Source organism: Rahnella sp. 1L-D-7-B-C2 (assembly GCF_057290995.1).
This window is the reverse complement of sequence record NZ_JBXAVQ010000008.1, coordinates 115,344-172,595: the sequence shown is the minus strand read 5'-3', so window position 1 is coordinate 172,595 and position 57,252 is coordinate 115,344. Positions and strand designations below refer to the sequence as shown.

The window sequence follows — 57,252 nt, the reverse complement described above, 5'->3', positions numbered from 1 at the left end:
GGCCGGCCAACATCTTTGCCCATTTGACCCGCGCTGTCTACTGCGTCAGATCAACCAGTTGGTTATCAATCAGGCGTGCTTTGCCGAGCCATGCAGCCATCAGGATCACCGCCGACGTACTGTCTACCGACAAGTTCTGCAAGGTTTTGGCGTCACGGACAAACAGCTCGTCCGGCGTAAAGCCCGCCTCGCGCAACTGTTGCGCGGTTTCCTGCAACATCTCGTCGATGTGGCGCTCGCCCTGGCTGAGACGTTCTGCCAGCGCGTTCATTATTTTATAAAGCTGCGGCGCGGTTTTGCGCTCGTCGCTGGTCAGGTAACCGTTGCGTGAGCTCAGCGCCAGACCGTCTTTTGCACGCACAGTCGGCACGCCGACAATCTCGATATCGTAACCCATGTCTTCCACCATGGTGCGCAGCAGCGCCAGTTGCTGGAAGTCTTTCTGGCCAAAACAGGCCACGTGCGGTTGTACCAGATTAAACAGCTTGCTGACGATGGTCGAGACGCCGCGAAAATGCCCAGGACGGCTCGCACCTTCCAGAATGGTGGAAATCACCGGCACATCGACCTGCGTCTGCGTGCTCAGGCCCTTCGGATACACTTCCGCCGGTGACGGTGCGAAGACCAGATCCACACCGCGTTTGTTTAGCTTCTCGCAGTCTTCCTGCAAAGTGCGCGGATAACGCTCAAGATCGTCCGGGCGTTCAAACTGCATCGGATTGACGAAAATACTGACAACCACGACGTCGCCACGCGCTTTGGCTTCATCCACCAGCGTCATATGGCCTTCGTGCAGGTTGCCCATGGTCGGTACCAGCGCGATACGTTTATTGTTCTGGCGAAAATCACGAATTTCGCGACGCAGCAGCGCCACGCTGTCGATTATCAACACGGATATTGTCCCCGATTATTTGAAAGAGTGTTCTTCGCCCGGATACACGCCCTGCGCGACCTGATCGACGTAAAGACGTACCGCGCCGCGAATATCACCAGCTTCGCTGAGGAAGTCTTTGGCGAATTTCGGCGTATGGCCACCGGTAATACCGAACGCGTCGTGCATCACCAGAATCTGGCCGTCAGTGACGTTACCGGCACCGATGCCGATCACCGGGATGCTCAGCTCTTCGGTCACGCGGCGCGCCAGTTCGACCGGCACACACTCCAGTACCAGCAGCTGCGCACCGGCTTCTTCCAGCATCAGCGCATCTTTGATCAGCTGATTGGCCGCCACTTCGTCGCGCCCCTGAACTTTGTATCCGCCGAAAATGTTCACTGACTGCGGCGTCAGCCCCAGATGGCCGCACACCGGCACGGCGCGCTCGGTCAGCATTCTGACCGTATCACATAACCAGCTGCCGCCTTCCAGTTTGACCATGTTACCGCCGGCGCGCATCAGCACAGCGGCGCTCTCGAAGGCCTGCTCCGGCGTGGCGTAACTCATAAATGGCAGGTCAGCCAGCAACAGCGCATGAGGTGCACCACGGCGCACGCAGCGGGTATGGTAAGCGATCTCTTCCACCGTCACCGGCAGCGTGGAATCCTGACCCTGAACGACCATGCCCAGAGAATCACCAATCAGCATGACGTTAATACCCTGTTCGGCAAACAGCTGCGCGAAACTGGCGTCATAAGCGGTAATGGTCGCAAATTTATGTTTTTCCTGCTTCCATTGGCGAAGCTGGCTCAGCGTGGTTGGTTTCATGAACACTTTCCTTTGAATAATTCATCGGATGAATATGATGTCAGTATTCTACTGTAAGCGCTCACAGGCAGACAGCAAAGATCTGCGATCGCCGTCTTAAGAAGTCGCTAAGATGCTTGGCCTATAATGGATAAAAACGGAGGGAACCATGCGAATTCTGTTAGTTGAAGACGACCAAATGATTGGCGACGGCATTAAGGCCGGGCTGACAAAACTGGGCTTTACGATTGACTGGTTTACCGACGGATTGACCGGTAAAGCGGCGCTCGACAGCGCGCCGTATGACGCGGTGATCCTCGATTTAAGCCTGCCCGGCATGGACGGTATGCAGCTGCTGCGCGAATGGCGACAGGCCGGGCGCGATACGCCGGTGCTGATTCTGACCGCGCGGGATGCGCTGGAGCAGCGCGTCGGCGGGTTGCAGGCCGGTGCCGATGACTATCTGTGCAAGCCGTTTGCGCTGGTTGAAGTGGCGGCGCGTTTGCAGGCGCTTAACCGCCGCCGTCACGGCGTGATCACGCCCAAAGTCACCCATGGCGGGATCGAATTTGATCCCGCCGCGCGCAGCGTGATGCTTAACGGCGAATCCGTCACGCTGACGCCGCGCGAAGTCGCGGTACTCGAACTTTTCCTCAACAACAAAGGCCGCGTACTGGCCCGCACGCTGATTCAGGAAAAACTCTACAGCTGGGATGAAGACGTCAGCAGCAACGCCGTCGAAGTGCACATCCATCATCTGCGCAGCAAACTTGGCAAAGGCTTTATCCGCACCGTTCACGGCGTCGGTTATACGCTGGGTGACGCGCAGTCAGGAGAACCCGCGTGAAGGAGCTGAAAAACCTCAGTCTGCGGGTGCGGCTGATCCTGATTTTTTCCCTGCTGGCGCTGCTGATCTGGCTGATTGCCAGCGGCGTGGCGTGGCATCAGACCCGTAAACACATCAACGAAGTGTTCGACACGCAGCAGATGCTGTTCGCTAAAAGGCTTGCTGCCACCGGTCTGGGCGAGCGTCTGAATGAACAGAAAAATACTGAACTGCCGGATACCAAAAAGTGGGTGCATAAAGGTTCGCGTGGTCATACCGATGACGATGCACTGACGTTCGCCATCTTTAACCGGCAGGGCGATATGTTGCTCAATGACGGCGAGAAGGGCAGGCATATCCGCTTCGATCACGATACCCAGGGCTTTAAAGATGTGGAGCTGAAGGGCGATGACGATCTCTGGCGCATGGTCTGGCTGACGTCGCCGGACGAGCAATATCGTGTGGCAGTGGGTCAGGAATACGATTACCGCAATGACATGGCGTGGGGGCTGGTCAGCGGTCAGCTGACGCCGTGGCTGGCTTCTTTGCCGGTGCTGTTGCTGGCGCTGATTGTGATGGTGACGCTCGAACTGCGCCCGCTGCGCCGCGTGGCCGAAGGCTTGCGGCAACGTTCGCCGGAAGACGCCACGCCGATTGATACCCACAAACTGCCCGGCGAAGTGCTGCCGCTGGCGGATGCGCTGAATTCTTTGTTTACGCGAACCGGCGAAATGTTGGTGCGCGAGCGCCGTTTTACCTCCGATGCGGCGCATGAGTTGCGCAGCCCGCTCGCGGCGCTGCGGGTGCAGACTGAAGTGGTACAGCTTTCCGGTGACGACGCCCAAATGCGCGAACATGCGCTGGAAAACCTGACTACCAGTATCGATCGTGCCACGCGTCTGGTGGATCAGCTGCTGACGCTGTCACGGCTGGAAAGTTTTGCCGAACCGGAAACGCTTGAAATCATCGACTGGCCGACGCTGGTGGCGCAAAGCCTGGCGGAACAGGATTATCGCGCGCACAACAAAGGCATCGAACTGCGTTTTGAACATCAGGGGACGCCGCCGGATCTGCGCGGGCAGTCGCTGTTGTTATCGCTGATGGTGCGCAATTTACTCGATAACGCCATCCGCTATTCCGCTAGCGGAACGCACATTACGGTGACGCTGGACCAGCAGGGATTAACCGTCGCCGATCAGGGGCCGGGTATCACGGAAGAACATCTGGCGAGGCTGGGCGAACGCTTTTACCGGCCACCGGGGCAGGAGCAAACGGGTAGCGGGCTGGGAATTTCGATCGTGCAAAGGATCGCGCAGTTACATCAGCTCAACGTCGTTTACAGGAACAGGGCAGAGGGCGGGCTGGATGTGCGGGTAAGTCGCTAAGCGACTTACCATTTAGTCAGGCCATTCAGGGGAACGCGGGCGAGCACGCTTTGCAATGTTTCGCCATCCGGGAACACCAGATCCGGGGCCAGATCGGCCAGCGGATAAAGCATAAATTCCCGGTTTTTCATGTCGTAATGCGGGACGATCAGACGCTCAGTGTTGATCACCTGATCGCCATAAATCAGCATATCGAGATCTAACGTCCTTGGCCCCCAGCGCTCAGCTTTACGCACGCGCCCCTGATTCTGTTCAATCGCCTGGGTGGCGTCGAGCAATTGTTCAGGGGGAAGCAGGGTATCTAACGCAACGACGGCGTTCAGATAATCCGGTTGATCCTGTGGCCCCAGCGGTTTACTGCGGTAAAAGGGGGAAGCGGCCACAAAACGGGTGCGCGGCACATGGGCCAGCGCCTCCAGTGCGAGATTTACCTGCTCAAGCGGACGGGCAAGATTGCTGCCCAGAGCGAGGTAAACGCGGATCATTGACCGCTTTCCTTACGCGGAGCCCGTTTGCGCGGACGACGTGTGCGGGCACGGCGCGCAGGCACCGCATCTTCACCCAAGGTGCCGAGCATGGTCTTTTGGGACGCCGGTGTCGCTTCCTGGAATTCGCTCCACCATTCGGTCAGGCTTTGCAGTTCGCGATGCTGTTCGACTTCGGCACGCAGTGCCAGCAAATCAAAGGCGGCGCGGAACTTAGGATGTTCCATCAGCTTGTGCGCGCGTTTACCCTGGCGGCGTGAAAGACGCAGCTGCAAGGCCCAGATATCACGCACCAGCGTGGTAATACGTTTAGGAATGGCCAGCGTACGGCACTGCTCGTCGAGCACGTCGTTCATCGCCAGAGAGAAGGCGTCGTAATACGTCAGCCCCCCTTCCTGCGCCAGTTTCTGCGCATGCTCAATCACCGGATACCACAGCATTGCCGCGAACAGGAACGCCGGATTGACGCGCTGATCGTTTTGCAAACGGTGATCGGTGTTTTTCAGCACCTGCAACAGGATGTGTTCCATCGGGCTGTCGCCGGCTTCAGTAAACTGGCGGGCAATCAGCGGGAACAACGGCTGGAACAGCTGGTATTCACACAGTTTCTTATATGTCGCGTAACCGTAACCGGCCTGCAACAGTTTCAGAGATTCTTCAAACAGACGCGCCGGCGGGATTTCCTGCAACAGCGTGGCCAGACGTGGGATCGGCTCGGCGGTTTCCGGGCTGATTTTCATGTCCAGTTTGGCAGCGAAACGCACGGCGCGCAGCATACGCACCGGATCTTCGCGGTAGCGAGTTTCCGGGTCACCGATCAGGCGGATAATGCCGTTTTGCAGGTCACGCAGACCGCCGGTGTAATCGCGCACGGTAAAGTCAGCAACGCCGTAGTACAGGCTGTTGATGGTGAAATCGCGGCGCTGGGCGTCGTCTTCAATGCTGCCGAAAATGTTATCGCGCAGCAGCATGCCGTTCTGAGCCTGCTGGGACACGTTTTTATCGTCGGTTTCTTCGTACTGTTCGTGATGTCCGCGGAAGGTGGCGACTTCAATGATTTCCGGGCCAAACATGACGTGCGCCAGACGGAAGCGGCGGCCGACCAGACGGCAGTTGCGGAACAGTTTACGTACCTGATCCGGCGTGGCGTTGGTGGTGATATCGAAATCTTTCGGTTTTTTGTCCAGCAGTAAATCGCGCACACCGCCGCCGACCAGGAAGGCTTCGAAGCCTGACTTATTCAGGCGATATAAAACTTTCAGCGCATTTTCGCTGATATCACGACGGGAAATGTTGTGCTCGTCACGCGGAACAATGGTGATCGCACGGGTTTCTCCGGCATAGTCAAATGACGGGCGGGGTTTCTGTACGTGTTCGACAGAGGCGCGTTGTTCACTGCGCTCACCGCGCTGATCGTTGCGTTCGCCGCGAGGCTGATAAGGCGTGGAGCGGCGATTGTTATTGTTACGGCGCTCGCCCCGGTTCGCGTTGTCTTCCCGACGGCCGCGGTTTTCACGGCGTTGCTCGTTGTCACGACGTTCAGGATTTTTTGCCTTCACATTGCCTTCAGCCACGGGTGAAGGATCACGACGTGGAGTCTCTTCGCGATTCACTTCTCCATGAAGGGCGGCGTCGTCATGAACAGCCTTTTCTTCACGAATGACTTTATCTTCACGAACTAGCACCTTACGGCAAAAATTGGCTACTCGGGTAAAAATGGTACACCTCGATAGTGACTGAAAAATGGCGTGACGCAAAAACAGCGGCTAATCATAGCTCACGACAAGCTCTTTGAGAATGCCGATGTGCTTTTAAGCGTTCTCACGCGGGATATCTGCTGGCGTCCAATGCGTTACTGCCCAGCGTAATAATAAAGGCAAAGTGTAATCCTGCCAGTTTTCCGGCAGCGTTTGCCCTAAAAAATTCAGTGCGTTAATGATTACCGGACGGGGATCGCCTTCCGGCAGCGCGGGCGCGTGATTCTGCTTAGAAAGCTTATCGCCGTTTTCATTTACCGCCAGCGGCAAATGCAGATAACCGGGCTGCGGATAGTTCAGATGCTGATATAACGAAATCTGCCGCACCGTCGGCGCGATCAAATCCGCACCGCGAACGATGTGATTTACGCCCTGAAAATGGTCATCGACCACTACCGCCAGATTGTAGGCAAACAGCCCGTCGCGGCGGCGGATAATAAAATCTTCTTCGGCGAGTGCGGGATTAGCCTGCAAATGCCCCTGAAAATCATCGTCAAAACTGTACAGCGGTAAAGTCTGGTGCAGACGAATGGCGGCATTTTCAGCGCCAAGACCGAGCGTGCGGCAATGGCCGTCATAGACGCCGCCGGTTTGGGCGATACGCTGACGGGTGCAGGTGCAGTAATAACTTTTATGCTGCTGATACAAATCGTCCAGCGCGGCACGATGCGCGTCGTGGCGCTGAGATTGCCAGAGTACGTCGCCGTCCCACTCCAGCCCGTAGCGTTCCAGCGTCGCCAGTATCCGGTTAGCAGAGCCGGGGATTTCGCGCGGCGGATCGATATCGTCGATACGCACCAGCCATTGACCGTTTTGCGCGCGGGCATGCAGATAACTGCCGAGTGCGGCAATCAGCGAACCAAAATGGAGGTCACCGGAAGGTGATGGGGCGAAGCGGCCAATGTAGGGTATCTGGGACATAAGAATGGGGAACAGCTTTATAAAGGGAACGCGGTGCATGACGCACCGCGTGGAACCCGGGACTTAGCCAGCCATCTGCTTTTCGCGGATTTCTGCCAGGGTTTTACAGTCAATACACAAATCAGCGGTCGGACGTGCTTCAAGACGGCGGATGCCGATCTCAACGCCACAGGAATCGCAGTAACCGAAATCCTCGTCTTCCACTTTTTTCAGTGTTTTTTCAATCTTTTTGATGAGCTTACGTTCGCGATCGCGGTTGCGCAGTTCAAGGCTGAACTCTTCTTCCTGAGCGGCACGGTCAACCGGATCAGGGAAGTTCGCAGCTTCATCCTGCATGTGCGATACGGTACGGTCTACTTCATCCCTGAGCTGATTGCGCCATGCTTCAAGTATCTTTTTGAAGTGAGCCAGCTGAGCGTCGTTCATGTACTCTTCGCCCGGCTTCTCTTGATACGGCTGCACCCCAGCGATAGCGAGAATGCTCAAGGACGACGTCTTACGGGTTTGGCCTTCTTGCATGATGCTTCTCCTACATAACACGCACTATGTTCATCCACCTGTCAGATTGCAGATTTGCTGCAAACAAAGGGCTTCGAACATTTCGATCCCCAAAGGGGGAAAAAATCAGGCCGCTATAAATAACAGAAGGCAACGAGGTTAGCAATTATTCCTGACAGGTGCTTGACAAGGCTGTGAGGAAAAGCGTATTCGCGACCTGTTTTTTATGCTGCCGACGGCTGATAACAGGGTTTATCCGTTTGTTATTTCGTGACCAGCGGTAATCGTTCTGCGAGGCGGATACCCTCAGCAGAAAGTGCAGCACCGTAGCACATCACTTCTACACCATTACTCTCAACGTGTTTCAGTAATTCTGAGTAACGCGGATCAATATGGTGTGCAGCGGACACGCTTTCAATGCCTGAATGTAAAACAGCGAAGAAAAGTACCGCTCGCTGCCCCTGTTCTGCCATCGACTGTAACTCGCGCAGATGCTTCTGACCGCGCAGTGTGACTGCATCCGGAAAAAATCCCTGACCCTCGTGCAGCAACGTGACAGATTTCACTTCAATATAGCAGTCAGGTTGGTTTTCTGCCTGTAACATCAAGTCTATACGGCTATTTTCCGCGCCGTATTTTACTTCTGAAGTCAGTTTACTGTAACCGGATAATTCTTGGATCCGCCCCTGCGTGATGGCTTCGCGCACCAGCTGGTTGGCGCGCAGCGTGTTGACGCAGATCCAATGATGCTGCTGTGTTTCGGTCAGTTCCCAGCTGTGAGCGTATTTGCGTTTCAGGTTATCGGAGGTGGAATACCAGACGGTATCCCCCGGCGTGGCGCAGCCGGTCATCGCACCGGTATTAGCGCAGTGCAGTGTGAGTTCGCGGCCATCGGGCGTGATGACGTCAGCGAGAAATCGTTTGTAACGTTTTATCAGCGTGGCAGGTTGAAGCGCAGGCTCGAAGTGCATGACAGTTTCCGGTGAAAGTGAATTAAAGGGCAGAGGCATCAACCAATGGCCAGGTGCGCAGGCAGCGATAGCGCGTATGCCCTCGTTCATAGGTGGATTCATACAGGCTAAATTCATCGGCCTCCAACAGCCAGTCCGGCGTGGCAGGCGGAATAGCGACCGGGCGAGTAGCGTTACGGTACAGCGAGACGTGCGGATGAAACGGTAATGCGCTTTGATAGCAACCGTTGCGCGCCGCGTGGGAGCGCAGCACCGACGCCAGCTGTAACAGCGCATTGGGCGCACGTTTTGTGCCGAGCCACACCACGCCGGAACCCGGCCAGTGGCCGATATCATCGAGGTGCAGGCTGAATTTTTGCGCCTGAATACGCCCGGCGACGCGAATCAGCGCGTCGGCCTTCAGCTCGCTGATTTCGCCTAAAAATGCCAGTGTGATATGCAGATTTGCCGCCGCTACAGGGCGGCCGGTATCCTCCGGAAAACACTCTGCACGCCACTTTATTACCTGCTTTTGCAGCGTTGCGGGCAGTGATAAAGCGAAAAATAAGCGGCGTTCGGCAGACATAGGCATTCCTGTGGCGTTCATTCCTGATCATCCCTGGCAGCATGCCGGATGTGGGGCTAAATGCTACAATGCCCGCCGTTTAAAGTTAACTCTCATGGAGAATTCATTGTCTTCTTTGCCGGTCAGCGCCGTACTCGAACCGCTTTTAGCCGCTCTGCAACAGGCCCCGCAGGTGCTTTTACTTGCGCCCACCGGTGCTGGGAAATCCACCTGGTTGCCGTTGCAGTTACTGAAACAGGCGAATTTGCCGGGCAAGATTCTTTTGCTGGAACCGCGTCGTCTGGCGGCGAAAAACGTCGCTTACCGCCTGGCGCAGCAATTGGGCGAAGTGCCGGGGCAAACCGTCGGCTATCGTATGCGCGCCGAAAGCAAAACCAGCGCGGCGACGCGTCTTGAGGTCGTGACCGAAGGCATTCTCACCCGCATGGTGCAGGCTGACCCTGAACTGACCGGCGTGTCGCTGGTGATCCTTGATGAATTTCATGAGCGTAGTTTACAGGCCGATCTGGCGCTGGCATTGCTGCTCGATGTGCAGAACGCGCTGCGTGATGATTTAAAACTACTGATCATGTCCGCGACGCTCGATAATTTGCGGCTCTCGCCGTTGCTGCCGGATGCGCCGGTGATCACCTCAGAAGGTCGCAGTTTTCCGGTAGATCGCCAGTATCTTTCCCTCGCCACGCATGAACGTCTCGACGACGGCGTGGCGCGTGCGGTCAGCCGCCTGATGAGTGAACATCACGGCTCGATGCTGCTGTTTTTGCCGGGCGTGGCCGAAATTACCCGCGTACAAAATTTACTGACCGGCAGGCTGGCGGATGACGTCGATCTCTGCCCGCTGTACGGCGCACTGTCGCTCGATCAGCAGCAGAAAGCCATTCAGCCATCACCAGCCGGACGCCGTAAAATCGTGCTGGCCACCAACATCGCCGAAACCAGTCTGACCATCGAAGGCATCCGGCTGGTGGTGGACAGCGGACTGGAACGCAGCGCGCAGTTTGATCCGCGTAGCGGCCTGACGCGGCTGGTGACGCAGCGCATCAGTCAGGCGTCGATGACCCAGCGTGCCGGACGCGCAGGGCGTCTCGAGCCGGGGTTGTGCTGGCATCTGTTCAGCAAAGAGCAGGCGGAGCGCGCCAGCGCACAGGCCGAAGCCGAAATTCTGCAAAGCGATCTCAGCGGCTTCTGGCTGGAGCTTTTGCAGTGGGGATGTCAGGACGTCACACAGCTCCAGTGGCTGGACACGCCGCCCGTGGCCGCGCTGTCCGCCGCCAGACATCTGTTACATCAGCTTGGCGCAACGGATGCACAGGGCAGGCTGACGTCCGCAGGCCAGCGCATGGCGCAGCTCGGGTGCGATCCGCGTCTGGCGGCCATGCTGATTTCTGCCGCAGCGCAAAGCCCGGACGCACTCGCCACTGCCGCTTTGCTGGCCGCGATGCTCGAAGAGCCGCCGCGCGGCGGACTGCCAGATATTGATTACTGGTTCAGCCGCCCGCAGGGCAACTGGCTGCGGCGGGCAAAACAGCTGGCGCAGCGAACCGGCGGAAAAACCGGCAATGCGGACGCCTCGCTGGCACCCTGGCTGCTGGCGCGGGCGTTCAGCGACCGCATCGCCCAGCGGCGCGGTGAAGATGGACGTTATCTGCTGGCGAACGGTCTGGGTGCGTCTTTGCCGCAGGACGACGGGCTGACCCGCGCTCTGTGGCTGGTCGCGCCGCAATTATTACAGGGCAACAACAGCCCTGATGCCCGCATTCTGCTGGCGATCTCGCTGGATATCACCCAACTGCCCGCACGCCTGCCTGACGTGGTCAAAGAACAGACTGCCGTCGAGTGGGACGAAGAAAAAGGCACACTGCGCGCATGGCGGCGCTGGCAGATCGGACGGCTGGTGCTGAAGGCCAATCCGCTGGTGAAGCCCGATGACGAAGAGCTGCAACAGGCGCTGATCGACTGGATCCGCACCCAGGGATTATCGGCGCTTAACTGGTCGGTGGCGGCGGAGCAGCTGCGATTGCGGCTGATCTGCGCCGCGAAATGGATGCCGGAAGTCCGGTGGCCTGCAATGGACGATCAGTCCCTGCTCGACGGGCTGGAAAACTGGTTGCTGCCTTCGCTGAAAGGCGTGCGCTCGTTAAAATCTCTGCAACAGGTCGATCTGCACGAAGCCTTGTTACGCCTGCCAGACTGGCAGCAGCGGCAGCGTCTGGACAGCGCATTACCGACTCATTACACCGTCCCGACTGGCAGTCGTCTGCCGATCCGCTATCATGCTGACCAGCCACCTGCGCTTTCGGTGCGTATGCAGGAGATGTTCGGCGAACAGCGCAGCCCGACGATTGCTGAAGGACGGGTGAATGTAGTGCTGGAACTTCTGTCACCGGCGCAGCGCCCGTTGCAGATCACCGCCGATCTGGCGGCGTTCTGGCAGGGGTCGTACCGCGAAGTGCAGAAAGAGATGAAAGGCCGCTATCCGAAACATCCGTGGCCGGACAATCCGGCAGAGGCGTTGCCCACGCGACGCACCAAAAAGTATTCAGCACCCTGATGAAATGTGTAGAAAAAAAACAATTTTTCAGACATTTCTTCTGGGCGAAACTCAGGGCGGGGCACATTGTAAGCGCCTTGCGGCCACGATTTCAGGCCACTTTCCGTATCTGTTTGAAATCCTTTTAAATTGTTATACAAAAAATAGTTATACAAATATGAAAATGACTCAGCAAAGCAGAATCATTATGACGAACACAGCAGCAAGTTGGGAGATTCACTGATGTCTGGCGATGATCGCGAGCCGATTGGCCGTAAAGGTAAACCTGCCGGGCGCAAGCCTTCTCCGGGGCGCCCTGTCCGCCGTAACCGTCGGGATGACGATTACGATGATTATGAAGAAGAAATGGATGATGACGTTGAGGATGACGATGATTACGAAGAAGAGCGGGAGTCGCGCATGAGCCGCAAAGCCGCGCCGCGCAAGGCGAAAAAAGGCGGTAAGGGCGGTAAGAAAAGCTTCAAGCGTCGTCTGTTCTGGCTACTGGTCAAACTGTTTGTCGTCTTCCTGATCCTGCTGGGGATTTACGCGGTCTATCTCAACCGTGAAATTCACAGCCGCATTGACGGTGGGAAAGTCTGGCAACTGCCGGCAGCGGTGTATGGCCGTCAGGTGAACCTCGAGCCGGATATGGCGATCAGCAAAGCCGAAATGGTCGGCCTGCTGGAAGGTACACAGTATCGCGAAGTAACGCGCATCACCCGTCCGGGCGAATTTACGGTTCATGCTAATTACATCGATATGCTGCGCCGTCCGTTTGATTTCCCGGAAGGCAAAGAAGGGCAGGTGAACGCCCGTCTGACATTTGACGGGAACAGCCTGTCAGAAATCAAAAATCTGGATAATCAGCATGATTTCGGGCTGTTCCGCCTCGATCCGCGTCTGATCACCATGTTGCAGGCATCCAACGCCAACGGCGAACAACGTCTGTTCGTGCCGCGCGCCGGATTCCCTGACTTGCTGGTTGATACGCTGCTGGCGACCGAAGACCGTCATTTCTATGAACACGATGGGATCAACTTCTACTCGATTGGCCGTGCGGTACTGGCGAACCTGACTGCCGGTCATGCGGTGCAGGGCGGTTCGACGCTCACGCAGCAGCTGGTCAAAAACCTGTTCCTGACCAATGAACGTTCACTGAGCCGTAAAGCGCGCGAAGCCGTGATGGCCGTGCTGCTGGATGCCGATTACAGCAAGGATCGCATTCTCGAGCTGTATCTGAACGAAGTGTATCTCGGGCAGAGTGGCTCCGATCAGATCCGTGGTTTCCCGCTGGCGAGCCTGTACTACTTTGGCCGTCCGGTAAACGAACTGAGTCTGGATCAGCAGGCATTGCTGGTCGGCATGGTGAAAGGCGCGTCGCTGTATAACCCGTGGCGCAACCCGAACATGGCATTGCAGCGCCGTAATCTGGTGCTGCGTTTACTGGTCGATCAGAAAGTTATCGATCAGGAACTGTATGACATGCTCAGCGCGCGTCCGCTCGGCGTCCAGCCGAAAGGCGGCGTGATTTCACCTCAGCCAGCGTTTATGCAGATGGTGCGTCAGGAGCTGCAGGCCAAGCTCGGCGACAAAGTGCAGGACATGTCCGGGGTGAAAATCTTCACCACGCTGGATCCGATTTCACAGGATGCGGCGGAAAAAGCGGTCGAAGAGGGCATTCCGTTACTGCGTAAGAAAAGCGGCCTGAATGACATCGAAACTGCGATGGTGATCGTTGACCGTTATACCGGCGAAGTGCGCGGCATGGTCGGCGGGGCGGAAACGCAGTTTGCCGGTTTCAACCGTGCGATGCAGGCACGTCGTCAGGTCGGTTCTCTGGCTAAACCGGCAACCTATCTGACCGCGCTGTCTCAGCCAGACAAATACCGCCTGAATACGATCCTTGCCGATCAGCCGCTGAACCTGAAGCTGGCGAATGGCCAGATCTGGTCACCGAAAAACGATGATCATCAGTTCCGTGGTCAGGTTCTGCTGGTGGATGCGCTGGCGCGTTCCATGAACGTACCGACGGTAAACCTCGGGATGGCGGTAGGCCTTGATAACATCACTAAAACGCTGATTAATTTGGGGATCCCGAAAGAATCTCTCAACCAGACGCCGTCGATGCTGCTCGGTGCGATTGCGCTGACGCCGATGGAAGTGGCGCAGGAATACCAAACCATTGCCAGCGGCGGTAACAAAGCGCCACTGTCGGCGGTGCGTTCGGTGATTGCTGAAGACGGAACCGTGCTGTATCAGAGCTTCCCGCAGGCGATCCGCGTGATCCCGGCGCAGGCGGCCTATCTGACGCTGTATGCGATGCAACAGGTTGTGCAGGAAGGGACCTCGCGCGCGCTGGCGAACAAGTTCCCGAAACTGCATCTGGCGGCGAAAACCGGGACCTCGAACGAACTGCGTGACAGCTGGTTCGCCGGTATCGACGGCAATCAGGTGGCGATCACCTGGGTTGGCCGCGATAACAATGGCCCGTCTAAACTCTGGGGCTCGACCGGTGCGCTGGTGCTGTATGGACGCTATCTGGAAAACGGCACCCCACAGCCGCTGAATCTGCAAATGCCGGAAGGCATCAGCACCATGAATATCGACGGCAGCGGCAACTTTGTCTGCGGCGGCGGCGGTTCAGGGATGCTGAGCGGGGGCGGCGCAACGCGTTCGATTCCGGTCTGGACCGATTCACCGGAAGCGATGTGTCAGGCTTCCGCCAGCGCGGTTCAGCAGCAGCAACAACAGATGCAGCAGCAGCAACAGCAACAACAGCAGCAATCTCAGGGACAGCAGCAACAACCGCAGTCTCAGGATGAGAAAAAAGACAGCAACGGTGTGGCTGGCTGGATCAAGGACATGTTCGGTTCGAATTAACAACCGTCTGATTCAATAAGCTAAAAAGGGCGCGATGAAAATCGTGCCCTTTTCTTTTGTTATCCTTAACCTAAATTTACCCATACTGTTTTACATTCTCTTCAGACTTGCTACATCCATTCTCGTTTAATTTATAAGCACTTTTACCCATATTTAACATGGGGATACTTTTTATTCATTCAGCCAATCTATGAGTTAAATACGCTTGCAGATGCGCAAGCATTGCGCATATTATGCGATGTTCATAATAATAATTATCGTTTACATTCCCATTAATAAACACTCCAGAGATAACGCAATGGCTTTCCAGCGCTCCCTTTCTTCACCCAAAGACGTCTTTACGCGTCGCACACTGGCTTTAACGATTACGGCGGCATTGAGCTCAACGTCTCTTCATGCAGGCGCGGCAACCGCTCCGGCAAAAGAAGACACTATTAATGTCACCAGTTCAGCCGCTGCCGAAGCAGCACCGGAATCTGCGTGGGGCCCTGCGGCGACTATCGCCGCGAAACACAGCGCGACCGGGACGAAAACCGATACGCCACTGGTGAAAACCCCGCAGTCAATTTCCGTCGTGACCCGTGAAGAAATGGACATGAAACAGCCTGCTTCAGTAAAAGAAGCGTTAGGATACACGCCGGGCGTTTTCGCCAGCCGTGGCAGCTCCTCTACCTATGATGCGATCGCTATCCGCGGTTTCACCTCCGTAAATACCAACCAGTATCTCGATGGCATCAAACTTCAGGGCGATAACTACTCAGAAGTCTCGATGGATCCCTATTTCCTTGAGCGCGTTGAAGTGCTGCGCGGGCCGTCTTCTGTCTTATACGGCAAGAGCAACCCGGGCGGCGTAGTCAGCATGGTCAGCAAGCGTCCGACCACCGAACCGCTGAAAGAAGTGCAGTTCAAAATGGGGACAGACAACCTGTTCCAGACCGGTTTTGATTTCAGCGATGCCATCGACGACGCGGGTGTGTATTCCTACCGTCTGACCGGCGTGGCGCGCAGCCAGGATACTCAGCAGGAGATGGCGAAAGAGAAACGCTACGGCATCGCGCCGTCTTTCACCTGGCGTCCTGATGACAAAACCAACTTCACTTTCCTGAGCAACTTCCAGAACGACCCGGATGCTGGTTTCTACGGCTGGTTACCGCGTCAGGGCACCGTGGTGCCGTATTACGACGCCAACGGAAAAGCGCATAAGTTGCCGACCGACTTCAACGAAGGCGAAGAAAGCAACAAGATGTCCCGCAACCAGAAAATGGTCGGTTACAGCTTCGAACACGGCTTTAATGACACCTGGACCGTGCGTCAGAACCTGCGTTACACCAAACTCGATACCCAGTACAAAGGCGTTTACGGCACCGGGTATGTGGGCAATGGCGTGATGAGCCGCGCGTACGTGCAGTCAAAAGAAAAACTGGCAAACTTCGATGTGGATACCCAGGCGCAGGCTAAATTTGCTACCGCTGATGTCGATCACACCCTGCTGATGGGCGTGGATTACATGCGTATGCGTAACGACATTGATGCCGATTACGGCAGCGCCAGTAATCTGAACATGAGCAACCCGCAGTACGGCAACAGCAATGTGTCCCTGTACTTCCCGTATGAAGTTCTCAACCGTCAGGAACAAACCGGTCTGTACGCGCAGGATCAGGCGGAATGGAACAAATGGATCCTGACCGTGGGCGGTCGTTATGATTTCGCGAAAAGCTCGACGTATACACGCTCAGGCAACAGCGCTACACAAATTAATGACCAACAGTTCACCTGGCGCGGCGGTCTGAACTACCTGTTTGATAACGGCATCTCCCCGTACTTCAGCTACAGCGAATCCTTTGAACCGACAGCCGGTTCTAACAAGGATGGAAAGCCGTTTGATCCATCAATCGGTAAACAGTACGAAGCGGGTGTGAAATACATTCCGAACGATCGTCCGATCAGTCTGACGGCGGCCGTGTATCAGCTGACGAAAACCAAAAACCTGACCAACGATCCTACCGATCAGACGAATACCTTCAGCGTTCAGTCAGGTGAAATTCGTTCCCGTGGTCTGGAACTGGAAGCGAAAGCCGCACTCAACGCCAACATCAACATGACGGCGTCTTATACCTATACCGATGCGAAGTACACGCACGATCTTGCTTATGAAGGCAAACGTCCTGCTGAAGTACCGGCGAATATGGCCACACTGTGGGCGGATTACACCTTCCACGAAACCGCACTGAGCGGCCTGACCGTCGGTTCCGGCGTGCGTTACTTCGGTTCGACTTCCAGCTTCTACACGACGGGCGACAAGACTAACGAAGCCTTTAATGTTGCCGGTTACACGCTGGTTGATGCGACGATCAAATACGATCTCGCACGCTTTGGTCTGCCGGGCTCTTCCGTGGGCGTGAACGTCAATAACCTGCTGGATCGTGAATATGTGGCAAGCTGCTACCGCGATTACGCCTGTTACTGGGGCGCGGAGCGTCAGGTGGTCGCCACCGCAACCTTCCGTTTCTGATAGTCGGTAATTAATGATGTACTCCGGGCACGCTGGTCGTGCCCGTTTCCTATTCAACTCATCTCAAAATCCGGATGTAATCGAAGAAAATCTTATGGCTGATAACAACGTACACCCGTCCACATCGCTGCCAGAAAGTGTATTCCGCCTGCAAGACGTCAGTTTTTCAGTGCCCGGACGCACGCTGCTGGCACCGCTGTCGCTGACGTTCCCGCAGGGAAAGGTCTGTGGCCTGATTGGTCACAACGGCTCCGGTAAGTCGACGTTGTTAAAAATGCTCGGGCGGCATCAGTCCGCCACGGGCGGCACGATTTTCCTTAACGACACACCGCTTTCGCAGTGGGACAGCAAAGCCTTTGCGCGTCAGGTGGCGTATCTGCCCCAGCAACTGCCCGCCGCAGAAGGTATGACCGTGCAGGAGCTGGTGGCGATTGGCCGCTATCCGTGGCACGGCGCGCTCGGACGTTTTAAACATCAGGATAAAGAAAAAGTCGAAGAAGCGATTTCGCTGGTCGGCCTTAAACCCTTTGCCCATCGTCTGGTGGACAGCCTCTCCGGCGGCGAGCGTCAGCGCGCATGGCTGGCGATGATGGTGGCGCAGGACAGCCGCTGCCTGCTGCTTGATGAACCGACCTCTGCGCTGGATATCGCGCATCAGAAAGACGTGCTGGCGCTGATCCAGCGCCTGAGCCGCGAGAAAGGTTTAACGGTGATCGCTGTATTGCATGATCTGAACATGGCGGCGCGCTATTGCGATCAGCTGATGGCATTGCGTGGCGGCGAGATGATCGCTCAGGGCGCATCGGAAGAAATGATGCGCGGCGACGTTCTCGAACAAATTTATGGTATTCCGATGGGTATCCTTCCGCATCCGGCGGGCGGTGCTCCGGTGAGCTTTGTATACTAATATGTCTGATTTTCCTCATTTTTCAGGGATCACGCGTCGCCGTCTGTTACAGGCGATGGCGTTATCCCCGCTTGTGGCTTCCATGCCAACGTTTGCCGCCTCGAAACCGGATCTCAGCCGTATTATCGCCCTTGAATGGCTGCCCGCCGAGCTGCTGATTGCGCTGGGCGTGATGCCGATGGCGATCGCCGATATTCCCAATTACCAACTTTGGGTGGAAGAGCCAAAACTCGGCCCGGCGGTGATTGACGTCGGTCAGCGAACCGAACCGAATATGGAACTTATCCAGCAGCTGAAACCTTCTCTGCTGCTGGTGACGCAGGGCTATGGCCCGAAAACGGCGCAGCTGGAATCGATCGCACCGGTCATCGACGTGAAAGCCAACGACGGCAGCGCGAAGCCGTTGCAACTGGCGATCAAATCCCTGCACAAACTGGCGGATTACCTTGGTTTACAGGGTAACGCTGAACAGCATTTGCAGCTTTATCACCAGCAACTGGCGAAAACCCGCGAGCTGATGAAACCCGTCGCGCAACAACCCGTTCTGTTGATCACCTTTATCGACACCCGCCATGTGCTGGTGTTTGGTGAGGGCAGCCTGTTTCAGGAAGTCATGGGCGACGTCGGGCTGACCAATGCGTGGCAGGGCGAAGGCAGTTTTTGGGGCAGCGTGTCGGTCGGGATCGAGCGGCTGGCGGGCATCAAAAACGCCCGCGTGCTGTGTTTCGATCACGGCAGCGACGACATCATGGACGCCGTGGCACCGACGCCGTTGTGGAAATCGATGCCATTCGTTCGCAATAATCAGTTCACCGTGGTGCCTGCGGTCTGGTTCTACGGCGCAACCTACAGCGCGATGCATTTCTGCCGCATTCTCAACAGCACCCTGGGGAAACCGGTATGAACCGCCGCGCACTCAGCGTTTCGCTGATTTTACTGATCCTGATGACGCTGGCGGCCGGTGCGCTCAGCGTTTATAACCTGCATCAGCAGCTGCCTTATGACCTGTGGCGCAGCGCGCTGTGGCAGCCCAATATCGACGATGTTCAGCAGATGCTGTTTCACTACAGCTCGCTGCCGCGTATCGCCGTGGCGCTGCTGGCCGGTGCCGGTCTCGGACTGGTGGGCTTACTGTTTCAGCAGGTGCTGCGCAATCCGCTGGCGGAGCCGGCGACGCTCGGCGTTTCTGCCGGTGCGCAGCTCGGCCTGACCATCGCCACGCTTTGGGCGCTGCCGGGCGGACTGGTCACCCAACAGTTCGCCGCGATGCTTGGCGCGGTGGTGATCGGCGTGCTGGTTTTCGGCATCGCTTGGGGGAAACGACTTTCGCCGGTGACGTTAATCCTCGCCGGTCTGGTGCTCGGCCTGTACTGCGGCGCGGTCAATGGCCTGCTCGGGTTGTTCAACTATCAGCGCCTGCAAAGTTTATACATGTGGAGCAGCGGGGCGCTGAATCAGCAGGACTGGAATATTGCCTCGTTCCTGCTGCCGCGCGTGATTATCGTCTGGCTGCTGGCGTTTCTGTTACAGCGCCCGATGACGCTGCTCGGGCTGGACGACGGCGTGGCGAAAAATCTCGGTCTGGGATTATCGGCTGCGCGTCTTGCGGTGCTGGCGCTGGCAATCCTGATGAGTGCACAGCTGGTTAACGCGGTGGGCATGATCGGCTTTATCGGTCTTTTCGCCCCGTTGCTGGCGAAAATGCTCGGCGCACGCCGCCTGTTTGCGCGGCTGGTGATGGCTCCGCTTATCGGCGCACTGCTGCTGTGGTTCACCGATCAGGTGATGCAGTTCCTGACCCAATACTGGATGGAAATCCCCACCGGTGCCGCGACCGCGCTGGTCGGTGCGCCGCTGCTGCTGTGGCTGCTGCCGCGCCTGCGTAACAGTATGACGCCGCCGCCGATGGATCAGGGTGACAAGGTGCCGGATGAGCGTCAGCATCTGGTGCGCTGGGTGTCTTTGGCGTTACTGGTGCTGCTGGCGGGGCTGGCCGTTGCGCTGATGGCCGGTCGCAACGCCACCGGCTGGAACTGGTCGACGGGGGCTGATTTGCAGGCGCTGCTGCCGTGGCGAATGCCGCGCGTGATGGCGGCGCTGGCCGCGGGCATTATGCTGGCGTCATCGGGCGTGCTGATTCAGAAACTGACCGGCAACGCCATGGCGAGCCCGGAAGTGCTGGGCATCAGCTCCGGTGCGGCATTTGGCGTGGTTCTGATGATGTTTATCGTACCGGGCGATGCGTTTGTCTGGCTGCTACCGGCAGGCAGCGCCGGTGCGGCGATCACCTTGCTGGTGATCATGCTGGCCTCGGGAATACGCAGCTTCTCCGCCGAGCGGATGTTGCTGACCGGTATCGCGCTCAGTACCGCGTTCAGCACCTTACTGACGTTGCTGCTGGCCAGCGGGGATCCGCGCATGGGCGGCCTGCTGACCTGGATTTCGGGTTCGACCTATTCCGTCACCGCTGATGCCGCATGGCGCACGCTGGGGATGGCCGCGATCCTGATGCTGCTGGTGCCGTTCCTGCGCCGCTGGATTAACATCCTGCCGCTCGGCAGCGTGACCGCAAAATCCGTCGGTATGGCGCTGACACCAAGCCGCATGGCGATTCTGATGCTGGCCGCGATCATGACCGCCGCCGCGACGCTGACGGTCGGACCGCTGAGCTTTATTGGCCTGATGGCGCCGCACATGGCGCGCATGATGGGCTTTCGCCGCGCGATGCCGCAGTGGATGGTTGCCAGCATTCTCGGTGGCCTGCTGATGGTGTTTGCCGACTGGTGCGGCCGGATGTTCCTGTTCCCGAATCAGATCCCCGCCGGTCTGCTCGCGACCTTTATCGGCGCGCCGTACTTTATCTATCTGCTGAGAAAACAGGCGAAATAAAGCCGGGATTGATGCAACAGAAAGGGGCCAAAAGGCCCCTTTCTGCTTTGGCTCCTTCCCCTCGTGAGAGGGCCAGGAGCAGTTCGAAAAGTTATTACAGCTTCGCGAAACAGCGACGCGCAGCGTCAATGGTGCGCTGGATATCTTCTTCGCTGTGCGCCAGAGACATAAATCCGGCTTCGAACGCTGAAGGTGCCAGATAGACGCCTTCTTCCAGCATCAGGTGGAAGAACTTTTTGAATCGCTCAACGTTGCACTTCATCACGTCCTGATAGCAGGTCACGGTGTCTGAATCGGTGAAGAACAGGCCGAACATGCCGCCGACGTGGTTGACCACGAACGGGATGTTCTCCGCTTTCGCCGCGTGCAGCAAACCTTCTGCCAGCTGAGTGGTACGGTCGGTCAGGGTTTGATGGACGCCCGGCTGGGCCACCTGGGTCAGGCAGGCGATACCCGCTGCCATCGCAATCGGGTTACCGGAAAGTGTGCCCGCCTGATAAACCGGACCGGTCGGTGCCAGTGCGTCCATCACTTCACGACGACCACCGAATGCGCCTACCGGCATACCGCCGCCGATGATTTTGCCCAGACAGGTCAGATCCGGTACGACGTCGTAATACTCCTGAGCACCGCCCAGCGCGACGCGAAAACCGGTCATCACTTCGTCGATGATCAGCAGCGCGCCAAACTCGTCACAAATCGCGCGCAGACCCGGCAGGAATTCCGGCAGCGGCGGCACGCAGTTCATATTGCCCGCCACTGGCTCAACGATAATACAGGCAATATCGTCAGGGAATTGTTCGAACGCGGCGCGCACGGAATCCAGGTCGTTATAGGTGCAGGTCAGGGTATGTTTGGCGAAATCCGCCGGAACGCCCGGAGAGTTTGGCTGGCCGAGGGTCAGCGCGCCGGAACCGGCTTTCACCAGCAGGCAGTCGGCATGGCCGTGGTAGCAGCCTTCGAATTTGACGATTTTATCGCGATGGGTAAAGCCGCGCGCCAGTCGTATGGCGCTCATGGTCGCTTCGGTGCCGGAGTTCACCATGCGCACCATGTCCATGCTTGGCACCAGTCCGGTGACCAGTTCGGCCATTTTCACTTCCATTTCGGTCGGCGCGCCAAAGCTTAAACCGCGCTGCGCCGCTTCGATCACTGCGTTGCGGATTTCCGCATTATTGTGGCCGAGCACCATCGGTCCCCAGGAACCGACGTAGTCGATATAAGCTTTGCCATCGGCATCAAACAAAAAGGCACCGTCAGCACGTTCGATGAATAACGGGACGCCGCCGACGCCGGAGAAGGCACGTACCGGCGAATTCACACCGCCCGGGATTAGCGCTTGCGCCTGCGTGAACAGACTTTCTGACTTACTCATTATTCGGCTCCTGGTTTTTGATGCTTTTAAGACATAAGGGATAATAATGCGCCCATTCTAGTGAACTGAGCGACGTTATCAAATCGTAAACCGTGCGGCATTTTGTCCTGAGTCCTGTCGGGACGCCATTATGTGTGATTAAATCCATCCATCTTCCATTACCTTTTCTGTATTTTTCCATCGCTGATGAATGAATCAAATACCCAAACGCCTGAGGCGGCGCTCGCCCACGGCCCGCGTAAACGCAGTGAAGTGCTGCGCATGTTCCTGCGTCGCGACAAAACGCCGGTCGCTATTCTGATTGTCGCCGCCGTAGTGGGGATCGTCGCTGGTTTGCTCGGCATCGCGTTTGAGAAAGCGGTGAACTGGGTGATGGCGGCGCGGATCTCGGGGCTGGGGCTGTTCAACGATTACTGGATTTTTCTGTGGCCGCTGACCTTTGTGTTCTCTGCGGTGCTGGCGATGGGCGGCTATTATCTCGTCCGGCGTTTCGCGCCGGAGGCAGGCGGTTCGGGCATTCCTGAAATCGAAGGTGCGCTGGAAGAGCTGCGGCCGGTGCGCTGGTGGCGGGTGATCCCGGTGAAATTCTTTGGTGGCATGGGCACGCTCGGTGCAGGCATGGTGCTGGGGCGCGAAGGGCCGACGGTACAGATGGGCGCCAACGTCGGCAAAATGATGGTGGATATCTTCCGGCTGCGCAGCGCCGAGGCGCGACATTCACTGCTGGCGACCGGCGCGGCGGCGGGGCTTTCAGCCGCTTTCAACGCGCCGCTGGCCGGGATCCTGTTTATCCTTGAAGAGATGCGGCTGCAATTTCGCTACAGCCTGATTTCAATAAAAGCGGTGTTTATCGGCGTGATTATGTCGAGCATCGTTTTCCGTATTTTCAACGGCGATGTGGCGGTGATTGAAGTCGGTAAACTGGCCAATGCGCCACTCAACACGCTGTGGCTGTATCTGGTGTTGGGGATGGTGTTTGGCGTGGTCGGCGTCAGTTTCAATGCGCTGATCTTCCGCACGCAGGATATGTTTGCCCGGCTGCACGGTGGTAATCTGCGCAAGATTTTGATTATAGGCGGTGTGCTGGGGGGATTCTGCGGCCTGCTCGGGCTCATCCAGCCGGAAGCGGCGGGCGGCGGTTTTGCACTGATCCCGCTGGCGGCGGCGGGGAAATACAGCCTGCTGATGTTGCTGTTCATCTTTATCGTGCGCGTCGCCACCACGTTGCTGTGTTTTGCCTCCGGTGCGCCGGGCGGGATTTTCGCGCCTATGTTGGCACTGGGCACATTGCTGGGCACCGCCTTTGGCACCGCCGCGCTGGCGTGGTTCCCGCAATACGGTATTGAACCCGCGACCTTCGCGATTGCCGGAATGGGCGCGCTGTTTGCTGCCAGCGTCCGTGCGCCGCTCACCGGTATTGTGCTGGTGCTGGAGATGACCGACAACTATCAGCTGATTTTACCGATGATCATTACCTGCCTTGGCGCGACCCTGCTGGCGCAGTTTTTGGGCGGTAAGCCCTTGTATTCAGCCATCCTGACCCGCACGTTACAGAGACAAGAACGCGAGAATGCCGAAAAAGCGCAGGCAGAAACTGCCGCCGAGAGCACCAATAAGCAGGACAGCGCCGTGAAAAATGCCCATACTTGAAGCATTAACTCAGGTATAAGATAATGAGTTCATTATTCAGACAGTCAATCTGGCGGCCTGAACAGATGCGGATTGGGAGTGAGAAATTATGAGTGAATCGTTAATGAATGAAACAACCGCGTTGCCGTTACAGTTTACTGAGGCCGCGGCGCGTAAGGTGCAGAACCTTATTTCTGATGAAGAAAATCCGAACCTGAAACTGCGTGTTTATATCACCGGCGGCGGTTGCAGTGGGTTCCAGTACGGTTTTACCTTCGATGATAAAATCAATGACGGCGACATGACCATCGAGAAAGCCGGTGTAGCGCTGGTGGTTGATCCGATGAGCCTGCAATATCTGGTCGGCGGCTCGGTGGATTATACCGAAGGTCTGGAAGGTTCACGTTTTATCGTGACGAATCCGAACGCGAAAACAACCTGTGGTTGCGGATCATCGTTTAGCATTTGATTGTTTTGAACGCACAAAATAAAAAGCCCGTTTGCTGCTGCAGACGGGCTTTTTTAATGGGTTTTTCCGAGCGGGAAGGGCGCTCCGGTAAGTAAGTACTTACCAGAAGATCACCATTCAACGGTGACCAGCTTTGAACCGACGCTGATGCCGGGGACGGCGGTGAGCAGGGTTTCGCTGATGTGCGGCGGGCTCATCGTGCGGCTGGCGCAGGTCACGGAGGTGCCGGTGTGTGCGGCGTTCACCTGACAGGTCGGTAAGATAGTCAGGCTGATGTTGATATCGCCGCTGGTCATGCCCGCGACCGCAGCCAGCGGGCTCAGGGCGAGCAACACGCTGAGTAATAACGCTTTCATTTCAATTTTCCTGCTGGTGTCGATCAATGTAAACAGAGCAATGTTTTGTAGATCAATAATTCAGCGTGGCTGAAAAAGGTTATCGGTCTAATTTTGGCGGTCTTTAATCCGTTAAGGATTTTAGCCGCAGTTTTGTCGTATCAGAAGCCGGTTATTTTATTATTTCGTTTGTTATACAAAGAGATAATGATAAAGCGGAGGCGGTCAGCATACGAAGGATTTTACGCCGGACATGTTAACAGATGCCAGCGTCGATTTATTGATTTTGATTAATAAAGCAGCAATTCAGAAAAATACCACAGAGTGCTGTAGGATGCTCACACAAAAAAAGTTAGTAAGTATTCACCCCTGAGGCAAGCCTGCAAGCTGCGGGCACAGCTGTCGGGCGGCCAGTAAAATACGCGGTCCCGCGCGGCTGAACCAGTCAGATTCCAGCGTAATTACCGGCACATTGAGCAGCGACCGCCAGTAATCCTCAATCACCTGTTTCTGCGATTTTCCGCCTGCAATCACGATAATCTGCGGATGACGGCTTAAAACCTGCTCCCGGCTGACCTGAGGCCAAGGGACTCGGGTATCAGCGAAAATATTTTTTGCACCACACAGTTCCAGCACTTCACTTTGCATTGTCGCCGAAGAGGCGGTAAACAGCGGCTGTGTACCGAACTGAATAAAAGCGGGAACCGGATTATCGCGGTGATATTTCAGCTTCAGCGCCTGCCATTGCTGGCGGAAATCTGCTGCGGCGCGCTGAGCCGTGGCGGGTTCCGCGCTGTATTGCGCCAGTTCATCCAGCGCCTGAGCGATTTGCCCGGCATTTTGCGGATCGAGATACACCACGTGGATGCCGAGCGACGTCAGCTGATCGAGCGGACGCTGCGGATTACCGCCGCGCCAGGCGAGCACCAGATCGGGTTTCAGCGTCACGATACGTTCGGTGTTAATCCCCTGCCAGTTCGCCACCTGTTCAATCTTAGTCGCCTGTGGCGGATAATCGGAGTAAGCACTCACCCCGACCAGCTTATCGCCCAGCCCGGCGGCAAACGCCAGTTCTGTCAGATTGGGTGCCAGACTGATCACCCTCTGCGCTGGTACCGCCATCGCCGCAATGGGCAGCAACAGAAAACTCAGCATGAGACAGAACCGGCGCATCATCACTCTTGTGAATCAGCCAGTGCTTTGAGCATTGCGTCCACCATCAGGGTGGATTGCTGTGCTGCGACAGCCAGGAACTCTTCGAAGCTCAGGTGAGATTCGCCGTCGGCCACGTCAGAAATCGCGCGTACAACGACAAACGGCGTCTCGAACAGGTGGCAAACGTGGCCGATAGCCGCCGCTTCCATTTCGACTGCCGCGACGTTCGGGAAAGTGGCACGGATACGTGCCAGTGGCGCTGCGCCGTTTATGAAGGCGTCACCGCTGCACACCAGACCGCGCACGGCGTTCAGATCCAGCTGACGGATACAGGTTTCAGCCAGTTCGATAAGCATCGGATCAGCGGTAAACGCCGCCGGACAACCTGCCATCTGGCCAGGCTCATAACCGAACGCGGTCACGTCGGCGTCGTGATAACGCACTTCATCAGACACCACGATATCGCCGACCTTCAGCGTTTTCGCCAGACCGCCCGCCGAACCGGTGTTGATCACCACGTCAGGCTGGCAGTGTTCCAGCAGTAGCGTGGTGCCCATCGCTGCCGAGACTTTACCGATGCCGGATTTCAGCAACGCCACGTCAACGCCGTGCAGCTGACCGGTGTAGATTTCGCAGCCCGCGCGTTCAATAGTCTGATGGTTGATGATCTTGTCGCGCAGCAGAGTCACTTCCTGCTCCATAGCGCCGATGATGCCTACTTTCATATGAATACTCGCAGATGTGGGTGAAATTGGCCGCAGCAGAGGCGGAATTGACGCTTTAATATCGGCATTAATACCGAAAACAATGCGCGATAGTCTATCATGGCTAAAGGTAAGAGATAATGCGTTTGGGATGCAGAGTTCGCCTCTGCCGGGCGTGTGAGTGGCTGAAAAGGTGGGAATTCATGTCCGGGATCGATTTTAAAGCGAAATTCAATTTTCAGCGTCCTTTCAGTTCGCCCATTGAGGCGCGTGATGAGTACGATGTGGTGCGGCAGTTTGAAAGCGATCGCGGCCGTATCATCAACTCCGCCGCCATCCGCCGCCTGCAACAAAAAACGCAGGTTTTCCCGCTGGAAAAAAACGCCGCCGTCCGCAGCCGACTGACACACTCTCTGGAAGTACAGCAGGTAGGGCGTCATATCGCCAAAGAGGTGCTGCACCGCCTGCGCCGTCAGGGCAAGCTCGATACCTACGGCCTGGCCGATGTCACCGATCCCTTTGAAAGCGTGGTGGAAATGGCCTGCCTGATGCATGACATCGGCAATCCTCCCTTCGGACATTTTGGGGAGTCGGCGATCAACAACTGGTTTGGAAAACGTATGGATACCGCCAGCTGTGGGCGGGAATATCAGGTGACGGATGTCTGTACCATCGCCTGTCTGCGGCTGGAGAAAAGCGCCGAACCGCTCAACGAGCTGCGCAGTAAAATCCGTTATGATCTGTCAAATTTTGAAGGCAATGCACAGGCGATCCGTCTGGTGTATACGCTGCTTAAACTCAATCTGACTTACAGCCAGACCGCCTGTATTCTGAAATACACGCGTCCTGCGTATTCCACCGAAAAATTGCCCTCGCATGATTACCTGATGAAAAAGCCCGGTTTTTATCTGGCCGAGGAGCCGTTTATTCAGCGTTTGCGCAGTGAACTCGGGCTGGGCGAGTTCAACCGTTTCCCGCTCACCTACATTATGGAAGCGGCGGACGACATTTCTTACTGTATCGCCGATTTAGAAGACGCCGTGGAAAAGAGCATTTTCAGCGTTGATCAGCTGTACAGCTATCTCTGGCGCGAATGGGGCGAGATCGAAAAAGGTGATTTCTTCGATAAAGTCGTTCGTACCGCCTATGAAAAGATGGATAAAGCCAAAACCTTCCGCAATCCGGTGGATTATTTCTTTATGGAATTACGGGTGCAAACGGTCAAGCAACTGGTACCGCACGCAGCGTGCAGATTCATTGATAATGTGCAGGAGATTTATGACGGCACCTTTAATCATGCTTTGCTGGAAGATGACAGCCAGGCTAACCGTCTGTTAGAGATATATAAGCGCGTGGCCTTCAAACAGGTATTCAATCATCCCGAAGTCGAAGAGCTGGAATTGCAGGGCTACCGGGTGATCAGCGGTTTGCTGGATATTTACAGCCCGCTGCTTGATATGTCTTTGAAAGATTTTACCCAGCTTGATCAGGAAGATACGCATCGTGCCTATCCGATTGAAACCCGACTTTTACATAAGATTTCAGCGAAACATCGTTTAGCCTACACCAATGCGGTAGTGGGTCTGGAAGGTATACCTGAGAAAGCTTTTGCGGTGCAGGAGTTTTATTATCGGGCGAGAATGTTGCAAGATTATATCAGCGGTATGACTGATTTATACGCTTATGATGAATATCGACGCTTAATGGCGGCTGAATAGTTATCGTTTTCATGACAAATTTAGATGTCTTTTATTTTCTTTACGAATCTGTCTGAAAAAGCGTCTTTTGTAAATATTCACAATAATTTTTTACTATTAACCGATCGACCCTGATGAACTTCACGCTATTAATTACATCTCAGTATCACAACTACCAAGCAATGCGACTATTTTGGTTGCTACAATAATTTTAAGAGATCCTGAAAAATGAAAAAAACGACATTATTCCTGAGCGCTTTAGCGTTGAGTATCGGTATGGCCATGGCGCCGGTTTCTTCTGCGCTGGCTGCTGAATCAGCCTCTTCCAGCACGGCACAGCTTCCAAGCCTGGCGCCAATGCTGGAAAAAGTTATGCCATCCGTGGTGAGTGTGAACGTTGAAGGCAGCGCCCCGGCTAAAACGCCGCGAATGGGCCAGCAGTTCCAGCAGTTCTTTGGCCAGAATTCCCCGCTGTGCCAGGACGGTTCGCCGTTCCAGGGCTCACCGGTTTGTCAGGGCGGCGGTCAGGATGGCCAGCAGCAAGCACCTGAGCAGAAAGAAGATTTCCGCGCACTGGGCTCCGGCGTCATCATTGATGCTGCGAAAGGCTATGTGGTTACTAACAACCACGTGGTGGATAACGCCACCAAAATCAGCGTGCAGCTCAACGATGGCCGTAAATTTGACGCCAAAGTGATCGGTAAAGATCCGCGTTCTGATATCGCGGTTATCCAGTTGCAGGACGCGAAAAATCTGACGGCGATTAAGATGGCCGATTCCGGTCAATTGCGCGTCGGTGACTACACGGTCGCTATCGGTAACCCGTACGGTCTGGGTGAAACGGTGACCTCAGGTATCGTGTCTGCGCTGGGTCGTTCCGGCCTGAACATCGAAAACTACGAGAACTTCATCCAGACGGATGCGGCGATCAACCGCGGTAACTCAGGCGGCGCGCTGGTTAACCTGAACGGTGAACTGATCGGCCTGAACACTGCGATTCTGGCACCGGACGGCGGCAACATTGGTATCGGTTTTGCGATCCCAAGCAACATGGTGCAGAACCTGTCTAAACAGATGATCGAATACGGTCAGGTCAAACGTGGCGAACTCGGCATCATGGGTACCGAGCTGAACTCTGAGCTGGCGAAAGCAATGAAAGTTGACGCACAGCGCGGAGCATTCATCAGCCAGGTCATGCCGAAATCTGCCGCAGAGAAAGCGGGCATCAAGGCCGGTGACGTGATCCTGAGCATGAACGGTAAACCGATCAGCAGCTTTGCGTCGTTCCGTGCGGATATTGGCACTATGCCAATTGGCACTAAAGTGACCCTCGGCCTGCTGCGCGACGGCAAACCGGTGAACGTGGATGTAACTATTGAGCAGAGCACTCAGAGTGGAAAAGTCGAGTCCGGCAATATTTACACCGGTATCGAAGGCGCTGAACTGAGCAACAATGCCGCTGCCGATAAGAAAGGCGTGAAAGTCGATGAAGTGAAACCGGGCTCCACCGCAGCGCGTATCGGCCTGAAAAAAGGCGATGTGATCCTTGGCGTGAACCAGCAGAAAGTCGCCAACCTGGGCGAACTGCGTAAAATCCTCGACACCAAACCATCGGTGCTGGCGCTGGATATTCTGCGCGGTGACACTTCGATCTACCTGCTGGCACAGTAATTCGTCAGCATTTCCCTAAGGCACGCTCCGGCGTGCCTTTTCTTTTGCCTGTAATTCACGCCTCCCTTTGCACGCGTCTGTGCATTTGCTTAAAACTGTGACTTTCCCCGCAACTTCAAAGGGTTCTTCTGCTCTTTGGGCATTTGCATAATGTCTGGCTGCCGGCGACTGAGTATGCTGGTCTGACTAAGAAAAACAGCCAAGGCAGGGAACCCATGTCGGCGTACCATCTCGATGCAAAGCTGGCGCAGCAAATCGTTGCCCGCACCATGCAAATTATTGATAGTAATGTAAATGTCATGGATGGCCGTGGGAAAATCATCGGCAGCGGCGACGATCAGCGCCTTGGCGAATTACACGAAGGCGCATTACTGGCAATTTCACAGGAACGCATCGTCGACATCGACGAAGGCGTCGCACGGCATTTGCACGGGGTGCGTCCGGGTATCAACTTACCGCTGCGCATTGACGGCCAGATCGTCGGCGTAATCGGCCTGACCGGAAATCCGTTACAGCTGCGCCAGTACGGCGAGCTGGTGTGCATGACTGCTGAAATGATGCTTGAACAGGCGCGGCTGTTGCATATGCTGGCGCAGGACAGTCGTCTGCGTGAAGAGCTGGTACTCAATCTGATACGCGTGGATGAACTTTCTCCGGCGCTAAAAGAGTGGGCGCAGCGGCTGGGTATTGATTTGAATCGTCCACGTGTGGCGGCAGTGGTGGAAGTGGACAGCGGCCAGTTGGGCGTGGATTCCGCAATGGCCGAGCTGCAACAGTTGCAAACGCTGCTCACTACACCGGAGCGTGACAACCTGATCGCCATTGTTTCCCTCACCGAAATGGTGGTGCTGAAACCGGCGCTGAACAGCTACGATCGTTGGGATCCGGACGGCCACCGTCAGCGCATCGATCATCTGCTTTCGCGCATGACCGAAACCGGGCGCCTGCGCGTGCGTATTTCTCTCGGCAACTTCTTCACCGGGCCCGGCAGTATCGCCCGCTCTTACCGAACCGCGCGCACCACCATGACCGTCGGTAAACAGCGGATGCCCGATCAGCGCTGTTATTTCTACCAGGATCTGATCCTTCCCGTGCTGCTCGACAGCCTGCGCGGTGGCTGGCAGGCAGACGAACTGGTGCGGCCTCTGGCGCGTTTAAAGGCCACCGACAGCAACGGATTACTGCGACGCACCTTAGCCTCGTGGTTTCATAATAACGTCCAGCCGACAGCGACCTCGAAAGCCTTATATATTCATCGCAATACGCTGGAATATCGGCTTAACAGAATTTCTGAATTAACCGGATTAGATCTGGGTAATTTCGACGACCGTCTGCTGCTGTACGTGGCACTGCAATTAGATAATGATCATGGTTAAACCTCACCATTCTCCGTATGGATAGGTTTTTCCTTTGATGAAATCTTTAATGTCCTGATCGTATCCATAGGAAAAATCACTTTTGGTAATCCCTCTGCAAACAGTTAACTCTTCCCCTGAAACTGTTTTCAGGTCTGTAACCGGTACAGGATAATTAGGGTGATTACCGACATCCTGCAGCCAGACCCTGACTTTCCCTTCTGGTGCCAGACCAAATAACATTGTTTTGTACCAGACAGTATTTCCTGAACGAGCCTTATAACTGGCGGGAGTTTTCATTTTCTGCCAGACCTCCGGCGGGAAAAAGAGACTGGTTTCGTAAGTCTTCATATCGATAATTGAGTCCCAGCAGAAAATCATATACTGCGGTGGATGACTGACTTTATTGAAGTGGATAGAAGTTCTTCTGACCTTATCGCTCCATTTATCAATGCTATACGGGTTATCTTGTGTGCTGTCCAGAGTATTAAAGCTGTTTAAATTTCCTGCTGTATCTACAATCCGTACATGCGTGACCGTTGCCGGAAGTAATTTTGGAGTGAAGAAGGCAAACTCCCATTTCCCATATGGAAGTGTCCAATCCCCCTCAACAGCCGGGGCTGAGCGGCCATGTTGCGGAGGTGTTTTATGACAAGCAGTAAGACTCAATAATAAAATCAGTGCGGCAGTGCGTATTAAGACCATAGTTTTTTCGTCCATTTTTGTTATTCCGGTTTGCAAATCACCATTCTCCGTATGGATAGGTTTTTCCTTTGATGAACTCCTGTGTCGTTTTCGTATACCCGTAGCCTTTAGTGTGTCGTGTAATCCCTCTGCAAACAGTCAACTCTTCCCCTGAAACTGTTTTCAGGTCTGTAACCGGTACAGGATAATTAGGGTGATTACCGACATCCTGCAGCCAGACCCTGACTTTTCCCTCAGGTGCCAGACCAAATAGCATTGTTTTGTACCAGACAGTATTTCCTGAACGAGCCTTATAACTGGCGGGAGTTTTCATTTTCTGCCAGACTTCCTGCGGGAAAAAGAGACTGGTTTCGTAAGTCTTCATATCGATAATCGAATCCCAGCAGAAAATCATATATTGCGGGGGATGACTGACTTTATTGAAATACACCGAACCACTTCGGCTTTTATCGCTCCAGGTTCCGACAATATTGGGATCACTGTGTGTACCATCCAAGGTATTAAAGCTGTTCAGGTATCCTGCGGTATCGACAATACGTACATGGGTTACCGTGGCTGGCAATGCTTCAGGTGTAAGGAAAGCAAACTCCCATTTCCCATAGGGAAGTGTCCAATCCCCCTCAACAGCCGGGGCTGAGCGGCCATGTTGCGGAGATGTCTTATGACAAGCGGTAAGACTTAATAATAAAATCAGCGCGGCAGTGCGTATTAAGACCATAGTTTTTTCGTCCATTTTTGTTATTCCGGTTTGCAAATCACCATGATCCGTATGGATAGGTTTTTCCTTTGATGAAATCAGGTGTTTCACCGTAATACGCATAGCCATCAGGGTGTTTCGTAATCCCTCTGCAAACAGTTAGCTCTTCCCCTGACACGGTTTTAAGATCTGTTACTGGCACAGGGTAATTGGAACCACCTGCGCTGTTCTGTAACCAGACTCTGACTTTGCCTTCGGGGGCTAGACCAAACAACATCGTGTCATACCATGCCGTATTGCCGAAAATATCCTTGCCAGTCGGGACACGCATTTTCTGCCAGACCTCCTGCGGGAAAAAGAGACTGGTTTCGTAAGTCTTCATATCGATAATGGAGTCCCAGCAGAAAATCATATATTGCGGGGGATCGCTGAGTTTATTGAAGGTGGCACCGCGCTGAACTTTATCGAACCATTTTCCCACGCTGTAAGGATTATCTTGCGTGCTGTCCAACATATTAAAAGTGTTGAGATAACCGGCGGTATCAATAATTCGGACATGGGTTACCGTCGCTGGCAGAGCTAACGGTGTGAAAAAGGCAAAACTCCATTTTCCATAAGGCAGCGTCCAGTCACCCTCTGCGACGGCCGCTGAGCGGCCATGTTGCGGAGGTGTTTTATGGCAAGCGGTAAGACTTAATAATAAAATCAGCGCGGTAGTTCGTATTATCACCATGGTTTTTTCCCATCCATGTTGTATTTTCTATTTCGGTTTGAAACTCACCATTCTCCATATGGATAGGTTTTTCCTTTGATGAAATCAGGTGTTTCACCGTAATACACATAGCCATCAGGGTGTTTCGTAATCCCTCTGCAAACAGTCAACTCTTCCCCTGAAACTGTTTTCAGGTCTGTAACCGGTACAGGATAATTAGGGTGATTACCGACATCCTGCAGCCAGACTCTGACTTTTCCCTCAGGTGCCAGACCAAATAGCATTGTTTTGTACCAGACAGTATTTCCTGAACGAGCCTTATAACTGGCGGGAGTCTTCATTTTCTGCCAGACCTCCTGCGGGAAAAAGAGACTGGTTTCGTAAGTCTTCATATCGATAATCGAATCCCAGCAGAAAATCATATATTGCGGGGGATGACTGACTTTATTGAAATACACCGAACCACTTCGGCTTTTATCGCTCCAGGTTCCGACAATATTGGGATCACTGTGTGTACCATCCAAGGTATTAAAGCTGTTCAGGTATCCTGCGGTATCGACAATACGTACATGGGTTACCGTGGCTGGCAATGCTTCAGGTGTAAGGAAAGCAAACTCCCATTTCCCATAGGGAAGTGTCCAATCCCCCTCAACAGCCGGGGCTGAGCGGCCATGTTGCGGAGGTGTCTTATGACAAGCGGTAAGACTTAATAATAAAATCAGCGCGGGAGTGCGTATTAATGCCATAGTTTTTTCGTCCATGTTCTGTTATTCCGGCTTGCAAATCACCATTCTCCGTATGGATAGGTTTTTCCTTTGATGAAATCTTTAATGTCCTGATCGTATCCATAGGAAAAATCACTTTTGGTAATCCCTCTGCAAACAGTCAACTCTTCCCCTGACACGGTTTTAAGATCTGTCACCGGAACAGGATAATTTGATCCGCCTGCGCTGTTCTGTAACCAGACTCTGACTTTGCCTTCGGGGGCTAGACCAAACAACATCGTGTCATACCATGCCGTATTGCCGAACATATCCTTGCCAGTCGGGACACGCATTTTCTGCCAGACCTCCTGCGGGAAAAAGAGGCTAGTTTCGTAAGTTTTCATATCAATAATCGAATCCCAGCAAAAAATCATATATTGCGGGGGGTGACTAACTTTATTGAAATACACCGAGCCACTTCGACTCTTATTACTCCAGGTTCCAATAATATTAGGGTCGCTATGTGTGCCATCCAAAGTATTAAAGCTGTTCAGGTATCCTGCGGTATCGACAATGCGTACATGGGTTACCGTGGCAGGCAATGCTTCAGGTGTAAGGAAAGCAAATCCCCATTTACCATAAGGCAGCGTCCAGTCACCCTCTGCGACGGCCGCTGAGCGGCCATGTTGCGGAGGTGTTTTATGGCAAGCGGTAAGACTTAATAATAAAATCAGCGCGACAGTGCGTATTATCACCATAGTTTTTTCCCATCCATGTTGTATTCAGAACGTCGCCAGTTTTCATCCGGGCGTCCGGTGAAAATGATTTCTGCGGCAGATGTTCCTCCTTGAATGCCCCCGCTGGCATCCGTGACTACTGCGTCCCAGTTCGACGAACAATGAATATAGTCTTTGGCTATCTGGTCAATTTCATCGATGGTGAAACCTTGGGTTGTTGGCCCGGAACGGGTTGCTTTGCCATAGGCAATGGCCTGAGCGCAAAAAGAGGTAAGTTCAAGAGGGATTTGTAACTCAGTATTTGTTTCGCGGATTGGTTCAAAAATAGCACCCGCCTCCTGTGCTGCATCCAACATCACGCGCAATACGACCTTCGACCAGTCATTTTTCACGACTCTGTCACGCATCACCAGTGCTGCAAAACTGCGTTTCTGGAAGTTACCGTAACGATCTTGTGGCATCCGGTCGTCGTACCATGTTTCGACTGAAAATTTATTCGTTCGCATCAAGGGTGCAATCGTCGGTGCCAGATTCAGCACTCCCTGTTCATGTACCGTTTGTTGGTATACCCGTGTTTGCTCGCCGGGCCTTGTGAAGGGAACAGTTTCAACCAGCGGGCGACTGATAAAAAGATTCTCACGCTCCAGTGGAAGATAGCCGCCACCGATGTCGGAGTGCACACCAGGCAGTGCCAGTTCGGGCCATGCAGGTTTAACGCTGTTAAGTGCGAAGTTAAAGCGGCATTCATTCTGCGCGGTGATATGGAAAACTTTTTCTGCCACACCGGGGCGCAAGACAATATTAACGTCTCCGGTATCCGCCGTATGCGGGTTAAGGCCGTTTGAGGGGGTACCAATGGCGGCGACAGTATCAAAAATGCCTAAAAAACGGGTTTTCCCTTCCGGTTCGCCGTGATATTCCACTTCCCCGATCCCCTGGCGTATAGCAGCGACGATTGCATCATCCTTTGAAAATATCCGGTTCGCAAAGTGCCGAGCTGCAGCGGCGCCACGACTAAAGCCAAAAATATCGAACTGTATGTTTTTAATTAAAAATGATTTACCTTCCAGCATATTATTTATGCTGACAAGCCCTTGTTGAATTCCCTGGATAAGATTAACAACTGCCTCATCTGTCTTAGCGATAACACCAGTATCAGAAATTCCTAAACCAAGACCGACCGGATTGTCAGGTTTTCCCGCTTTGGTACCAACGCCTTCAACATAAATAGCCCTTTGGATTTGCGTATTCTCAGCAGAGAAGTTTTGTTGATACAACGTATGCAGCCAATGCACATTGGTGTAATACCCGGTATAGCTGCCTGCGCCAAAGCCCGATACACCCATCCTGTTGTGGCCGCACTGAGTCAGAATCGTTTTGGCATCTTTGTCGCTTAGGTTGAAATGCTCGCTGCTACAGGCTTTAAGCATATTCTCGGTATTGATTGCGTTGTTCCCGGTGCCGTCGAAAAATACCCCAAGGGTCAGTGTAATTTCACGTTTAGGTTTATCGGGTTCTTCGTGAGATTGGGGCGAAATACTCTTATCAGTAACGAGAGGTGTGCCGGTTGATGATTGTTTATGTCGCCTCGTTGACTGAGCGTGTTGTTCAGGCTCTCCATCCTCATTTAGTTGCCCCGAAGGCTGACCCGTCATATCCATAGTGTCCGGGTTGATAACGGCTTTCTTTTCATAACCATTTTCAATCGTGTGAATAAAGGTCGACTGGCAAGGGCAGGAGCTGACGCTGTGCAGCGTACCGGCCAGCAACAAACCCTCGTTACGACGTTTGGGTAAACCTCCAACAATTTCAAACTTGCCGGGGAATCTCCCGCAGCTTACTTTATCCCCGGCCCTTGCGCCGGCTATGCCGTGAAAACGCAATGTTGCGCTGCCGCTAAGTATCTCGCCACCACAGGTGGTCTTATCACCAATTCGAAGAAAATATCCCTTTGCCATTTACCGATATCCTTTCACTTTATTTTGAAAAATAAAATTTCGGATACCACTCTACGCCGGGTGATTTGATAAAAATAATATGAAGTTTGAGGCATTTTGAGGTGAGTTATTTACCCTCTGAATGTTTTTTATTTTCAGAAACGACTTAAAATTTTTCTTTTGTTTTTACCTGCGTGACGCCCATCACAGCAGTTCCACTTTTCGTGAACTGACTCGCATGACGCTGGGCATTCGCCTCAAGATAAATGCAAAGCTGCCCAGATGCTTGGCGCTTTGCCTAATGAGTTGCTCAAGGGTTGTTCTTATACTGGCTTCATTCCCTCCTCTGCGAACCCTACAGTTCTCTACGCGGACGGAATGACTTGCACCTTCGGGTTCAGGCATTGTCATTAATTCCGGAGAACACCATGGAAACAATCGTTTCATCAGCCAGTGCCGTAAAAAAAAGAACTAACGCGCGCTACTGGATAGTGGTGATGTTATTTATCGTCACCTCCTTTAATTACGGCGATCGTGCGACATTATCTATTGCCGGTTCGGCAATGGCGAAAGATATCGGTCTGGATTCGGTCGGGATGGGTTATATTTTCTCGGCATTTTCGTGGGCCTATGTGATCGGACAAATACCCGGTGGCTGGTTGCTGGATAAATTCGGATCTAAAAAAGTTTATTTCTACAGTATTTTCATCTGGTCTTTATTTACCTTGCTGCAAGGCTTTGTCGATGTATTCAGCGGCTTTGGCATTGTGGTCTCGCTGTTCGCGTTACGCTTTCTGGTTGGTCTGGCTGAAGCACCGTCTTTTCCGGGCAACAGCCGCATCGTTGCTGCGTGGTTCCCGGCGCAGGAGCGCGGCACTGCCGTTTCGATTTTTAACTCAGCGCAGTACTTCGCCACGGTGATCTTCGCGCCGATCATGGGCTGGCTTACTCACGAAGTCGGCTGGTCACACGTCTTCTTCTTCATGGGCGGTCTGGGGATCATCCTGAGTTTTATCTGGCTGAAAGTGATCCACGATCCGAAAGATCATCCGGGTGTGAATCAGGCCGAACTGGATTACATGGAAGCGGGCGGTGCGCTGATCAATATGGATCAGAAGACGACTAAAAAAGCCGCCGTCAAAGGTGAAAAACTCTTCCAGATTAAACAATTAATGAAATCCCGCATGATGATTGGCATCTACATTGGCCAGTATTGCATCAATGCGCTGACCTACTTTTTCATCACCTGGTTTCCGGTTTATCTGGTGCAGGCGCGGGGGATGTCGATCCTCAAAGCGGGGATGGTGGCGTCGGTGCCGGCGATTTGCGGGTTCCTCGGCGGCGTACTGGGCGGGATCATTTCCGACTGGCTGATGCGTAAAACCAATAACCTCACGCTGTCACGCAAAGCGCCGATCGTTATCGGGATGCTGCTGTCGATGTCGATGATTGCCTGTAACTATGTCGATACCGAGTGGATGGTGGTCGGCATTATGGCGTTCGCCTTCTTTGGTAAAGGCCTTGGCGCGCTGGGTTGGGCGGTGATGGCCGATACCGCGCCGAAAGAAATCAGCGGGCTGAGCGGTGGGCTGTTCAACATGTTCGGCAACGTCTCCGGTATCGTCACGCCGATCGCTATTGGCTACATCATCGGCACCACCGGTTCCTTTAACGGCGCACTGATTTACGTCGGGATCCACGCGCTGCTGGCGGTCGTCAGCTATGTATTTATCGTTGGCAAAATCGAACGTATCCAGTTACGCCCGTTCTGACCTACAGAAAAGGAGAAACATGATGAATACGCAATCTTCCCCGATAATCACCGATATGCAGGTCATTCCTGTGGCAGGGCACGACAGTATGCTGATGAACATCGGCGGCGCGCACGGGGCATACTTCACCCGTAATATCGTGATTTTGACCGACAGCGCGGGCAATACCGGCGTGGGCGAAGCGCCGGGTGGCGAAGTGATTTACACCACGTTGGTGGATGCCATTACACAGGTTAAAGGCCAGGAAGTGGCGCGGATGAACCGGTTGGTGCATCAGATTCACACCGGTAATCAGTCATCGGATTTTGATTCATTCGGCAAAGGCGCGTGGACGTTTGAACTGCGCGTTAACGCCGTTGCAGCACTGGAAGCCGCACTGCTCGATCTGATGGGGAAATTCCTCGGCGTGCCGGTCTGTGAACTTCTCGGGCCGGGTAAGCAGCGGGATGAAGTGACGGTGCTCGGCTATCTGTTTTACATCGGTGACCGGCAGAAAACCGATCTTCCCTATCTGGATGGCGGACAGGGAGCAGAGAAACGGGGCAGGCACGAGTGGTATCAGCTGCGCCATCAGGAGGCAATGAACAGCGACGCCGTCGTGCAGCTGGCGGAAGCGGCGCAGGATCGCTACGGCTTTAAAGACTTCAAACTCAAAGGCGGCGTGCTGCCGGGCGAGCAGGAGATCGACGCGGTGAAAGCGCTGGCAAAACGTTTTCCGGATGCGCGGATCACCGTCGACCCCAACGGTGCGTGGCTGCTGGATGAAGCGATTGGTCTGTGCAAAAACATGCAGGGGATCCTCAGCTATGCCGAAGATCCGTGTGGCGCTGAGCAAGGCTTCTCAGGCCGTGAAGTGATGGCTGAATTTCGGCGGGCGACCGGTCTGCCCGTGGCCACTAACATGATCGCCACCAACTGGCGCGAGATGCAGCACGCGGTGATGTTGCAGTCGGTGGATATTCCGCTGGCGGATCCGCATTTCTGGACCATGCAGGGCGCGGTGCGCGTCGCCCAGCTGTGCGATGACTGGGGGCTGACGTGGGGCTGCCACTCCAACAATCACTTCGATATTTCTCTGGCGATGTTCACCCACGTGGGCGCCGCTGCACCGGGCAAACCGACCGCCATCGATACGCACTGGATCTGGCAGGAAGGCAATCAGCGCCTGACCAAAGAGCCGCTGCAAATCGTGAACGGCAAAATCAAAGTCCCTGAAAAACCGGGGCTCGGCGTGGAGATCGACATGGATCAAATCCATCGCGCCCATGAACTGCACAAGAAGCTGCCGACCGGTGCACGTAACGATGCCGCCGCGATGCAGTATCTGATCCCCGGCTGGACCTTCGATCGTAAGCGTCCGGCAATGGGCCGTGGTTAAGAATTTTGATTAATAAGGAGCACATATGACCTCTTACTCTGCGCCAAAAATTGTTTCCATGCAGGTGATCCCGGTAGCCGGACACGACAGTATGCTGCTGAATCTCAGCGGCGCACACGCACCGTTTTTCACCCGTAACATCCTGATCCTCAAGGACAGCAGCGGTAATACCGGCGTCGGCGAAGTGCCCGGCGGCGAGAAAATCCGCCAGACTCTGGAGGATTCTTCACTGCTGGTTGTCGGCAAAACGCTCGGCGAATACAAAAACGTCATGACCGCCGTGCGTGAGAAATTCGCCGATCGCGATGCGTCTGGCCGCGGGCTGCAAACCTTTGATCTGCGCACCACCATTCACGTCGTCACCGCGATCGAAGCAGCGATGCTGGATCTGCTCGGCCAGCATCTCGGCGTTACGGTGGCCTCGTTACTCGGTGACGGTCAGCAGCGCGATGAAGTCGAAATGCTCGGCTATTTGTTCTACATCGGCGATCGCAATAAAACCTCGCTTGGTTATCAGAGTCAGCCGGACGACGCCTGCGACTGGTATCGTCTGCGTCATGAAGAAGCACTGATTCCGGCGGCAGTTGTGCGTCTGGCGGAAGCCGCGTATGAAAAATATGGCTTCAACGATTTCAAACTCAAAGGCGGCGTACTGGCGGGTAGCGAAGAAGCAGAAGCCGTTACTGCGCTGGCACAGCGATTCCCGCAGGCGCGAATCACCCTCGATCCGAACGGTGCCTGGTCGCTGGCTGAAGCGATCGCACTCGGCAAACAGCTGCGCGGCGTGCTGGCGTATGCCGAAGATCCGTGTGGCGCAGAGCAGGGCTTCTCCGGGCGTGAAGTCATGGCGGAATTCCGCCGGGCCACCGGCCTGCCGACCGCGACCAATATGATCGCCACCGACTGGCGTCAGATGGGGCATACCCTCCAGCTAAAATCGGTGGATATCCCGCTGGCGGATCCGCATTTCTGGACCATGCAGGGTTCAGTGCGCGTGGCGCAGATGTGCCACGAATGGGGCCTGACGTGGGGCTCACATTCCAACAACCACTTTGATATCTCACTGGCGATGTTCACTCAGGTAGCCGCTGCCGCACCGGGTAAAATCACCGCCATCGACACCCACTGGATCTGGCAGGAAGGCAATCAGCGCCTGACCAAAGAGCCGTTGCAGATAAAAGGCGGCAAAGTCCGCGTCCCGGAACAACCGGGTCTGGGCGTTGAGCTGGATATGGATCAGGTGATGAAAGCCCACGAGCTGTACAAAGGCATGGGTCTCGGCGCGCGCAATGACGCACAAGGCATGCAGTTCCTGGTGCCGGACTGGAAGTTTGATCCGAAAAGGCCGTGTCTGGTGCGGTAAGCGCTTATGCACATAAAAAAGCCTCTCAGTTGAGAGGCTTTTTACATTATGGCAGGAAACTTAGCCCCGCGCGTGCGCCGCGGCTTGCTCAATCAGTTCATCAGACGGACGTTTACCGGTATAGAGAACAAACTGCTCGACGGCCTGCAATGCGGCGACTTCTTCGCCGGTGATGACTTTCTTACCCTGTTCGTGGCCATAGCGGATAAGTGGTGTCCCGCCCGGCGCGACCACCACGTCAAACACGGTGCTGGCGCGGTCAATCACCTGCGGTTCAAACGACAAAGCGTCAGCTTCCTGAGCACCAGGCATACCGATTGGCGTGACGTTCACCACCATATCCACCGGCAAATCGCCCACTTCGGCTTTCCATTCATAACCATATTCTTCAGCCAGCGCGCGGCCGTTGGCTTCGTTGCGGGCGATGATATAACCAGTTTTGAAACCGGCGTCACGAATGGCGGCAACCACCGCTTTACCCATACCGCCGCTGCCGCGCAGCGCGAAGACCGCATCACGCGGGACTTTATGGCTGTCGAGCAGTTTGGCGACGGCGATGTAGTCAGTGTTGTAGGCGCGCAGGAAACCGTCGTCGTTGACGATGGTGTTGACCGACTGAATGGCAGTTGCGGACGGATCCAGTTCATCGAGGAACGGAATACAGGCTTCTTTGAACGGCATGGACACCGCGCAGCCGCGGATCCCCAGCGCACGCACGCCTTTGACTGCGGATTCGATATCTTTGGTGCTGAAGGCTTTGTAGACGAAGTTCAGGTCTAACGCCTGATACAGGTAATTATGAAAACGGGTACCGAAATTTCCCGGACGACCGGAAAGGGACATACATAACTGCGTGTCTTTGTTGATTTCCCGACTCATGATGTTCTCCTAATAGGGTAATTTTGATCTCTTTGAACCTTAGCTGAAACGTTACAACCCTACAATAATCATGTTGCCGGGCTGGCGGTGAAATTCTTGTTTACCTCTCCTGTTCAGGCTTTATTCGGATTTTTAAAACATCGTGTTAATTTCTGAGTAGGGTGCTGCTTTTTCCAGCATTGACGTCATGTCATCCTGTTGCAGGAATCCGCTGACCAGTTGTGCATTATGCGCCCATAACGTTTGCGGCAACCAGGAACCGGCGCTCAGGCGGCGTACGCCAAGGCCTGCGAGTTCAGTGACCTGGGGCAGACCCGGCCAGACCGCCACGTTGAGCAGCAGATGAGTGCCGTCAGCAATGGCGTGTATTTCGTTACTCTCCGCGAGGCCCAGTACAAAAATGCCGTTGGCACCGGCCTCGCTGTAAGCCCGCGCCCGCGTCAGGACTTCAGCCACTTTTTCAGCCGCAGGAACTAAATTACGTGCATAAACGTCGGTGCGCACGTTGATATAAAGATCGACTCCGTGTCGGATGCTGGCCGCTCTTATGGCCTCGATTTTGCGGCACAACAATTGCGGATCGCCTGCACCATCCTCAATATTGATACCAACAACCCCTGTATCCATAAACCGGGATACAGTTAATGCCACTGTCGCCGGATCCTCGCTGTAACCGCCCTCGATATCCACGGAAAGCGGCACTGAAATCACCCGAAAAATCGACGCAGCACGGGCGACATATTCCTCTGCTGGCAGGTGATTGCCGTCGCGGTAGCCAAGAGACCACGCGACGCCCGCGCTGGTGGTGGCGATCGCTGCTGCTCCCAGACTCTCTATCTGGCGTGCGCTGCCTGCGTCCCAGGCATTGGGTAGTTTTAGCGGAATATCCTGCTGATGAAGGGAGTGGAACAGGCTGGCTGAGGGCGTTTTCATGGAAAGCTCCTTAAAAAAAGAATCATTCTAATCATGCTAAATTTTCTTGATAATAGCCGGAAATAACATTCATTCTTTCTCTGAGAGCAATAATGAACGCGCCTTCCCTGCATCTGGTACAAACTTTTGTCGCGGTGGTTGAACATCACAGTTTTGCCCGGGCGGCCAGCGCGCTGGGCATTACGCCATCTTCCGTCAGTCGTTTTATTAAAACACTGGAACAGGAGCTCGGCACAACGCTGCTGAACCGGACCACCCGGGCCATGTCGCTGACAGAAACCGGCAAGCGATATTACGGCGAATGCCATCAGGCGCTGTTGCAGCTCAATAACGCTGCCGGAAGGGTGCGTGATGAACAGACACTTCCCTATGGCGTACTGGTCGTGAGTGCGCCAGTTGCTTTCGGTCATACGCACATCGTGCCTTATCTGAGTGAGTTTCTGGCGAGCTGTCCGCAGGTGCAGTTAGATCTGCGTTTGAGCGATGGCTATGCCGATCTGGTTTCGGAGGGCATCATGCTGGCCTTTCGAATCGGGCGCATGAAGGATTCTTCCCTGATCGCCCATAAGATGCTGGATAACCGGCGGATCCTGGTGGCGGCGCCTGCCTATCTGGAAAAACGCGGCAGTCCTGCGACCTTAGAAGATCTCAATCAGCATGAGTGCATTGTCTCCTCCGCCAGTCAGGATGGCGTGCTATGGCGCGTATTTTCGAACGCAGAAGAACGCACACTGGCACCAAAAGGCTCGGTCAAAGTTGATAATGCCGATGCCGCGCGACGGTTATGTATTGATGGTCAGGGTATCGCTTTTCATTCCGCCGTCACCATGGCGGCGGCGATTGCCGCAGGGGATCTGGTGCAGATATTGCCGCAATGGACAGGGCGGGAAACCGGTGTTTATTGTGTGCGCCCCAGCCGGCGTACCGGTCCGGCGGCGAAAGCGCTTCTCGATTTTTTGGCCGCGCGCTGGCAGCGAAAATGACGATCGGGTGATATCCGTTATACTTACCGGATACGCATAAGCGGAGGCGGCTATGAATTTAGATCTTTTTGATCACCCCGATTTTCATTCCAACTGGCGTGAGGATCTTTGCCCCGGCGCGGTGGTTTTGCGCGGTGCGGCGCTGGAGGATGACGTAAGGCTGCTGGCGGAAATTGACCGGATCGCCGGGCTGGTGCCGTTTCAGTATCGTGCAACGCCGGGCGGTTATGCGATGTCGGTGGCGATGACCAACTGCGGGGATTTTGGCTGGGTGACCGACAAAGCCGGTTACCGTTATCAGGCCACCTCGCCGGAAAATCAGCAGCAGTGGCCTGCAATGCCCGCATTGTTTCGCGCCATCGCCGTGAAGGCGGCACAAGAGGCGGGCTTCCCCGGTTTTGATCCCGATGCGTGTCTCATCAACCGGTATCAGCCGGGGGCGAAAATGAGCCTGCATCAGGATAAAGATGAGCATGATTTCGGGCAGCCGATAGTCTCCGTCTCGCTCGGATTACCGGCGGTTTTTCAGTTCGGCGGGATGGAGCGCAGCGACAAAACACAGCGTGTTCAGCTTACGCACGGCGATATCGTGGTGTGGGGCGGCCCATCGCGGCTGCGCTATCACGGCGTTTTGCCACTGAAAGCGGGAGAGCATCCGCTGACCGGATCGTATCGGTTTAACCTGACGTTCCGAAAAGCCAGTTAACGCAGTGAAAAGGCTGTAAAGCGCAGGACTTTGTCCTCATTCTGCTTTACACTGCCGCCCTGCAAAATAGACATCTTGAACGAATAATTAGGCGGTAAGCGATGAACGGCGTAATCACAACCTGGTTTGAAGATAAAGGTTTCGGTTTTATCAAAGATGAAAACGGCGATAACCGTTATTTCCACGTGATTAAAGTCGCAAACCCGGATCTGATTAAGAAAGACGCGGTAGTTACCTTTGAGCCGACCACCAATAACAAGGGCCTGTCTGCCTTTGCGGTGAAAGTCGAGCCAGAGAGCAAATACATCTTTATTGCCGGTGAGCGCATTAAAATCACCAGCATCAAATCCTTCCTTGCGTTCAGCGAAGAAGTGCCGGCAGATTCTCAGATCGACAAAGAGAACGCCGTGCTGTCCGTGGGCCTGCTAATGAACCGCATCCGCCCGCAGGAAGAAGAGAAAAAAGCGGCCACGCGCACGCTGAAAAAACTGGCGATCACCACCTTCCAGAACACCACCCACGTGTTCTCTGAAGATGAAATTGACGTCGATGCCACCATGAAAATCCTCAAAGGCCTGTAAGCCTTTCGGCCGGTGCGTTCCCCGCGCACCGGTTCTGTTCCCCCTTCTTTAATACGTCACCGTCACCAGTACCGTATCGCTGTAATTTCCGGCGGGCACGTTCGCCTGCGTGGCATTTACCGTTGCGGTATACGGAATGCTTTGTGATAAACCGGTCCCCGTCGCTCCGGTATCGTTCGCATTCGTCCACACCGTCGCATCGGATTTGAGTAACTGGTATTGCAGATAGCTGGTCACCGAGTTGACCGTCGATGACATCTGCCGGTACGAACCGTTGCTGGTGTTGCTGCTCTTAAGGTTAACGCTGTACGTCGCGCCGAGCGTGCAGCGGACGCTCAGTGAGTTAGAGGTGACAGAGGCGAAGCCTGCCGGGAATGCAGCCGGGCCGAAATTGACGTTGGGGGCGCTGTCGATATAGCAATAGTTGGTGACCACCAGCGAAACGGCGATGGCAGTATTGGCGGTGCCATCGGTGTATACGCACAACCCGAGCGCGCCGACAAAACAGATATGGTATGCCCAGCTGATGTTGATGGTATCGCTGTAAGTCCCGGCCTGCAGGTTGGAGCCGGTGGAGGTTTTCAGATACAGCGGCAGGCTGCCGTCGCTGGCGTTGAATAACCCCAGCAGGCCAAGCAGCGTGGTGCTGCTCCAGGTGGTCGAGGCGCCGACGTTAACCGGCGTCGCGCAGGCGCTGTCCTGACAAATAATGTAGGGCAGATACTGTTTACTGGTGCCGTTATACAGTCTTGCGGATGTGCCAGAAGCATTAGCCGTCGAGGCTATATTCGCCGTTACCGTATTGGTGCTGAGCAACGAAAGCACGCTGCCGGTGCACACAAAACCGCTGGTGGCCGTCACCAGTTCGGCGGTGGTGCCGACGGTGAACGAGTTGTTGGAAGCAAAAGTGCCTGCGCCAGAAGAGCTGGTACAGGCGGCCTGAGCGGCCTGAATGCTGAAAAGCAGCATGCCTGACATCAGCACTCTGACCGTCCATCTACGGATTCTGTTCATTGTTCTCTCCTGATACCGGGCCGTTGCGGCAAACCAGCGGGCCGACCTGCTCGATGCTGTGACTGTTCACGTTGAGGTCAAAGCCAATCCGGCAAACTGAGCCATCTTCCTGACGGATGCTCAACATGTTTTTCGCTGCCAGATTGCTGAAATACGCCAGCCCGCCGTAACCGACGACGGTGGTTTGCTGGCTGTTTTGTTCGGTAACCAGCGTGCCGACTTTCAGCGGCTGGCCCTCGCCGTTATGCAGCGTGATATTGGCCGACAGGACTTTTTTCACTCTGAATTCGACGACCACGCCGCTGCTCTGGCGCACGGAAACGTTGTCGGTGACGCGGGTCGCCACCACGTCAGCCGGTAAAGGCAGAGTGTCGATATCCACTTTTGCCGGATAATACGAACTGACCGTCGGGATCAGCAGGTGGCCGTTTTTATCGGTATTTCCCTGTTTTTGATTCTCATACATCACCGGCACGCCCGCGTAATTGCCGGTATCGACGACAATAAAGGCATCGTTGATTTTGTCCGACAGGAAGAAGTCATTAGCCATGAACACCACCGATCCGCTGAGATCTGCCCAGTTAGTGTATTTACCGGTTTCGCCATACAGCCCGCCTTCCAGCGTGGCGTAACGGGTTTTCCACGTCGCATCGGCCTGCTGATACGGATCCCGACCGCCGGTATAAGCCAGATTCCAGCCCAGCCCGCCGTCGGTAGGCGCGGTTTTACTGGCGCTGAGCTGCTCCTGATAATTGCCCGCGCTGTCGCGCTGCATCCCAGCGGTGACGCTGGCACCCGAATCGAGCGGCACGATGAACTGCAACTGCGCGCTGTAACCGCTGTCGCTCAGCGTTTTGTTCACCGACAGGAACATGCTGCTTTGCCCCCACAGCGAGCGGCTGTAGGAAAGATTGAGCAATCGCGTATGGCTGCGGTCGTAGGCTTCGACGTCGTAATACCCGATGCCTACCGTACCGTTGGACGGGCCAAACGGCGAGGTGCTGAAGGTGACCTGATCGGCCTGACGGCTGAGGCGGGTGTCGCTGGTGTAAGACGTCAGATCCTGAAAGCCGGGGCTGCGGGTGGAGCGCAGCGCCGAAAGGCTGAAGCGGGTGGAATAGTAGGAATACCCGACCGTGTACTGATTGCCACTTTTTTGGTCAGTGTCACCGTCGGCATTGGGCGACGCGCTGATCATCCCGTTATTGTTCGGCACCCCGCTGAGGTTGAGGTGGGTGCTGTTGTTGTCGGTATCGAGTTCGCCGCTGTCCGTCGGCGCACGACTGGCGCGGCTCTGGCTGCCGGAAACGCTGATTGTTCCCCAATGCCCGACCGCCATATCGGCACCAATGCCGCCGAGCGCCAGCCCCTGCGTCGCTTCGCCGTGCGAGGAGAGCGTCAGATAATTATTGATGCCGTATCGGTATATGCCACTGAACGCGGCGTCGGAATAATCCCCGCTGGTGATACCGTAATTTTGCCGCACTGCCCCCAGTGACATGTCGAAATCACTCAGCCCCTTGCGCAGCAGGGTGTTCGACACATAAAACGGAACACTGGTGGAAACCTGACGGCCCAGGGCGTCGGTGGTCACGACGGTCGCTTCCCCGGCACCGTTGATGTACGGCACGTTGGTCAGCGTAAAGGGGCCTGAATTGAGGTTGTTGCTGCTGGCTTTGTAGCCGTTGAGGAACAGATCCACCGTGGTCGGTACCGCCGCCGTGCCGCTGTATTGCAGCAGCGGATAGGTCACCAGATCCGGCCGCACGCTGAAGTTACGGCTGATACGTAAACCGGCCATGCGCGCCGAATTGCTCCAGGTCAGCGAGTTACTGACGAAATCCCCTACCTGATAACTGATCAGCCGTTGTTCATCGTTATACCGCCAGTAGGTGTCGTAGCGCAGATAACCGTCCTGCGCGCCGCCGCCGTCATTCCCGCTGTTATCCATGTTGTCACGCCAGGTGCCGGTATTGGTCAGAATGCCGACGCTGCTGAATAAGCGTTGTTCCAGATAGGTGGCGACCGAGCGCGGCCCGTCGTGCGGATCGGTGTAATAGGCGTCGTAGTTGAACAGTAAACCGGTGCTGCTTTGCGCGGGCGTGTAGCCGATCAGGTTATCGCCGCTGACGTCCTGCTTCGGCAACCAGTCATCCGGTACCTGAATGATCATCTGCTGAAGGGCGGCGTTGTAGGTGGCTTTCACGCCGGGCAGCGCGGAGACGTTCACCAGCCCCTGCTGCTGACCGTTGGTGTGCACATGGTTTTTCACCAGTACGCCCGATTCCACAAAGTAGGCGCCGCTGCGCCAGATGACAGGCACCACCTGATTATCGGTCTGGCCGTTTACCACCAGCGTCAGATAATAGGTGGCGTCCATCACCACTGGCGCGGCGCGTGGCGCATCCGGCAGTGCGCCGTACTCCTCAGCCTGAACCAGCAACGGAAATACTGACATGCCGGTGCTGCCTGCGTAAATCAGGCACAGGTTGAAGGAGAGTCTGCATGACAGCTTCAGGCGTCGTGATGACATCGCTTACGCCCCGGCCTTATTCGCCGCGCGGGATCACGATGGGTTGGGTGTTATCCGCAATTTGCGCGTTGAGCTGTCCGCCGGGGATCACCCCCGCCGGTACCGGCCAGCGCATTTCCTGCCCCGGCAGCACGTATCCCATAAACCCGCTGACCATGGTTTTGACGCCCTGTTTATTATTGCCATTCGCCGACCAGAATACGTTGCTCAGGCGTGCGTGAACGGTGCCGGTATTTCTGATTTTCAGCAGCATTTTGCCGCCTTCTGTATCCACGCTCCATTTGAGCACCGGCCTGGTCGCCGAAGCCGGATCGCGTTTCACATCGGTACGGTCGTTGGTCCATATGCCTTCGCCATCGAGAAATAACGGCAGCAGATAACGCATCTGCAATTGCAGACCGACCACGGCTTTGGACTGGCCTTCCGGGGAGGCATTCAGTGACGATGGGATTTCATCAATAATGATGCGAAACGACTTTTCAGTTTTGGGCGGGACCGGGGTATTGCGAATCAGGCGGATCAGCTGGCGCTGGCCGGGGGCCACGGTAGCAAACGGCGGGCTGGCGACGACCTGGGTTTGATCGGCATAGCGTTCATTAAAATTCTCCTGCTTCCACGCCATCACGCGTATTTGCAAAGACACCGGATCCGCTCCGCGATTTTCCAGCCACAGGGCGGAGCCGTTCTGGTCGGCCTCGATTATCTGATATACCGGCCAGACCAGCACCGAACTGGCGGCAAAAACCTGTCCGCTCGCGCACAGCGCGCACACCATAATCAGACGGGTAATAACGCGTAAAAAAGTGACAGTCATAGTTCACATCCTGATGATTCAATAAGTTAATGTCACGGTCACCGTGTCGGTGTAAGTGCCCGCTGTGGGTGACGTCGTGAAGGAAAACAACCGGGCATAGACCGGGTAAGTTTGTGTTGTGGCCGGAAAGCTGCTGACGGTCATCGCCAGCGCAGCCGTTCCCCACACCTTGGTATGCGCTGAATCCTGATAAAGCTGATAAGCCAGCGTGGCGGTAGCACCGCTGTTGGCCATGTAACGTTGTGTCGCCGAACCACCGTGGGTGCCGTAGTCCATGGCAATCGCCACCGTCGCGCCGGGCGTGCAGGTCACGACGACGGAACCCGCGCCGGAGGTACTGACCACATCGACATTGGTGGGAACGAAAGCGAAAGATCCAAAGTTGATGGTGCCAAGGCTGGTGACCGGGCTGCTGAGGGATGTACCAAAGGCGCAACCGTTGGTGATGGTAGCGTTGACGGTAAAGCTGCTCGTGGCGGTGGCTGCCAGCAAGACAGGGGAAAAGAGGAATGACAACGAAGCCAGCAGGAAGAGGGCGCATTCAGACATTTTGCGGCTCCCGCTACCAGCTGACGGTAACATTGACCGTGTCCGTATACACACCGGCGGCGGGTGTCGTTTGCATCGGCACCCGGCCATACACCGGATACCACTGATCCGCGCCGGAACCCGTGCCGCTAACGCCGGTGATGTTGTCCCAAATCGTGGTGCGCGGCGCGCTGGTATAGAGGTTATAGCCCACCGTTAATGCGCTGTTGGTCGTGTTAGCCATCTTACGGGCTGCCACGCTGCCCGCAGTACCGCCGTCCATCAGGATTTTGTAGCTCAGCCCGTTGACGCAGTTCACGCGAATCGACCCCGCCAGCTGGGCGCTGGTGACGTTGATAGCATTGGACAGGGTGGCGTAGTTACCAAAATTGAGCGTACCGAACGTGGTGTTGCTGCCCACCGTTGTGCCCGCCGTACAGGCAGGCAGCAGCGTCGCGGTTATCCCCAGCGTCGCACAATACGCAGACGGGATAGCCGCCTGACATAGCAGCACAATCAGGGCTGGCAACAACGGTACTTTGATGTCCATGACCATTCCTTCCTTGACTGACCCTCTTTCCAACCGTCAGGACTTTTCAGTCCTGACGTGTCAGAGAATTACCAGGCAAGGGTGGCGACGACCGTATCGTTGTAAGTTCCCGCAGCCGGTGTAGTACTGGTCTGGTCAGCAGGCAGTACGCGACCATAAATCGGAATGTTTTGCGCAGTGGTGCCCGTCCCGAGGGTGATCGGCGTGTTGATCGCGATTTCGGTGGTACGTGCGGTGTCTGAATAGAGACGATAAGGGATGCTGTTGCCGCTGGAGGTCATGGTACGCAAACCGCCGGCTGCGGCGAGGCCGCCGTTAAGTGAGAGGGTCGGGCTCAGACCGGTACTACACGTGACGGTCACCGCGCTGGTGCCGTTGGCGCCAAGCACTGTTCCGTTGATTACGCTGGTTAAATCCGCGTAATTACCAAAGTTCAAAGTACCCCACTGGTTAGTCCCGCCGGTGGCGGTGCCGTTACCGACGGTACAACCGGTGCTGATGGTCAACTGAACGCCCACTTGCCCTGTTAATGTCCCGGCTGCCTGTGCGCCTGCGGTCAGTGTTAACGTTGCCGCGGCCAGAACAGCCAGTAATAAAGAATTTTTTTCGCCCATGATGACTCCCAATACCTGCTTACACTGGTGTGCATTCATGCCATCGCTTCGCAACGGCATGTGGAAATCCTCTGGTGGTCATAAAGCAATCAAAGCAGCTAAAAAAACAATTACCGGCGACAAAACAGGCGGGATTCGTGTTTCTCACAAACCTGGAAAAGATCCCTGACCCAAACAACATGATGAAATCGGCCGTTAAGGTTAAATATAAGTTAATAAATTTACCTTAAGGAGATCTTTACGTGATTTTGTAGAATAAGGATAAAAACACCATAAAAACAAAATTAGTGAATTTTTATCCCGATAAAATGACATTTTTTATATTTAATGATTAGCGTTCCTCATGTGACAGGTGAGGTTTTTTAACCATTTTTTGAGTAGTGTTATAGGTTTATGATAATCATCTTTATCAGACGGAGGCTGTGATGTTTTCTGACGCTGTGATTGACGATATGAACCGGCTGGCGCGATTTCTCTCTCTGGACCAGACCTCGGGAAAGGGCCCGTCGGGCCAGCCAACGCTGCTGATCCTGCTCGGAAACGCCATTTTACCCACCGCCGAAGCCGCATTTCAGGCGCTGATGCAGGGCAGGGTTTCACGTTTGCTGATCGCCGGAGGTATCGGCCATTCAACTGAGCTGTTGTATCACGCCGTGCAACAGCACCCGCGTTATCAGCACATTGCGACGGCTGGCCGCAGCGAAGCCGACGTGTTAGGAGATATCGGCGTGCAGTGTTTCGACTTGCTGCCAGAGCAAATGCTGCTGGAAACTGGCTCCACTAACTGCGGCGACAATGCCGTGCAGGCGCGGCGTGTGCTCGGGCAGGCGGGCGATGTATCTGCGCACATCTTGCTGACGCAGGATCCGCTGATGCAACTGCGTACCGACGCCAGTTTCCGTCACGTCTGGCGCGACCGGCCGGATATCACCTTCACCAGCTGGCCGGTGCTTATTCCGCAGCTTGAGCGGGACGGTGACGGGCTGCGGTTTGCCGGTTGCGATAATCAAAGCCTGTGGTCGCTGCCGCGTTTTGCCTCCTTGCTGCTGGGCGAAATTCCGCGTCTGCGCAATGCACCCGGCGGGTATGGCCCGCGCGGGGCGGGCTTTATTGCGAGTGTGGAAATACCGGCGGAGATTGAAGAAACCTATGCCCGGCTGCTACCGGTACTGGAAGCCGGTTACGGCGACAGATCGTTCTGACCGGCGGGCGCGGCCTCGCTTTCCTGTTGATTGCCTTTCAGCGCCAGCAACACCACCAGCGCCGAAAACAGCGTGATCGCCATCAGGCAGAGCAGTAGCGGATGCAGCGCTGCGGTATATAACTGCTGAAGCTGCGCCGTGCTGGCCTGCGGGATCAGCTGCTGCGCCACCGTCAGATTCCCGGTTGCCAGCCGCTGCGCTGCCTGACTGAGGTCGCCGGAGGTAAAATGCGCCGCCAGCGCGCTGTGGCTCAGTGAGGCAAGGATCGCGCCGACAATCGCCAGCGAAATTCCTTCACCGGCCACGCGGGTGGTGCTGAAAATCCCGGTCGCCATCCCCGCGCGTTCTTTCGGAACCACACTCACCGATAAGCCATCCATCAGCCCCCAAGGCAGGCCTGTGCCGAGGCCAATCAACAGCATTGGCGCGATCATCGCCGTCACGTTTTCTGCCAGAACCGCCTGACTCAGCCAGCCCAGCCCGGCGGCGGCAATCACCAGCCCCGTGGTACAGAGCACGCCTGCGGAGATCCAGCGCGTCAGCCACGCCGCCAGCAGCGGAACCACCAGCATCGGCACGGAAAGCGCCATCATCATGAGCCCGGCACGTTCCTCGCTCAGCCCTTTCACGCCGATAAACAGCATCGGCAGAATCACCAGCAGTACGACAAAGCAGAATCCGGTCGCCAGCGGCAGCGCCTGTACGCCGATAAAGCGCACGTAGCGGAACAGTGATAAATCCAGCATCGGCTGCCTCACGCGCAGTTCGACCCACACAAACATGCCCAGCAGCAGGGCGGCGCCAGCCAGCAGCGCCAGCACCTGCGGGCTTCGAAGACCGTACTGCGGAATGGCCATCAGCGCCCAGGTCAGCAGCGCCAGCATGGCGGTAAAAGACACCGTACCCGGCCAGTCGATACCGGACGCCTGCGGATTACGCGTCTCGCGCATTTTTGACGCGCCGGTGATAAGCGCCAGCACGGCAATTACCGTCGCGGAAAAGAACACCGCGCGCCAGCCGAAATGGGCGATCAGCGCGCCTGAGAGAAACGGCCCGAACGCCAGCCCGACGCCAAAACTGCTGCCCATCAGGCTGAACGCACGGGTGCGGGCTGCGCCGTCAAATTCCTGCGCCAGTGCGGCGGCACCTCCGGCCAGCGCGGCAGCGGCGGCGACACCCTGTGCGGCGCGCAGCAGATCAATCCACAGCAGACTGCTGCTAAACGCCTGCAACAGGGAAAGCAGTGCAAACAGTGAAACCCCGCCGATAAAGACTTTTTTACGGCCAATTTCATCGGCCAGCGCACCGGCGGCCATCAGGAAACAGCCGAACGTCAGCATGAAGGAATTCGTGACCCAGCTCAGCGCCTGCGCGCTGCCGCCGAGTTCGCGGGCGATGGCAGGCGTCGCCACCGCGCCGCTGACAAAATTCAGCGGCAGGATCACCGCCGCGATGCAAACCGTCACCAGAACCCTGAGACTGCCCGCCGGATGCATTGAGGATGTATTCATAAATGTGCCCCGTAGTGGTATATAGCAGTGATGATAAATTGTCGGTAATCTGGCGGAAACAGGCTTAAAGTCCGATGATTCAGGACTAAAACGCTCGAATGAGGGAGTGAGGAAAAATGGATAATCTCAACGGATTACTGGCATTTGTACGTGCGGCGCAAAACGAAAGTTTCGCCGGGGCAGCGGAGCGGATGGGGATTTCGGCGTCGGCGGTGGGGAAAAGCGTGGCGCGGCTGGAGGAAAAGCTCAGCGTGCGGCTGTTCAACCGCAGCACGCGGCGCATCAGCCTGACCGATGAAGGCCAGCTATTTTTCGAGCGCTGCCAGAACATTGTGGCGCAGCTGGAAGAGGCCGAGCAGGAGCTGGTGCGCATCTCCGCCGTGCCGCGCGGCAAATTGCGCATCACGGCACCGGCCATCGGTTACCGGATCCTGCTGCCACATCTGCCGGAATTCCGCCTGCGTTATCCGCAGGTGGAGCTGGATCTGGATTTCAGCGACCGGATGGTAGACGTGATCGATGAAGGGTTTGATATCGCTATCCGCAGCGGTGAGCTGATCAGTTCACAGATGATGTCCCGCCGTCTGGGGCCTTTTCGCTTTGCGATTGTCGGCAGCCCGCAGTACTTCGCGCAACATGCCGCACCGCAGATACCGGAACACCTGCAACATCACGCCTGCCTGCGTTACCGTTTTCCGGGCACCGGTCAGTGGCAGGAATGGGCAACCAACAGCCCGATCCCGCCGGAGCTGCCGCTGGCGCTGAGCAGCAATAATCTGGAATCCATTTTACAGGCAGCGTTGCAGGGGCTGGGGCTGGCATATGTGCCGGAGTTTATCGTGCGTCACTATGTGGCCTCCGGCGAACTGATCTCTGTGCTGGAGCCGCACCTGAAAGAGGGCGGCAAGTTCTCGGTGGTCTGGCCGAGCAGCCGCCATATGTTGCCAAAGGTGCGGGTATTTATCGATTTTCTGACGGAAAAACAGGTGCTGTGCTGATCACTGTTTATCCAGCCATTTGCCCATTTCCACCAGCGCCTGCTCCAGATTGGCGCGGCCAAAACCGATGCGCAGGAAATCTTCTGAGACCGGGTTCAGCTCTGAGGCGTAGGTGACGGACGGAATGACCATCACGCCCGCTTCCTCCACCAGTCTTGTGGCGAAGACTTCTGCACCTTCCGGCCCGGTATAGCGCGGGAACGCCAGTACACCGGCCTTTGGCACGGCGAGACGGAACCTGTCCGGATAGCGCGCCAGAAAAGCGGTGAGTGCCGCGAGCTGGCTGCGTGAGCGCTCCATCACCCGTTCGAGGATCGGCGCGCGGGCGTTGAGCGCAATCGTGGTCAGGAACTCGCCGGGCATGGAATTGCAGATCGACAGATACTGCTTCATGCGTTCAAGCTTTTGCATCCACGCGTCGTCCTGACAGGCCACCCAGCCGATGCGCAGACCGGGCAGTCCGTAAGCTTTCGAGGTGACATTGAGCGAAATGCCGCGCTCGTAAACGTCCGCCAGCTGCGGCAGGCGATCCGCCGGGTCAAACTCGGTCAGGCGATACACTTCGTCGGAGAAAATCCAGATCCCGCGTTCGCGGCACATCGCAATCAGTTCGTTCAGCTGCCCCCGCGAAATCAGTGCACCGGTCGGGTTATGCGGGAAATTAATCACCAGCACTTTGGTATTCGCTTGCAGCGCCGCACGGACTTTTGCCGTATCCAGCGCCCAGTCGTTATTCTCATCCAGCGCCACGCCGGTCACGTCGCAGCGCGACATCGGCACACTTTCCAGCGACTGATAATTTGGCGTGATCACCACCGCGTGATCGCCCGGTTCGAGCAGCATCTGGAAACTGGCGTAAATGGCCTCGTCGGCACCGGCAAAGCTGATGACCTGCTGTGGCGTTACCTGCCGGTAAGTGGCGGCGATGGCTTCGAGCAATTCCGGCGTACCACGCAGCGGCGGATAATCCAGCATCGTTTGCATAAACGGCGCGCGATGCTCTTTTCCCGCCAGTTCAAACAGCGTATCGATGCTCATCGATTCAGGGTAGGAAGAGGAAAGCGGAAAACGGACGGCGTGTTCCAGCCGTGAGAGATAGCTGATTAAACGAAAATCTTCAGGAAAAGACATGGCGTATCCGTAATAAAAGTGGCGAAATTAGCGGCGATGGCCCTGCGCAAAACGGCGTTCAAGGCGGCTTTGCAACAGCTCTAAGACAATCGACATAATCCAGTAAATCGCGGCGGCGGTGGCCAGCATTTCCATGTAGCGGTAGGTGCTGCGGCCATACGATTGCGCCAGGAAGTTGAGCTCCCACAGCCCCATCAGCGAGACCAGCGAGGAGTCTTTCAGCATTGAGATAAACATAGAACCGGCAGGCGGAATGATGATGCGCAGCGCCTGCGGGGCAGTGACGTGGACGGCCACCGTCCAGCGCGAGACGCCGAGTGCCAGCGCAGCTTCCTGCTGACCGCGCGGCACCGAGAGCACGCCGCTGCGGATGGTTTCAGCCAGATACGCACCGTAGTTCATCGACAGCGCGATAATGCCTGAGCTGAGCGCGCCAAGCACAATCCCGAACTGCGGCAGCGCCAGATAGATAATAAGCACCTGCACCAGCAGCGGCGTGCCGCGAAACAGCGAGGCGTAAAACGTCGCGCAGCCAAACGCCAGCGCGTTATTGGACATCCGCCCGAGTGCGGTAATCAGGCCGATCAGCAGGCAGAAAAACATCGAGCAGGCGGTGATCATGATGGTCAGCGCCGCGCCCTGAATAAAGCCGTCCGGCGACAGGCGCAGGCCGAGCAGGAACGGTAATTTCTGGCTGATGAGGCTCCAGTCCAGCCCCATCTTGCTGAAGGTGCCGATCAGCAGGCTGAGCAAAATCACCCACGTCAGCCCGGTTTTGAAAGTAAACGCGTGCGCACGATGCCAGGGTTCGGGCATTTCAACCTTCGGCTGGCTGTCCGGCATTTGTGGCATTACGGCACCTCGTGGGTAATGTCTTCGCCCAGCCAGTGCTGGGAAATTTTGGCCAGCGTCCCGTCGTCGCGCAGAGATTTAATGGTGTCAGCGATTTTCTTATCCCACTCGGCGTCGCCTTTATCGGTTGCGACCCAGTTCGGTTCGGCGTACAGCTCGGTGACAATTTTAAATACCGGCGCACGCTTGATACGCGCATTGGCAGTGGCTAAGTCGGA

The 57,252-nt window shown here is 55.5% G+C and carries 52 protein-coding genes (1 of these 52 cut by a window edge); 22 read left to right on the top strand and 30 right to left on the bottom strand.

Features of this window, described 5'->3' with window-relative positions:
* Positions 1-37 precede the first annotated feature (37 nt).
* Both panC and panB read right to left on the bottom strand, forming a co-directional pair.
* Positions 38-892, bottom strand: coding sequence for a pantoate--beta-alanine ligase (gene panC / locus AC0Z7K_RS15115; protein ID WP_485615059.1), 855 nt, complete (start codon positions 890-892; stop codon positions 38-40).
* 15 nt (positions 893-907) lie between these two features.
* A complete protein-coding gene (gene panB / locus AC0Z7K_RS15110; protein WP_413527871.1) occupies positions 908-1,702 on the bottom strand; it encodes a 3-methyl-2-oxobutanoate hydroxymethyltransferase in 795 nt (264 codons plus the stop codon).
* Between the two features lie 148 nt (positions 1,703-1,850).
* Between panB and qseB the strand changes: the two genes are divergently transcribed.
* Both qseB and qseC read left to right on the top strand, forming a co-directional pair.
* Positions 1,851-2,528 carry a quorum sensing response regulator transcription factor QseB gene (gene qseB, locus AC0Z7K_RS15105; RefSeq protein WP_485615058.1) on the top strand — a complete coding sequence of 226 codons (678 nt, stop codon included), beginning with the start codon at positions 1,851-1,853 and terminating at the stop codon, positions 2,526-2,528.
* A gap of 5 nt (positions 2,529-2,533) precedes the next feature.
* Positions 2,534-3,892 (top strand): quorum sensing histidine kinase QseC, encoded by a 1,359-nt coding sequence (gene qseC / locus AC0Z7K_RS15100; protein WP_485615084.1) that lies wholly within the window; start codon positions 2,534-2,536, stop codon positions 3,890-3,892.
* 5 nt (positions 3,893-3,897) lie between these two features.
* Here qseC and folK read toward each other — a convergent pair whose 3' ends face one another.
* From folK to thpR, 6 genes are all read right to left on the bottom strand, one after another.
* Positions 3,898-4,377: a 2-amino-4-hydroxy-6-hydroxymethyldihydropteridine diphosphokinase gene (folK, locus tag AC0Z7K_RS15095; protein WP_485615057.1), complete on the bottom strand. Its 480-nt coding sequence runs from the start codon at positions 4,375-4,377 to the stop codon at positions 3,898-3,900.
* Positions 4,374-5,699 carry a polynucleotide adenylyltransferase PcnB gene (gene pcnB / locus AC0Z7K_RS15090; protein WP_485615083.1) on the bottom strand — a complete coding sequence of 442 codons (1,326 nt, stop codon included), beginning with the start codon at positions 5,697-5,699 and terminating at the stop codon, positions 4,374-4,376. Before pcnB ends, folK begins: the two co-directional genes overlap by 4 nt.
* Positions 5,700-6,188: 489 nt before the next feature.
* Positions 6,189-7,055, bottom strand: a complete 867-nt coding sequence (gluQRS, locus tag AC0Z7K_RS15085) for a tRNA glutamyl-Q(34) synthetase GluQRS (protein WP_485615056.1) — start codon at positions 7,053-7,055, stop codon at positions 6,189-6,191.
* Between the two features lie 63 nt (positions 7,056-7,118).
* Complete coding sequence (dksA, locus tag AC0Z7K_RS15080) at positions 7,119-7,574, bottom strand: RNA polymerase-binding protein DksA (RefSeq protein WP_013576943.1); 456 nt, start codon at positions 7,572-7,574, stop codon at positions 7,119-7,121.
* Between the two features lie 242 nt (positions 7,575-7,816).
* Positions 7,817-8,524: a DNA/RNA nuclease SfsA gene (gene sfsA, locus AC0Z7K_RS15075; RefSeq protein WP_485615055.1), complete on the bottom strand. Its 708-nt coding sequence runs from the start codon at positions 8,522-8,524 to the stop codon at positions 7,817-7,819.
* A gap of 22 nt (positions 8,525-8,546) precedes the next feature.
* Positions 8,547-9,089, bottom strand: a complete 543-nt coding sequence (thpR, locus tag AC0Z7K_RS15070; RefSeq protein WP_413527875.1) for an RNA 2',3'-cyclic phosphodiesterase — start codon at positions 9,087-9,089, stop codon at positions 8,547-8,549.
* 106 nt (positions 9,090-9,195) lie between these two features.
* On the opposite strand from thpR, the gene hrpB reads away from it, so the two are divergent.
* The 6 genes from hrpB (at position 9,196) to fhuB (ending at position 20,810) form a co-directional block, all read left to right on the top strand.
* The gene (gene hrpB / locus AC0Z7K_RS15065; RefSeq protein WP_485615082.1) at positions 9,196-11,640 is read left to right on the top strand and encodes an ATP-dependent helicase HrpB; all 2,445 of its coding nucleotides are present in this window, start codon (positions 9,196-9,198) and stop codon (positions 11,638-11,640) included.
* A 222-nt stretch (positions 11,641-11,862) separates the two neighbouring features.
* Positions 11,863-14,502 (top strand): bifunctional glycosyl transferase/transpeptidase, encoded by a 2,640-nt coding sequence (gene mrcB / locus AC0Z7K_RS15060; RefSeq protein WP_485615054.1) that lies wholly within the window; start codon positions 11,863-11,865, stop codon positions 14,500-14,502.
* Positions 14,503-14,800: 298 nt separating this feature from the next.
* Positions 14,801-17,014: a ferrichrome porin FhuA gene (gene fhuA, locus AC0Z7K_RS15055; protein WP_485615053.1), complete on the top strand. Its 2,214-nt coding sequence runs from the start codon at positions 14,801-14,803 to the stop codon at positions 17,012-17,014.
* Positions 17,015-17,108: 94 nt separating this feature from the next.
* Entirely contained in the window at positions 17,109-17,921 is an 813-nt protein-coding gene (fhuC, locus tag AC0Z7K_RS15050) for a Fe3+-hydroxamate ABC transporter ATP-binding protein FhuC (RefSeq protein WP_485615052.1), read from the top strand.
* Between the two features lies 1 nt (position 17,922).
* Positions 17,923-18,825: a Fe(3+)-hydroxamate ABC transporter substrate-binding protein FhuD gene (gene fhuD / locus AC0Z7K_RS15045; protein WP_485615051.1), complete on the top strand. Its 903-nt coding sequence runs from the start codon at positions 17,923-17,925 to the stop codon at positions 18,823-18,825.
* The gene (fhuB, locus tag AC0Z7K_RS15040) at positions 18,822-20,810 is read left to right on the top strand and encodes a Fe(3+)-hydroxamate ABC transporter permease FhuB (protein ID WP_485615050.1); all 1,989 of its coding nucleotides are present in this window, start codon (positions 18,822-18,824) and stop codon (positions 20,808-20,810) included. The genes fhuD and fhuB overlap by 4 nt, the downstream gene beginning before the upstream one ends.
* A gap of 94 nt (positions 20,811-20,904) precedes the next feature.
* Here fhuB and hemL read toward each other — a convergent pair whose 3' ends face one another.
* Entirely contained in the window at positions 20,905-22,185 is a 1,281-nt protein-coding gene (hemL, locus tag AC0Z7K_RS15035) for a glutamate-1-semialdehyde 2,1-aminomutase (protein ID WP_413527881.1), read from the bottom strand.
* 186 nt (positions 22,186-22,371) lie between these two features.
* On the opposite strand from hemL, the gene clcA reads away from it, so the two are divergent.
* Both clcA and erpA read left to right on the top strand, forming a co-directional pair.
* A complete protein-coding gene (clcA, locus tag AC0Z7K_RS15030; RefSeq protein ID WP_485615049.1) occupies positions 22,372-23,835 on the top strand; it encodes a H(+)/Cl(-) exchange transporter ClcA in 1,464 nt (487 codons plus the stop codon).
* Positions 23,836-23,938: 103 nt separating this feature from the next.
* Positions 23,939-24,283, top strand: coding sequence for an iron-sulfur cluster insertion protein ErpA (gene erpA, locus AC0Z7K_RS15025; protein ID WP_056774928.1), 345 nt, complete (start codon positions 23,939-23,941; stop codon positions 24,281-24,283).
* A gap of 110 nt (positions 24,284-24,393) precedes the next feature.
* On the opposite strand, the gene AC0Z7K_RS15020 is transcribed toward erpA, so the two are convergent.
* The 3 genes from AC0Z7K_RS15020 to mtnN form a co-directional block, all read right to left on the bottom strand.
* Positions 24,394-24,639, bottom strand: a complete 246-nt coding sequence (locus tag AC0Z7K_RS15020) for a hypothetical protein (RefSeq protein WP_413527883.1) — start codon at positions 24,637-24,639, stop codon at positions 24,394-24,396.
* Between the two features lie 342 nt (positions 24,640-24,981).
* Entirely contained in the window at positions 24,982-25,794 is an 813-nt protein-coding gene (gene btuF / locus AC0Z7K_RS15015) for a vitamin B12 ABC transporter substrate-binding protein BtuF (RefSeq protein ID WP_485615048.1), read from the bottom strand.
* Entirely contained in the window at positions 25,794-26,498 is a 705-nt protein-coding gene (gene mtnN / locus AC0Z7K_RS15010; protein WP_485615047.1) for a 5'-methylthioadenosine/S-adenosylhomocysteine nucleosidase, read from the bottom strand. Before mtnN ends, btuF begins: the two co-directional genes overlap by 1 nt.
* 182 nt (positions 26,499-26,680) lie before the next feature.
* On the opposite strand from mtnN, the gene dgt reads away from it, so the two are divergent.
* From dgt to AC0Z7K_RS14995, 3 genes are all read left to right on the top strand, one after another.
* Positions 26,681-28,195: a dGTPase gene (gene dgt, locus AC0Z7K_RS15005; RefSeq protein ID WP_485615046.1), complete on the top strand. Its 1,515-nt coding sequence runs from the start codon at positions 26,681-26,683 to the stop codon at positions 28,193-28,195.
* Positions 28,196-28,402: 207 nt separating this feature from the next.
* A complete protein-coding gene (gene degP, locus AC0Z7K_RS15000) occupies positions 28,403-29,845 on the top strand; it encodes a serine endoprotease DegP (RefSeq protein WP_485615045.1) in 1,443 nt (480 codons plus the stop codon).
* A gap of 215 nt (positions 29,846-30,060) precedes the next feature.
* Complete coding sequence (locus AC0Z7K_RS14995) at positions 30,061-31,221, top strand: CdaR family transcriptional regulator (protein WP_413527888.1); 1,161 nt, start codon at positions 30,061-30,063, stop codon at positions 31,219-31,221.
* A 3-nt stretch (positions 31,222-31,224) separates the two neighbouring features.
* Here the strand turns inward: AC0Z7K_RS14995 and AC0Z7K_RS14990 are convergent, their stop codons facing one another.
* The 6 genes from AC0Z7K_RS14990 to AC0Z7K_RS14965 are packed head-to-tail and all read right to left on the bottom strand — an operon-like array spanning position 31,225 to position 36,713.
* Entirely contained in the window at positions 31,225-31,920 is a 696-nt protein-coding gene (locus AC0Z7K_RS14990) for a DUF2931 family protein (RefSeq protein ID WP_485615044.1), read from the bottom strand.
* Positions 31,921-31,942: 22 nt separating this feature from the next.
* The gene (locus AC0Z7K_RS14985) at positions 31,943-32,731 is read right to left on the bottom strand and encodes a DUF2931 family protein (protein WP_485615043.1); all 789 of its coding nucleotides are present in this window, start codon (positions 32,729-32,731) and stop codon (positions 31,943-31,945) included.
* Entirely contained in the window at positions 32,661-33,335 is a 675-nt protein-coding gene (locus tag AC0Z7K_RS14980; protein WP_485615042.1) for a DUF2931 family protein, read from the bottom strand. The genes AC0Z7K_RS14985 and AC0Z7K_RS14980 overlap by 71 nt, the downstream gene beginning before the upstream one ends.
* A 44-nt stretch (positions 33,336-33,379) precedes the next feature.
* Positions 33,380-34,075, bottom strand: a complete 696-nt coding sequence (locus tag AC0Z7K_RS14975) for a DUF2931 family protein (protein ID WP_485615041.1) — start codon at positions 34,073-34,075, stop codon at positions 33,380-33,382.
* A 23-nt stretch (positions 34,076-34,098) separates the two neighbouring features.
* Positions 34,099-34,776, bottom strand: coding sequence for a DUF2931 family protein (locus AC0Z7K_RS14970; protein WP_485615040.1), 678 nt, complete (start codon positions 34,774-34,776; stop codon positions 34,099-34,101).
* The gene (locus AC0Z7K_RS14965) at positions 34,770-36,713 is read right to left on the bottom strand and encodes a PAAR domain-containing protein (protein ID WP_485615039.1); all 1,944 of its coding nucleotides are present in this window, start codon (positions 36,711-36,713) and stop codon (positions 34,770-34,772) included. Before AC0Z7K_RS14965 ends, AC0Z7K_RS14970 begins: the two co-directional genes overlap by 7 nt.
* A 407-nt stretch (positions 36,714-37,120) precedes the next feature.
* Between AC0Z7K_RS14965 and AC0Z7K_RS14960 the strand changes: the two genes are divergently transcribed.
* The 3 genes from AC0Z7K_RS14960 to gudD are packed head-to-tail and all read left to right on the top strand — an operon-like array spanning position 37,121 to position 41,205.
* Positions 37,121-38,464, top strand: a complete 1,344-nt coding sequence (locus AC0Z7K_RS14960) for an MFS transporter (protein WP_485615038.1) — start codon at positions 37,121-37,123, stop codon at positions 38,462-38,464.
* Between the two features lie 22 nt (positions 38,465-38,486).
* Positions 38,487-39,842, top strand: coding sequence for an enolase C-terminal domain-like protein (locus tag AC0Z7K_RS14955; protein WP_485615081.1), 1,356 nt, complete (start codon positions 38,487-38,489; stop codon positions 39,840-39,842).
* Positions 39,843-39,867: 25 nt separating this feature from the next.
* Positions 39,868-41,205 (top strand): glucarate dehydratase, encoded by a 1,338-nt coding sequence (gene gudD / locus AC0Z7K_RS14950; protein WP_485615037.1) that lies wholly within the window; start codon positions 39,868-39,870, stop codon positions 41,203-41,205.
* A gap of 60 nt (positions 41,206-41,265) precedes the next feature.
* Here the strand turns inward: gudD and AC0Z7K_RS14945 are convergent, their stop codons facing one another.
* Both AC0Z7K_RS14945 and AC0Z7K_RS14940 read right to left on the bottom strand, forming a co-directional pair.
* On the bottom strand, positions 41,266-42,084 hold the full coding sequence (locus AC0Z7K_RS14945) for a shikimate 5-dehydrogenase (protein ID WP_485615036.1): 819 nt from the start codon (positions 42,082-42,084) through the stop codon (positions 41,266-41,268).
* Between the two features lie 132 nt (positions 42,085-42,216).
* Positions 42,217-43,017 (bottom strand): isocitrate lyase/PEP mutase family protein, encoded by an 801-nt coding sequence (locus tag AC0Z7K_RS14940; protein ID WP_485615035.1) that lies wholly within the window; start codon positions 43,015-43,017, stop codon positions 42,217-42,219.
* Positions 43,018-43,109: 92 nt separating this feature from the next.
* Between AC0Z7K_RS14940 and AC0Z7K_RS14935 the strand changes: the two genes are divergently transcribed.
* From AC0Z7K_RS14935 to AC0Z7K_RS14925, 3 genes are all read left to right on the top strand, one after another.
* On the top strand, positions 43,110-44,000 hold the full coding sequence (locus AC0Z7K_RS14935) for a LysR family transcriptional regulator (RefSeq protein ID WP_485615034.1): 891 nt from the start codon (positions 43,110-43,112) through the stop codon (positions 43,998-44,000).
* A gap of 52 nt (positions 44,001-44,052) precedes the next feature.
* Positions 44,053-44,706 (top strand): DNA oxidative demethylase AlkB, encoded by a 654-nt coding sequence (gene alkB, locus AC0Z7K_RS14930; RefSeq protein WP_485615033.1) that lies wholly within the window; start codon positions 44,053-44,055, stop codon positions 44,704-44,706.
* Between the two features lie 101 nt (positions 44,707-44,807).
* A complete protein-coding gene (locus tag AC0Z7K_RS14925; protein WP_112164109.1) occupies positions 44,808-45,287 on the top strand; it encodes a cold shock domain-containing protein in 480 nt (159 codons plus the stop codon).
* Between the two features lie 48 nt (positions 45,288-45,335).
* Here AC0Z7K_RS14925 and AC0Z7K_RS14920 read toward each other — a convergent pair whose 3' ends face one another.
* The 6 genes from AC0Z7K_RS14920 to AC0Z7K_RS14895 form a co-directional block, all read right to left on the bottom strand.
* Positions 45,336-46,301 (bottom strand): Csu type fimbrial protein, encoded by a 966-nt coding sequence (locus tag AC0Z7K_RS14920; protein WP_485615032.1) that lies wholly within the window; start codon positions 46,299-46,301, stop codon positions 45,336-45,338.
* Entirely contained in the window at positions 46,285-48,759 is a 2,475-nt protein-coding gene (locus tag AC0Z7K_RS14915; protein ID WP_485615080.1) for a fimbria/pilus outer membrane usher protein, read from the bottom strand. Before AC0Z7K_RS14915 ends, AC0Z7K_RS14920 begins: the two co-directional genes overlap by 17 nt.
* 91 nt (positions 48,760-48,850) lie before the next feature.
* Positions 48,851-49,648 carry a fimbrial biogenesis chaperone gene (locus AC0Z7K_RS14910; protein WP_485615031.1) on the bottom strand — a complete coding sequence of 266 codons (798 nt, stop codon included), beginning with the start codon at positions 49,646-49,648 and terminating at the stop codon, positions 48,851-48,853.
* Between the two features lie 18 nt (positions 49,649-49,666).
* Positions 49,667-50,197, bottom strand: coding sequence for a Csu type fimbrial protein (locus tag AC0Z7K_RS14905; protein ID WP_485615030.1), 531 nt, complete (start codon positions 50,195-50,197; stop codon positions 49,667-49,669).
* A 13-nt stretch (positions 50,198-50,210) separates the two neighbouring features.
* Complete coding sequence (locus tag AC0Z7K_RS14900; RefSeq protein WP_485615029.1) at positions 50,211-50,726, bottom strand: Csu type fimbrial protein; 516 nt, start codon at positions 50,724-50,726, stop codon at positions 50,211-50,213.
* A gap of 68 nt (positions 50,727-50,794) precedes the next feature.
* On the bottom strand, positions 50,795-51,340 hold the full coding sequence (locus AC0Z7K_RS14895; protein ID WP_413527904.1) for a Csu type fimbrial protein: 546 nt from the start codon (positions 51,338-51,340) through the stop codon (positions 50,795-50,797).
* A gap of 37 nt (positions 51,341-51,377) precedes the next feature.
* Between AC0Z7K_RS14895 and AC0Z7K_RS14890 the strand changes: the two genes are divergently transcribed.
* Both AC0Z7K_RS14890 and AC0Z7K_RS14885 read left to right on the top strand, forming a co-directional pair.
* Positions 51,378-51,509 (top strand): hypothetical protein, encoded by a 132-nt coding sequence (locus AC0Z7K_RS14890; protein WP_485615028.1) that lies wholly within the window; start codon positions 51,378-51,380, stop codon positions 51,507-51,509.
* A 256-nt stretch (positions 51,510-51,765) separates the two neighbouring features.
* Positions 51,766-52,542, top strand: coding sequence for a YdcF family protein (locus AC0Z7K_RS14885; RefSeq protein ID WP_485615027.1), 777 nt, complete (start codon positions 51,766-51,768; stop codon positions 52,540-52,542).
* On the opposite strand, the gene AC0Z7K_RS14880 is transcribed toward AC0Z7K_RS14885, so the two are convergent.
* Entirely contained in the window at positions 52,521-54,053 is a 1,533-nt protein-coding gene (locus AC0Z7K_RS14880; RefSeq protein WP_485615026.1) for an MFS transporter, read from the bottom strand. The genes AC0Z7K_RS14885 and AC0Z7K_RS14880 overlap by 22 nt on opposite strands.
* Before the next feature lie 116 nt (positions 54,054-54,169).
* Between AC0Z7K_RS14880 and AC0Z7K_RS14875 the strand changes: the two genes are divergently transcribed.
* Positions 54,170-55,051: a LysR family transcriptional regulator gene (locus AC0Z7K_RS14875; protein ID WP_413527908.1), complete on the top strand. Its 882-nt coding sequence runs from the start codon at positions 54,170-54,172 to the stop codon at positions 55,049-55,051.
* Here the strand turns inward: AC0Z7K_RS14875 and AC0Z7K_RS14870 are convergent, their stop codons facing one another.
* The 3 genes in view from AC0Z7K_RS14870 to AC0Z7K_RS14860 are tightly spaced (at most 27 nt apart) and all read right to left on the bottom strand, a layout consistent with a single transcriptional unit that may run on beyond the window.
* Entirely contained in the window at positions 55,052-56,182 is a 1,131-nt protein-coding gene (locus tag AC0Z7K_RS14870; protein ID WP_485615025.1) for an aminotransferase class I/II-fold pyridoxal phosphate-dependent enzyme, read from the bottom strand. It lies immediately after the preceding gene.
* Positions 56,183-56,209: 27 nt separating this feature from the next.
* The gene (locus AC0Z7K_RS14865) at positions 56,210-57,034 is read right to left on the bottom strand and encodes an amino acid ABC transporter permease (RefSeq protein WP_413527910.1); all 825 of its coding nucleotides are present in this window, start codon (positions 57,032-57,034) and stop codon (positions 56,210-56,212) included.
* On the bottom strand, positions 57,034-57,252 hold the end of the coding sequence (locus tag AC0Z7K_RS14860) for a transporter substrate-binding domain-containing protein (RefSeq protein WP_485615024.1). It continues 600 nt past the right edge of the window; only the last 219 of its 819 coding nucleotides appear in the window; its start codon lies beyond the right edge, outside the window; the stop codon is at positions 57,034-57,036. The genes AC0Z7K_RS14865 and AC0Z7K_RS14860 overlap by 1 nt, the downstream gene beginning before the upstream one ends.

Bases quoted from the DNA above. Each gene is read 5' to 3' on its own strand.
- panB (WP_413527871.1), bottom strand. From the start codon at position 1,702: ATGAAACCAACCACGCTGAGCCAGCTTCGCCAATGGAAGCAGGAAAAA.
- qseB (WP_485615058.1), top strand. From the start codon at position 1,851: ATGCGAATTCTGTTAGTTGAAGACGACCAAATGATTGGCGACGGCATT.
- folK (WP_485615057.1), bottom strand. From the start codon at position 4,377: ATGATCCGCGTTTACCTCGCTCTGGGCAGCAATCTTGCCCGTCCGCTT.
- gluQRS (WP_485615056.1), bottom strand. From the start codon at position 7,055: ATGTCCCAGATACCCTACATTGGCCGCTTCGCCCCATCACCTTCCGGT.
- dksA (WP_013576943.1), bottom strand. From the start codon at position 7,574: ATGCAAGAAGGCCAAACCCGTAAGACGTCGTCCTTGAGCATTCTCGCT.
- sfsA (WP_485615055.1), bottom strand. From the start codon at position 8,524: ATGCACTTCGAGCCTGCGCTTCAACCTGCCACGCTGATAAAACGTTAC.
- thpR (WP_413527875.1), bottom strand. From the start codon at position 9,089: ATGTCTGCCGAACGCCGCTTATTTTTCGCTTTATCACTGCCCGCAACG.
- mrcB (WP_485615054.1), top strand. From the start codon at position 11,863: ATGTCTGGCGATGATCGCGAGCCGATTGGCCGTAAAGGTAAACCTGCC.
- fhuA (WP_485615053.1), top strand. From the start codon at position 14,801: ATGGCTTTCCAGCGCTCCCTTTCTTCACCCAAAGACGTCTTTACGCGT.
- fhuC (WP_485615052.1), top strand. From the start codon at position 17,109: ATGGCTGATAACAACGTACACCCGTCCACATCGCTGCCAGAAAGTGTA.
- fhuD (WP_485615051.1), top strand. From the start codon at position 17,923: ATGTCTGATTTTCCTCATTTTTCAGGGATCACGCGTCGCCGTCTGTTA.
- fhuB (WP_485615050.1), top strand. From the start codon at position 18,822: ATGAACCGCCGCGCACTCAGCGTTTCGCTGATTTTACTGATCCTGATG.
- hemL (WP_413527881.1), bottom strand. From the start codon at position 22,185: ATGAGTAAGTCAGAAAGTCTGTTCACGCAGGCGCAAGCGCTAATCCCG.
- clcA (WP_485615049.1), top strand. From the start codon at position 22,372: ATGAATGAATCAAATACCCAAACGCCTGAGGCGGCGCTCGCCCACGGC.
- erpA (WP_056774928.1), top strand. From the start codon at position 23,939: ATGAATGAAACAACCGCGTTGCCGTTACAGTTTACTGAGGCCGCGGCG.
- AC0Z7K_RS15020 (WP_413527883.1), bottom strand. From the start codon at position 24,639: ATGAAAGCGTTATTACTCAGCGTGTTGCTCGCCCTGAGCCCGCTGGCT.
- btuF (WP_485615048.1), bottom strand. From the start codon at position 25,794: ATGATGCGCCGGTTCTGTCTCATGCTGAGTTTTCTGTTGCTGCCCATT.
- mtnN (WP_485615047.1), bottom strand. From the start codon at position 26,498: ATGAAAGTAGGCATCATCGGCGCTATGGAGCAGGAAGTGACTCTGCTG.
- dgt (WP_485615046.1), top strand. From the start codon at position 26,681: ATGTCCGGGATCGATTTTAAAGCGAAATTCAATTTTCAGCGTCCTTTC.
- degP (WP_485615045.1), top strand. From the start codon at position 28,403: ATGAAAAAAACGACATTATTCCTGAGCGCTTTAGCGTTGAGTATCGGT.
- AC0Z7K_RS14995 (WP_413527888.1), top strand. From the start codon at position 30,061: ATGTCGGCGTACCATCTCGATGCAAAGCTGGCGCAGCAAATCGTTGCC.
- AC0Z7K_RS14990 (WP_485615044.1), bottom strand. From the start codon at position 31,920: ATGGACGAAAAAACTATGGTCTTAATACGCACTGCCGCACTGATTTTA.
- AC0Z7K_RS14985 (WP_485615043.1), bottom strand. From the start codon at position 32,731: ATGGCTATGCGTATTACGGTGAAACACCTGATTTCATCAAAGGAAAAA.
- AC0Z7K_RS14980 (WP_485615042.1), bottom strand. From the start codon at position 33,335: ATGGTGATAATACGAACTACCGCGCTGATTTTATTATTAAGTCTTACC.
- AC0Z7K_RS14975 (WP_485615041.1), bottom strand. From the start codon at position 34,075: ATGGACGAAAAAACTATGGCATTAATACGCACTCCCGCGCTGATTTTA.
- AC0Z7K_RS14970 (WP_485615040.1), bottom strand. From the start codon at position 34,776: ATGGTGATAATACGCACTGTCGCGCTGATTTTATTATTAAGTCTTACC.
- AC0Z7K_RS14965 (WP_485615039.1), bottom strand. From the start codon at position 36,713: ATGGCAAAGGGATATTTTCTTCGAATTGGTGATAAGACCACCTGTGGT.
- AC0Z7K_RS14960 (WP_485615038.1), top strand. From the start codon at position 37,121: ATGGAAACAATCGTTTCATCAGCCAGTGCCGTAAAAAAAAGAACTAAC.
- AC0Z7K_RS14955 (WP_485615081.1), top strand. From the start codon at position 38,487: ATGAATACGCAATCTTCCCCGATAATCACCGATATGCAGGTCATTCCT.
- gudD (WP_485615037.1), top strand. From the start codon at position 39,868: ATGACCTCTTACTCTGCGCCAAAAATTGTTTCCATGCAGGTGATCCCG.
- AC0Z7K_RS14945 (WP_485615036.1), bottom strand. From the start codon at position 42,084: ATGAGTCGGGAAATCAACAAAGACACGCAGTTATGTATGTCCCTTTCC.
- AC0Z7K_RS14940 (WP_485615035.1), bottom strand. From the start codon at position 43,017: ATGAAAACGCCCTCAGCCAGCCTGTTCCACTCCCTTCATCAGCAGGAT.
- AC0Z7K_RS14935 (WP_485615034.1), top strand. From the start codon at position 43,110: ATGAACGCGCCTTCCCTGCATCTGGTACAAACTTTTGTCGCGGTGGTT.
- alkB (WP_485615033.1), top strand. From the start codon at position 44,053: ATGAATTTAGATCTTTTTGATCACCCCGATTTTCATTCCAACTGGCGT.
- AC0Z7K_RS14925 (WP_112164109.1), top strand. From the start codon at position 44,808: ATGAACGGCGTAATCACAACCTGGTTTGAAGATAAAGGTTTCGGTTTT.
- AC0Z7K_RS14920 (WP_485615032.1), bottom strand. From the start codon at position 46,301: ATGAACAGAATCCGTAGATGGACGGTCAGAGTGCTGATGTCAGGCATG.
- AC0Z7K_RS14915 (WP_485615080.1), bottom strand. From the start codon at position 48,759: ATGTCAGTATTTCCGTTGCTGGTTCAGGCTGAGGAGTACGGCGCACTG.
- AC0Z7K_RS14910 (WP_485615031.1), bottom strand. From the start codon at position 49,648: ATGACTGTCACTTTTTTACGCGTTATTACCCGTCTGATTATGGTGTGC.
- AC0Z7K_RS14905 (WP_485615030.1), bottom strand. From the start codon at position 50,197: ATGTCTGAATGCGCCCTCTTCCTGCTGGCTTCGTTGTCATTCCTCTTT.
- AC0Z7K_RS14900 (WP_485615029.1), bottom strand. From the start codon at position 50,726: ATGGACATCAAAGTACCGTTGTTGCCAGCCCTGATTGTGCTGCTATGT.
- AC0Z7K_RS14895 (WP_413527904.1), bottom strand. From the start codon at position 51,340: ATGGGCGAAAAAAATTCTTTATTACTGGCTGTTCTGGCCGCGGCAACG.
- AC0Z7K_RS14890 (WP_485615028.1), top strand. From the start codon at position 51,378: ATGCCATCGCTTCGCAACGGCATGTGGAAATCCTCTGGTGGTCATAAA.
- AC0Z7K_RS14885 (WP_485615027.1), top strand. From the start codon at position 51,766: ATGTTTTCTGACGCTGTGATTGACGATATGAACCGGCTGGCGCGATTT.
- AC0Z7K_RS14880 (WP_485615026.1), bottom strand. From the start codon at position 54,053: ATGAATACATCCTCAATGCATCCGGCGGGCAGTCTCAGGGTTCTGGTG.
- AC0Z7K_RS14875 (WP_413527908.1), top strand. From the start codon at position 54,170: ATGGATAATCTCAACGGATTACTGGCATTTGTACGTGCGGCGCAAAAC.
- AC0Z7K_RS14870 (WP_485615025.1), bottom strand. From the start codon at position 56,182: ATGTCTTTTCCTGAAGATTTTCGTTTAATCAGCTATCTCTCACGGCTG.
- AC0Z7K_RS14865 (WP_413527910.1), bottom strand. From the start codon at position 57,034: ATGCCACAAATGCCGGACAGCCAGCCGAAGGTTGAAATGCCCGAACCC.